Raw genomic sequence first — 57,671 nt, 5'->3', positions numbered from 1 at the left:
GTTGAACAGGTCGAAGCCGCGCTTGGCGACGACCGGGATCGCCGTCTCGTCGCCCGCGATCCAGCGGTCGAACGGGCTCACGCCGGACACAATCAGGCGCTGGAAGGTGGCGAGCGCCGCCTCGATCCGGTCCTTGGTGACGCCGGGATCGGCGAAGGCCTCGGCGAAGGCGGCGGCATAGGCGGCATCCGCCGACAGGCGCGCCACCGCGTCGTCGGCGGGCAGGCCCATGTTGCCGGGCGCGCTGATCGGGACGAAGGCGACGCTCTCGAGGTCGCGGAACTTGCCGTCCCAGCCGAGGCGGCCCTCCTGCCAGGCGATGTTGAGCAGGCTCGGCGTCCGCAGGTCCATGTCGGAATCGTTGCGGGCCGGCGCGCGCTTGCGCCCGTCCGCCCAGGCGAGGTCGGGCAGGTGGCAGGTCACGCAGGCCCGGTCGCGGTCGGCCGACAGGATCGGATCGAAGAACAGCTTTCGGCCGAGTTCCGCCTTGGCCTGGGCGTAGGGATTGGTCTCCGGGAACGGGATCGCGGAAGGCGGGGCATAGGCCTCGCGCCAGGCGGCCCGCTGCGCCGCCGGTCCGCTCGTGGCCGGACCGCAAACCGCACCGAGCATCACAATTGCGGCGATACCGCCGCCGAGCTTCCATCGCATCGCAGAGCTCCCAAGGGGAGGGTCTACGATGCGATGTCTTGCAGATCCGTAAAGCCTTCGTTTCGATTATGGTCCTGCCCGAGAATTATATTCCCGAAACCTCAACGATAACTTGAACCTCAGCGAACATGCCGCGACGTCATGCCCCCGCCCCGATCCGGGGCGGCGATCAGCGGGCGTCGAGGGCGGCGCGGGTGCGGGCGTCGGTGCCGACGTCGCCGGCGTCGTCCATGCCGAGGCTCTCGATCAGCCGCCCGCGCGCGCGGCTGACCCGGCTCTTGATCGTGCCGACGGCGACCCCGCAGATCTCGGCCGCCTCCTCGTAGGTGAAGCTCTGCGCGCCGACGAGGACCAGCGCCTCGCGCTGGGCCAGCGGCAGCAGGTTCAGCGCGCTCTGGAAAGCGCGCATCTCCACGCGGACCTCCTGCTCGGGCAGGCTGGTCAGCCGCCCGGCATGGCCGCCGTCGGCATCCTCGATCTCGCGCTTGCGCTTGCGCTGCTCGGAATAGAACAGGTTGCGCAGGATCGTGAACAGCCACGCCGTGAGGTTGGTGCCGCGGCGGAAACTCTCGGCCTTGGTCCAGGCCCGCATCAGCGTGTCCTGCACGAGGTCGTCGGTGCGGTCGAAATCGTAGGTCAGCGAGAAGGCGAAGGCGCGCAGCGCCGGGATCGCGCCGAGCAGGAGGTCGCGCATCTCGGCGTCGGCGCCGGCGGGCGTTCCGACGGGGGCACAGGCCTGGATCATCGCGTGGATTCCTTTTCCGACCGGGCGGCGAATTCCGCGACGAGCGCCTCGAACCGCTCGGGGATCGGCTGGGCGAGCAGGCCCGCGTAGAGCACCCGCAGGCTGCGCCCGATCCGGCGCCGCGTCTCCGGATCGAGCCGCCGGTCGCCGCCGCGCGGCCGCCGCTCGGGCGTCGGCACGGCATCGCCGGCCACGCGCCCGATCGCGTCGTCGGCACCGCGTTCGTCGGAGATGTCGTGCATCGTCGGCCGTCCTGGCAAAGCGGGGCGACGCCTCGCGACCCGACCGCCTGCGAACGACCGGGCGCGGCCCTCAGGCCTCCGGTGCGTCGCGGACGCCAGGTCCGTCGCCGTGGCTACGGGTGCTAGGGCCGGGCGGTTTAATCAAGTCTGAAAAAGACATTCACCTAGAATTCATCACCATAGGCCGCGACATCATCTTATGGTCAAGCTGGCGACTTTGTCAATTTGTATGTTTTTCGCAACCTTGATACATCTGGTTACATTCCAATGTTCGAAACCTGACGGTCTGGACTTCGGGCGGCGGCAGCCGGCGGCGCGCCGCGGCGTCCCGGCCGAGGGCGCGGATGCATCGTCGAAGCTCAGCGCGGCCCCTCTCCCGCTGGGGAGAGGGGGACCGCGTCCTCTTCGGCTCGCGAGAACGATGGGCGCCGTCCGTCAGAGCGCCATCGGAACGCTGACGGAGCCGTAGGCGGTGACGACGAGGCCGCAGACGAAGGCGCCGATCATCGCGTCGTCGAACAGCGTCATGGTCTCGATCCCGGTCCGCTTCCCGCTCAGCAACGGCTGCCGCCGCTGGTCTGGCCGTACTGCCTCACCGGCCGGGTCTGCCGGTTGGCGTCGCCCTCGCTCGCCGAGCTCGGCACGCACCCGCCGGTGCGCGGCGTGCCGTCGACGCCGATCCCGACCGAACCCGTGGTCAGGTCGTCAGAGGGGGACGGCGGCGCGAAGCGGTCGACGGGGGCCTCGTAGCTGAACGCGCGCGCGGACGAGACGGGGGCGGAAACGCCGATGACGAGAGCGGCCGCGACGGCAACGAAACGCAACGTCATGAGGATAGAAGACGCCTTCCAGCAATACAGGCCGCCGGTTCGGCACGGTCTGATCTTGCGTCAAGCTTATATGGATCGCCCCTGACCCTCACGACGTGATGGGCTCCACGCGGCACGGCGGATGAAACGCTGGGCCGGATCGGGACGATCGCGTCACGACGATCCGGCGGGTGGCTTCGGGAGGGCGGATCCGGGCTTCGCGGGCTTGCCGGATCCGGCCTCCCTTCGATCGCGCGAGAACCGTGTCAGGGCTTGAAGTAGGGCCGTGCGACGACCGGCGACGCATCGCCGGGCCGGACGCGCGCGGCGTGCACGACGCGGCGGGCGCTCCGGGCGGGCCGCACCGCGCGCGGTGCCGCGAACCGCTCGTCGCGCATCTCGCCGAGGTAGTCCGAGCCGCCCGCCCCGAAGACGCCGCCCTGCACCACGCCGGCCGAGGGCGGGCGGCCCATGAAGAATTCCTCGGCCCCGCCGGCGAGCGCCGGCGCTGCGGCGAGGAGAAGGGCGACGGCGGGGAGGAAGGAGCGCATGCGCGCAGCTTAGGGCCGCGCGCCTCCACGCCGCGTTAACGATGTCGCGAGAGCGGACGGACCGGCATCGCGCGGGGCGGCGGCGATCACGCGGCGGGGCTCAGGTCGCAGATGCGGACCTGCGCGCGCTCGGCCCCGCGCCAGCGGTCGCAGGCGAGCGTGCCGGCGACGTGGAACTCCGAGCCGATGCCCGCCAGGATCGCCTGCCCGAGCGGCGATTGCGCGCTGCGGAAGCTGATCGCGCCGACCGCCTGCCCGTCGCGGCTGCGCAGGCGCGCACGGACATGGCCGTGGCCGACGAGGCCTGCATCGACGATGCGGTGGCGCGGCAGGGCGAAGACCGGCTCCGGCGCCCCCTGCCCGAACGGGCCGGCGCGCTGGATCAGGCGGACGGTCTCGGCGGTGGCGCCGCCGGCGCTGACCGTGCCGTCGACGAGCAGCGCCTCGACCGCGCGCGCCTGCGCCACCGCGTCCGCCAGGTCCGCGGCGAGGAAGGCGGCAAAGCGCGTCAGGTCGGGGCCGGCGAGAGTCACGCCCGCGGCCATGGCGTGGCCGCCGCCCTTCGTCGCGAGACCCGCCGCGACGGCGGCGCGGACGGCGTGGCCGAGGTCGGCGCCGGCGATCGAGCGCCCCGAGCCGGTGGCCGTCCCGTCCGGCCGCAGGGCGAAGGCGAAGGCCGGCCGGCCGAAGCGCTCCTTGAGCCGCGCCGCGATCAGCCCGACGATGCCCGGGTGCCATTCGGCGCTGCCTGCGACCAGCACCGGGCGATCGGGGTCGCGGCCGAGCGCGTGGTCCATCTCGGCCTCGGCCTCGGCCACGGCCTGCGCCTCGATCGCCTGGCGCTCGCGATTCAGGCGGTCGAGCTCGACCGCGATGCGGGCGGCCTCGGCGGGGTCGTCGGTGGTGAGCAGGCGCGCGCCCAGACCCGCGTCGCCGATGCGCCCGCCGGCGTTGATGCGGGGGCCGAGGAGATAGCCGAGGTGCCACGCCTCCGGCGGCCCGTCGAGGGCGGCGGCATCGAGGAGCGCCGCGAGGCCGTGGCGGCCGCGGGCGCGCATCACGGTCAGCCCCTGGACCACGAAGGCGCGGTTGAGGCCGGTCAGCGGCACCACGTCGGCGACGGTGGCCAGCGCCACCAGGTCGAGGGCGTCGGTCAGCGACGGCTCGGGGCGCGCGGCGAAGGCCCCCTCCGCCCGCAGCGTCCGGGCCAGGGCCACCAGCGTCAGGAACACGACGCCCGCGGCGCAGAGATGGCCGAGGCCCGACAGGTCGTCGAGGCGGTTCGGGTTCACCAGCGCGCGCACCGGCGGCAGCAGCTCGGGGGCGCCGTGGTGGTCGAGGACGAGCACGTCGAGGCCGATCCGCGCCGCCTCCGCCAGGGGCCCGTGCCCGCTGGTGCCGCAATCGACGCAGACCAGCAGGGTCGCCCCCTCCCCCGCCAGCGCGGCGACCGCGGCGGTGTTCGGGCCGTAGCCCTCGGTGATCCGGTCGGGGATGTGGATGCGGGTCGGCACGCCGAGCGCGCGCAGGTATCCGGCCAGCAGGGCCGCGCTCGCGGCGCCGTCAACGTCGTAATCGCCGAACACCGCGACGCTCTCGCCCTGCCGCACCGCCCGCGCGAGGCGATCGGCGGCGGCTTCCATGTCGACGAGGCAGGCGGGGTCGGGCATCAGGTCGCGCAGGCGCGGGCGCAGGTAGGCCTCCGACCCGTCCGGCCGGACGCCGCGCCCGGCAAGCACGCGGGCCAGCAGCTCCGGCAGGCCATGGGCCTGGACCATGGTCGCGGCGTAGGCCTGCGCGGCCGGGTCGGCGCAGCGCTCCCGCCACGGCCGCCCGAGGATGGACCGGGTGACGCCGAGGAAGGCGCGGGACTCTGGAAGCAGGGCTGACACGGGGCGCACCATAGACCGCAACGGCGGCCAAATCCCGGTCCGCGTGCGGGCGTCGGCGCTACTCGTCGGCCTCCATCCCGGCCAGGGGCACGGCCAGCTCGCACAGCACGCCGTCGGGCGGGTAGGTCAGGCGGACCTCGCCGCCGATCGCCCCGGCGAGGCCGCGCTCGATCAGGCGGCTGCCGAACCCCATCCGGGTCGGGTGCGCGACCCGCGGCCCGCCGCTCTCGGCCCAGCGCAGCCGGACCATCGGCTCGCGGCCCTCCGGGTCGATCGACCAGTCCACCACCACGAAGCCCGCGGGCGTCGAGAGGGCGCCGTACTTGGCGGCGTTCGTCGCCAGCTCGTGGATCATCAGCGACAGCGACAGGGCGGCCTTGGAGCCGACCTGAACGTGCGGCCCGAACAGCCGCAGGCGGCCCGCCTGGGCATCGTCGTGGATCGTCAGCGCGCCGTGGACGACCTTCTCCAGGCTGGCACTCTCGCGGGTGCCGTCGAGCAGGATGTCGTGGGCCTTGCCGAGCGCGATCAGCCGGTTGGCGAGGGCGTCGCGGGCGGCTTCGAGGTCGGTGGCGTTGCGCATGGTCTGCATCGCGATGGCCTGCACCATCGCCAGCGTGTTCTTCATGCGGTGGCTGAGCTCGCGGTTGAGCACCGCCTGCTGCTCCTCGGCCCGCAGGCGGCCGATGCCGACCTGGACCCGGTCCGCGACGTTGCGGGCGAAGGCGATCTCCTCCGGCAGCCAGTCGCGCGGCGCCGCGGCGTGGACGAAGAACAGCCCCACCGTGCGCCCGCGCTCCCGCACCGGCACGTCGAGCATCGCGCCGATGGCGAGCGCCGCGAACGGAGCCGCGAACGCGGCGGTGCGCGGATCGTCCGCGACCGCGCGGACGACGAGGGCGTCGCCGCGCTCGATCGAGGCGCCCAGCCGGCCGAAATCGGCGAAGCGATGGGTCCCGGCGAGGCTGCCGGCGCCGGACGCGGTCCAGTCCTCGAGGACGGTGACCTGCGCCCCGCTGGCGTCGATCTCGCCGTAGCCGGCCCGGCTCGCGTCGAGCGTCCGCCCGACGATCTCGGCCGCCTTGGCGGTCATCGCCGCCACCGAGGCCACGTCGCGCAGGTGGTCGCCGAGCTCGATCAGGGCCGCTCGGCGGATCGAGGCGGCGCGGGTCAGGCGCTCCTCCGCCTGCAGGCGGACCAGCTGGCGCCGCTCGCGCATCAGGATCATGATCTGCCGCGCGAGCCGCCGCAGCGCGTCCGCCTGCTCCTCGGTGAGGCCGTCGGGCCGGGGCACGTTGTCGATCACGCAGAGGCTGCCCAGCGCCCTGCCGCTCGTCGTGCGCAGCGGCGCCCCGGCATAGAAGCGGATCCGCGGATCGCCGGTCACCAGCGGGTTGTCGCGGGTGCGCGGGTCCAGCGTCAGGTCGGGGATGACGAGGAGATCGGGCTCGCCGAGCGCGTACTTGCAGACCGAGGCGTTCAGGTCGGTCTCGCAGCGCGGGAAGCCGACGCGGGCCTTGAACCACTGCCGGTCGGCGGCGACGAGGCTGACCAGGGCCACGGGGGCGAGGCAGATCGTGCGGGCGATCTGCACCGCGTCGTCGAAGGCTTCCTCGGGTGCCGTGTCGAGGACGGCGAACGCTTCCAACTCGGCCAGTCGATCGGGATCGGAAGTCTCGGGCGACATGCCAGCCCCGGGTTGGAGATCCATCGCGCCGGATCGGCGGTCGGCGTTGCGCGTTGTAGGGCCCCGCTCGACGTCTGTCATGCCTGGAGCATCGTCCGTGATCCAGGGATCACGGACGATGCTCCATCGCGTTGAGAGCGCGCGTTTTCTTCACGCGAGCCGGGATCCGCCTCGCTTGAGGACGCTCCGGCGCCATTCCCGCGGGCCGCCGCCGAGGACGCGGGGGCTGCGCGACGCAAAAAGGGCGGGCATCGCTGCCCGCCCTTCGACCCCGACCCCGGGAAGCCCGGATCAGAGGTTCTTGAGGATCTGGTCGACGACCTTCTTGGCGTCGCCGAACAGCATCATCGTGTTGTCGCGGAAGAACACCTCGTTCTCGACGCCGGCGTAGCCCGAGCCCATGCCGCGCTTGATGAACAGCACGGTCTTGGCCCGCTCCACGTCGAGGATCGGCATGCCGTAGATCGGCGAGGTCTTGTCGGTCTTGGCGGCCGGGTTGGTGACGTCGTTGGCGCCGATCACGAAGGCCACGTCGGCCTGCGGGAACTCGCCGTTGATGTCCTCCAGCTCGAACACCTCGTCGTAGGGGACGTTGGCTTCGGCGAGCAGCACGTTCATGTGGCCGGGCATGCGGCCGGCGACGGGATGGATGGCGTACTTCACGTCGACGCCCTCCTTCTTGAGCAGGTCGGCCATCTCTCGGAGCGAGTGCTGGGCCTGCGCCACCGCCATGCCGTAGCCCGGCACGATGATGACCCGCTCGGCGTTCTTCATGATGTAGGCCGCGTCGTCCGACGAGCCCTGCTTGACCGGCCGGGTCTCGACCTCGCCGCCGCCGGCCGCAGCCGCGTCGCCGCCGAAGCCGCCGAGGATCACCGAGATGAACGAGCGGTTCATCGCGTGGCACATGATGTAGGACAGGATCGCGCCCGAGGAGCCGACCAGCGCGCCGGTGATGATCAGCGCGAGGTTGCCGAGCGTGAAGCCGATGCCGGCCGCGGCCCAGCCCGAGTACGAGTTCAGCATCGAGACGACGACGGGCATGTCGGCGCCGCCGATCGGGATGATGAGCAGGCCGCCGAGCGCGAACGACAGCAGCACGATCAGCCAGAACACGACCTTGCTCTCGCCGCCGATGAACACCGCGATCAGCACGACCAGCGCCACCGCGAGGCCGATGTTGATGAGGTGGCGGCTCGGCAGCATGATCGGCTTGCCGGACATGCGTCCGTCGAGCTTGGCGAAGGCGATGACCGAGCCGGTGAAGGTGATCGCGCCGATCGCCGCGCCGAGCGCCATCTCGAACAGCGACTCCTTGTGGATGTGGCCGTTCTCGAGGATGCCCACCGCCTGCGGCGCGTAGAGGGTCGCCGCCGCGCCCGCGACGGCGGCGAGGCCGACGAGCGAGTGGAAGGCCGCCACGAGCTGCGGCATCGCCGTCATCGGCACGCGCTTGGCGATGACCGCACCCGCGCCGCCGCCGATGGCGAGCCCGAGGAAGACGAGGAGCCAGGCGGCCGCGCCGGCCGGCGGATGGCCGACCAGGGTGGTGAGCACGGCGAGCGCCATGCCGATCATGCCGTAGAGGTTGCCCTGCCGCGACGTCGTCGGGTGCGAGAGCCCCCGCAGCGCCATGATGAACAGGACGCCAGAGACGATGTAGAGAAGGGCGGAGACGTTCTGGGACATGTCTCAGGCCTTCTTCTTGTACATGGCGAGCATGCGCTGGGTCACCAGGAAGCCGCCGAAGATGTTCACGCTCGCCAGCACGATGCCGATGAACCCGAAGGCGCGGGCCCAGCCGGTGCCCTTCTCGATCAGGGGCACGCCGGCGGCCAGGATCGCGCCGACGATGATCACCGACGAGATCGCGTTGGTGACCGACATCAGCGGCGTGTGCAGCGCCGGGGTCACCGACCACACCACGTAGTAGCCGACGAAGATCGCGAGCACGAAGATCGCGAGCTGGAACACGGTGGCGTCGACCGCGCCGTGGGTCACGGCGCTGAGACCGTGGCCGACGCCGTCGGCGATGGCCTGGGCCTGGTCGGCGGCGTTGCGCGCGGCGGCGGCGGCCGAGCGCGCGGTGTCGGCGAGGACGCGGGTCTGGTCGACCGCCTGATCGGGGGGGATGTTGGCCATCGTTATGCTCCTCGCGACCGGCCTACGCCGCGCCCGTTGCCTGTGTGCTGGGTGACTGCGACACCCCGGTCTTCGACAGCCCGACCGAGGCCTGCTCGGATTGCGGCGCGTCCTGCGGGCGGTCGGCGACCGCCGCGTCGGCCTTCGGCTGGAAGGACGGGTGCACGACGGCGCCGTCGTGGGTCAGGTTCGTGGCCTTGACGAGCTCGTCGTCCCACTTGATCGCCAGAGCCTTCGACTCCTTGTCGACCAGGGTCTCGACGAAGGCGTAGAGGTTGCGCGCGTAGAGCGCCGAGGCGCTCGCCGCGAGGCGGCCGGCGACATTGAGGTGGCCGACGATCTTCACGCCGCGATCGTTGACCACGACCTCGCCGGGCTTAGCGCCCTCGACGTTGCCGCCGCGCTCGACCGCGAGGTCGACCAGCACCGAGCCGGGCTTCATCGAGGCGACCATCGCCGCCGAGACGAGCTTCGGCGCCGGGCGCCCGGGGATCAGCGCCGTGGTGATGACGATGTCCTGCTTGGCGATGTGGGTCGCGACCAGCTCGGCCTGTTTCTTCTGGTACTCGGCCGACATCTCCTTGGCGTAGCCGCCCTTGGTCTCGGCCTGCTTGAACTCGTCGTCCTCGACGGCGACGAACTTCGCGCCGAGCGACTCGACCTGCTCCTTGGTGGCGGGGCGCACGTCGGTGGCGGTGACGACCGCGCCCATGCGGCGCGCCGTGGCGATCGCCTGGAGCCCGGCGACGCCGACGCCCATCACGAACACGCGGGCGGCGGGCACGGTGCCGGCCGCCGTCATCATCATCGGCATGGCGCGGCCGTACTCGGAGGCACCGTCGACCACCGAACGGTAGCCGGCGAGGTTGGCCTGGCTCGAGAGCACGTCCATCACCTGCGCACGGGTGATGCGCGGCATCAGCTCCATGGCGAAGCCGTCGACGCCGGCCTCGGCCATCGCCTGCAGCTCGGCCTCGCGGCCGTAGGGGTCCATGATCGCGACGACCACGGCGCCCCGCTTCAGGAGCTTCAGCTCCTCGGCGGCGGGGCGGCGGACCTTGAGGATCAGGTCGGCGTCGCGTGCGGCCTCCTCGGCCGAGGCCGCGACCGAGGCGCCGACGGCCTCGTACTCGGAATCCGGCATGCCGGCCTTCAGCCCGGCGCCCGACTGCACGGTCACGTCCGCGCCGAGCGCCAGGAACTTCTTGACCGTCTCGGGCACCGCCGCGACCCGCGGTTCCGCGGAATCGGTCTCCGACAGGACAGCGATGCGCATTCAGGATTTCCCCTCGATGGACCGCTCCCGAATGCGCGAAATGGAACGGCTTTTCGAGGCGGGTTGAACGGACGGACTGACGGAAGCGTTACGATTGTAATGGCAGGCCCGGGCGCGGGGCGCGGACCGTCCCGGCCTCAGGGAGAGGACGAGCGTTCAGGCGAAGGCGAGGTAGAGCGCCATCAGGATGGCCACGACGCAAGGCGCACGCCAGCCGATGTTCGGAGCGAAGGCGCCGAGCGCGCCGGCCGCACTCGACAGGACGACGCCGAGGATCGCCGTGAGCCAAGCCTCGCGGATGCCGCCGACCGCCAGCGCGAGCACCCAGCAGATCACCACCCCGGTGGCGATCTCGACGAAGCGGACGAATCCCCGATAGGTCTGCTCGTGCGTCTTCGCGTCCATCGCGGGGCTGTAGGCCACCCCGGAAACGCCCTTCGTATCGGCCATCGTGCGCTCGTCCTCGACGCTACCACTCTCGATGGGTGCGGGTTTAGCCCAAGCTTATTGCTGCCGCAATCGGCCGCAACCGGCATCGCACGGCTTCGCTTGGGCCTCAATTCACTTGCGCACAAAACACCCGCCGAACACGCGATCGTGAGCCGGCGAAGACCGCCTCCGCGGCCCGCCGCCCCGGTCAGGCCGGCAGGGCCAGCCCCACCGCGCCGAGCGCCTCGGCCTGCCGCGCGGCGAGGGCGTCGAGGCTGAAGCGCTCGATCTCGGCCTCGAACAGGCGGTGGTAGTTCAGTTCGGACTTGAGGTGCAGGAACACCGCGCCCAGGCCGACGGCGGCCCGGTCCATGAACACGAATTCCTGCGGCACCGTCACCGGGCCCCGCGCCTTGAGGGCTTGGTGCACCTCGAAGGCCTGGCGCCGGCCGTATTCGCCCGGCTTCACCCCGTCGGCGACGGTGCGGGTGCGGTCCTCCAGCAGCGGCCCGTAGATGAACCGCGCCCAGATGTTGAGGATCTCGATCTTCTCCTTGTCGAGGTCCTTGAAGCCCCAGACCTCGTAGGCGTGGACGATCCGGGCCATGTCGTCGGTGAGGAGGCCGCGGTAGAGGTCGACCACGCCGCCGACGAAGCGCGGATGGAAGATCCGCACGCAGCCGTAATCGAGCAGGTTGATGCCCTGCGGCTCCCGGTCCCCCGCGCCGCCCTCCGAGAACACGGTGTAGTTGCCGAGATGCGGGTCGCCATGGATCACCGCGGCGCGGCTGAACGGGTGCCACCACGCCTTGAACATCGCCTGGGCGATGCGGTTGCGGATCTCGACCGGCGACTCGGTGAAGCTCAGGATGCGCTCGCCGTCGAGCCAGCCGAGCGTGAGCAGGCGCTTGGTCGAAAGGTCCTCGTGGATCGCCGGCACGCGCACCTGCGCGATGTCCTTGAGCACGGCGCCGTAGAGCGCGCCGTGCTTGGCCTCGCGGGCGTAGTCGAGCTCCTCGCGCACCCGGGCGCCGATCTCCTTGGCGATCTCGCGGGTGTCGAGCCAGGAATTCATCCGCCGGTGCAGGGCGAAGGCGACCTCGAGCTGCTTCAGGTCGGCTTCCACGGCCGACTGCATGTCCGGGTACTGCAGCTTGCAGGCGAGCGCCGTGCCGTCGAGCGCGGTGGCGCGATGGACCTGGCCGAGCGAGGCGGCGGCGGCGGGCTTCAGGTCGAAGCGCTCGAACCGCGCCTGCCAGCCGACGCCGAGCTCGGCCTGCATCCGGCGCTTGACGAAGGCCGCGCCCATCGGCGGCGCATCCGATTGCAGCTTCTGCAGCTCGGCCGCGTATTCGGGCGGCAGCAGGTCGGGCACGGTGGCGAGCAGCTGCGCCACCTTCATGATCGGGCCCTTGAGGCCGCCGAGCGCCTGGGCGAGCGCCGCCGCGTTGGTGGTGCCCTCCTTGCCGAACAGGCGTGCGCCCGCCATCCGCGCGGCGACGCCGCCGACATTGGCGCCGACGCGGGCGTAGCGGCTGGCGCGGGCGGAAAAGCGGTTGGCTTCCGGATCGGTCTCTGACATCGGCTGGGTCTGCACCTCTCCCCGACCGCGGAGCGCGATCCGACCGTGTCGGACCGGGCGCTCCGGATCTTGCTTCGACGTGCTTGCCCTCGACGAACCGGACGCCGGACCCTCGGGACGCGCACGACGGACCGGCGCGTCCGGACGCGTCCGCGGATCGCGGCATCCGGGAACGATCGTTCCGTGAGGCTGCAGATAAGCTCTTCGTCGCCTCCCGCCAGGGCGCTGGGTCCCTGGGTCGCGGCACCCTCCGCCGGCTGTCGCCGCGCCGGCCCGCCGGGCCGGCAGGGCGCTCCTCCACGGCGCGAATGTTGCCGCCCGGCCACAATCCCGAGCGATCGGGATTTCCATTCGTTTCCAGCTTGAGTCACGGAAACGTGAGGCTCATACGTTACTGAATTCAAGAACGATGCGCATCGACAAGACATCGTGAATGCCCGAAGGAATGCGTCGATCGCATTCTTCGGAAAGAACACGCACCTTCGCGTGCCGCCATCGGCCGTAGTTCTTTACTCGAATACGGTGACATTCATGCCCTTGACCTTTCGTCCGCGCGCGCTCGGCGTCGCAGGCCTGACCTATGCCCTGTGCGCGACGGTTTCCCCGGCGGCTCTGGCGCAGTCGGCCGGCTACCAGGATCCCGGTCGCGTCGGCGACCCGGCAAGCTGGCGCACCCCGGAATACTTCGCCGATTACGGCAAGGCCTCGATGAACGCCGACCAAGCCTATGCCCGCGGCATCACCGGCAGGGGCGTCCTGGTCGGCTCGGTGGATTCGGGGTTCCTCGGGACGCATCCGGAATTCGCCGGCCGCGCTCGGGCGATCACCAACACCGGCAGCTATTCCTCGAGCAGCTTCCGCTACGACAGCGGCACGACGCGCTCGGACTTCTTCACCGCCGGCCAGCCCTATTCGGTGCCCGGCACCTGGGTGCGCGGCGTCAACGACGACCACGGCACCCACGTCGACGGCACCATCGTCGCCAACCGCGACGGCACCGGCACCCACGGCGTCGCCTTCGGCGCCCAGCTGATCGCGACCAACACCAACGGCACCGACTCGTCGATCTACGGCCCGAACGCGGACTACGCCTACTTCAAGGGCGCCTACGGCAACCTCGTCGCGCAGGGCGCACGGCTGATCAACAGCAGTTGGGGCAGCCCGCCGCCGCGCGACAACTACAACACGCTGGCCGGCCTCACGGCCGCCTACGCCCCCTTCACGCGCCAGCTCAGCTGGCTCAACGCCATCGCGGATGCGGGCCGCGCCGGCGTGATCCAGGTCGTCGCCGCCGGCAACGCCGGGGTCAACAACCCGACCATCCGCGCGGCGCTGCCCTACTTCCAGCCGGACCTCGAGAAGGACTGGATCGCCGCGTCGGGCCTGAATGCCGCCGACCAGACCCAGTTCAACCGCTGCGGCGTCGCCAAGTACTGGTGCATCGCCGCGCCCGGCCGCAGCATCACCTCGACGGTGGTCAACCTGACGACCGGCGAGGCCGGCTACGGGGTGAAGAGCGGCACCTCGATGTCGGCCCCGCACGTCTCCGGCGCCCTGGCACTGGTGATGGAGCGCTACGCCTACATGACCAACGAGCAGGCGCGCGACGTGCTGCTGACCACCGCCACCCATCTCGGGACCGGCCCCGCCGACGTGCCGAACGAGGTCTTCGGCTGGGGCAAGATCGACCTCGGCCGCGCGATGAACGGCCCGGGCCAGTTCCTCGGCCGCTTCGACGCCAACCTCGGCGCCGGCGTCGCCGACACCTGGTCGAACAACATCTCCGACGCGGCCCTGCGCCAGCGCTTCGTCGAGGACAGCGCCGAGCACGCGGCCTGGGAGCAGACGAAGGCGGCGCGCGGCTGGACGAACGGGCTGCCCGCGACGGCGACGCCCGACGAGCAGGCCGAGTACGGATGGCGGGTCGCCCGCGACCAAGCCTTTCTCGCGCGCACCTACCAGGGCGGCCTGACGAAGTCCGGCGGCGGCGTGCTCGAGCTGACCGGGGCCAGCACCTATACCGGCACCACCGAGGTGAACGGCGGCCTCCTCGCGGTCAACGGCTCCATCACCTCGACGGCCAACGTCAACGCGGGCGGCACCCTCGGCGGCGGCGGCAGCGTCGGCGCCCTCAACGTCCGCGGCGGCGGAACGGTCGCGCCGGGCAACAGCATCGGGACGCTGACGGTCGCCGGCAACGCGACCTTCGCGGCCGGCTCGCTCTACGCCGTCGAGGTCGCGCCGGGCGGGCGCAGCGACCGGATCGCGGCGGCCGGCACGGCGCAGATCGCCGGCGGCACCGTCTCGGTGTCGCTGGAGAACGCCGCCGCGCCACTCAGCGCGGCCGAAGCCCGGAGCCTTCTCGGGCAGCGCTACACCATCCTGACCGCGGCCGGCGGCGTCGCCGGGCGCTTCGACCTCGCGACCCCGAGCTACACCTTCATCGGGACCGACCTCGCCTACGGCGCCAACGCCGTCGACCTCTCGGTGTCGCGCAACGCGACGACCTTCGCCTCGGTCGGCACGACGCGCAACCAGTCCGCGGTCGGTGCCGGCATCGAAGGCCTCGGCGCCGGCAACCGCCTCTACGAGACCATCCTCATGACCACCAACCCGGAGGCGGCGCGCAGCGCCTTCGGGTCGCTGGCCGGCGACATCCACGCGAGCACGGTCTCGGCCGAGTTCGAGACCGCGTTCTTCGTCCGCGAGGCGATCCTCGACCGGATGCGCTGGGGCTCCACCCCCGGGGCGCCCGAGAGCCTGAACTACGGCACCCTGCCCGCCACCTACACGGCGGACCTGCCGGGCCGCCGCGTCGCGCCGTCGCCGGTGCCGATGCAGGTGATCGATCCGCGGGTCGCCGGGTTCTGGGGCCAGGGCTTCGGCGCCTTCGGGCAGGCGCGGACCGACGGCAACGCCGCCGGGCTCAACCGCCAGACCTCGGGCTTCGTGCTCGGCGGCGACGTGCGCCTCGAGAACGGCATCCGGGTCGGCGTGGCCGGCGGCTACACCACGACCAGCCTCGACACGGCCGGCCGCCTGCAATCGGCGACGATCGAGAGCGGCTTCGGCGGCGTCTACGGCGGGTACGAGCTCGGCCCGGTCTCGCTGCGGCTGGGCGCGGTCTACGCCGACAATTCGGCGCGCACGCGCCGCACCGCTCTGTTCGCCGGGCTGACCGACACGCCGAGCGCCCGCACCGGGGGCTCGACGATCCAGGGTTTCGGCGAGATCGGCTACCGGATCTTCCTCGGCGAGGGCCGCTCGGCGCTGGTCTCGAAGGATCCCGTCGCGCCGGCGGTCCAGGCGCTCAGCTACATCGAGCCGTTCGTCGGGGGCGCCTACGTCTCGATCGGGCGCGACCGCTTCGTGGAGACCGGGGGCCTCGCGGCGCTCACGAGCTTGGCCCGCGATTACGACCTCGGGGCGGCCACCGCCGGCGTCCGGGCGCAGACGAGCCTCGACCTCGGGTTCGGAACGCCGGTCTCGGCCCATGGCCTGATCGGCTACCGCCGCGCCTTCGGCGACGTCGTGCCCAAGGCGCTGCTCGCCTTCGGTACCGGACCGAGCTTCCTGACCGCCGGCATCCCGATCGACCGCGACGCCCTCGTCGCCGAGGCCGGGCTCGACCTGCGGGTCTCGGCCAACGCCACGATCGGCATCGCCTATACCGGGCAGGTCGGGTCCCGCGCCGAGGACCATGCGGCGAAGGGCAACTTCACCTATCGCTTCTGATACGCCGCCCGGGCCCGGCCGACGATCCACGGCCGGGCCCCGCCGCGACGCAAGGGACGCCTCGGCCGGCGGCGCGTGCGGAGTCGGGTCACGGCGCTCGCGCAGGCGGCCGACGGAGCCGAGCGTTGCCCTCGGGTGTTGAGACGTTGCCGCGACGCCGAGGGAGGGTCGTCGGCCATGGATCCGCCGATGACCTACGCACGCGTCGCCTTCGCCCTGATCCTCTGCGCCGGCCCCTGTCTCGCCGCGCCGTCCCCGGCCGAGGAGGAGGCCGAGATGGTCCAGGGGATGGTGCGCATCGTCGGGGCGCAGGCCGGCATCACGCTGTACTGCCGGAAGACCTACACGATCGACGACACGGTGTCGGACGGGCTGCTCCGGACGGTTCGTCCCACCCTCGACAAGGCGATCGGCCACCGGCAGGCGCAGGCTGCGATCGACGAGGAAGGGCAGCGCCTCGCTCGGGAGATCGCGGAGGTCGGCGCCGAGCGCTGGTGCGCCGACCAGCGCGACATCCTCAACACCGACGGGGTCCGCGTCTTTTTGGACTGAGCGCCCGCCGTGGATCGGCCTCATTAACCGATCACCGGCATCCTACGATCCATCGTAAGGGTTCCAGCGTGCCGAAGATCCCCACCGTCGCCGTAGCCGGATTGTGGTCCGCGATCACCGTGGCGGCGCTCGGCGTCGTTGCGATGGATCAGGCGCAATCGATGCGCCGCGCCGAGGCCATCACCGCGCCGGCCGCCATCGCGGCCGATCCCGCGACCACGGCCGCGATCATCCTCACCGACGCGACCGGCAACCGATACCGGATGCGGGTCGACTGAGAGCCGCTAGCTCGGCTGCTCCTCGGTCTGCGCGATCGCGGCCGCGTCGTCCATCGGCGGCGTCGGGCCGAGGTCGGGCATCGGATCGCCGGTCGGCTCCTGGGGGCCCGGCGACGGGTCTCCGATCGGCGCCGGATCGTCGCCCGGTCGCGGGGTGTCGGCGTCGCTCATCGTCTCGCTCCCAGGATGTATCCGCGGGCAAAGCGGCGAGCAGCGCGCGCGTTCCCTGCTCCCTCGCCAAGCTCTGCTCACTCGCCAAGTTCCATTCCGTCGTCGAGTGCTCCGCCGACGGAGGCGCCCCGGGGCAACCGTCGGGATCGCCGACCGCCACCGGAACCACGAGGCCGGTCGGCCACCCGGCTATCGACGGGAGGGATCGACGCTCGGCTGTCGCCGGTGGACCTTGCGAGAGCCATCGGGTCGGACCGCGTAGGCATTCCCGCTGCGGATCGCCTCATCCACGTTGCGCGGGCCGGCGATGCCCTCGGTGCCCCCGGGTGCCGTCGCCGGGAGCTGCCCGCCCGGCGGCGTCGGGGCCGCGCCCGAGAGCGCGAGGGCGGCGCCGCTCCAGGCGAGGGCCGCAGCCGTCACGCCGAGCGCCCACGCCTTGCTGTTCCGTTTCGGCATCGCGCCCTCCGTTCCTCGTCGCGGCAACGGACCAATCGCGGCACGCAGGGCACTGTTCCGGCCAGCCGCGATTGGTCCGGCAACGAGCGATGTGCGGGCTTCGACGAACGGGGAGTCGACGATGAGTCGCGCGTCGCGGCCGGCGGGCGGAGCGGATCGCGACGGGGACCGCGTCGCATCCCGTGCCTTGACGAAGCGCCGTCAAACGTAGTCAAAGACGCCCCTGACGCGCCAGAACCCTCAAGTCTGTCAAGGGTTTCGGAATGCCCGCCGGTGTAGCACAGCGGTAGTGCAGCGGTTTTGTAAACCGAAGGTCGGGAGTTCGATCCTCTCCACCGGCACCAGCTATTTCAATGACTTAGCGTCATTTTCGACTCTCCACCCCGTCAATGAATTATCCTAGGGTAACAACCGGGGTAACGGCTGAGCCATTTCGCGCGACGCAATGGGGGCCGTTCGGCGTGACGCCAATTCAAACCGAGCACTCGACCAAAAGCGGTCGTTCACATGCCGCGGTCGGACCGAAATGAATGAGGGCCACCATGCCAGCTGATTCGCCTCCCGTCGTTCGGTTTAACCGAAGCCGTTCCGCCCTCCCCCTAGCCCTACCGACGCGTTCAGCGCCTCGACGACCCGAACGCCAGGAAACGACCAACCCGCCCGATTTGGTGCCCTCTACGCTTCCCGTTCAGACAAATGATTCGAGCGCGGTCAGAACCGACGCCGAGATTTTCCTTCGGCGGGCCGGGCACACCTCGCTGTCCTGCGATGGGAAGCCAGACAGTCTACGCCGAGCGGGGCTGAACGTTCGAAAGGCATCCGACAAGCAGCACTTGGGGGCGATCGCCCAAGCTTACGCCTTCTACGTCCAGCTCTGCTCGAACCCGAACCGCGCGGCCCTAGTGGCCGAACTCGAGCCCCTGAGCGGTTGCAAGCGAACTCGAACCACGACGGACCTGCACTTGATTGTCGAGCGGTTCGTATCCTACGGAGGCGACACCCCTACCGAGCGCTTGGCGGCCCGAAAGCTCATCAGCCGCGACGTCAGGGCGATTCAGCACCTCGAAGCGACACGGGTGCTGCCGAGCCGCGTTCAGGCGCTGGGCGCCACCACCGGCGAAGGGTTGCATGCCTGGGCGCGGCGGGCTGCCGCCGTCCGACCGGCAAGGCACAAACCGACCAGGCAGGCTGCTGCTCAAAACCGATCGGAGCAGCGTCAGCGAGCGCTCGTTCACGAGGTCACGATTACGACCCGACGACCTGACGGCACGTGCAAGCGTCGTAGGAAGGTGACCGTGACGGGCGCACTGACCGCCGAAATTGGCGCCGTTCAGCTCCGCGTAAATCGTTTGGCCCAGCGCGAAAGGGCATGAACGTCCCCCGCATTGCAATACGACTACCTAGTGCTGTGTCCGCACTCGGAGATAGAGCCAGAACGCCATGCACCGGAGTAAGCGCGTCGGTTGGGGGCGTGTGCAATTTCAACCGCTTGATCCATGAAGGAGCAGGAAAGCTGGCTGATGGCAGAAGCTCACCATGATCTCACAGCGCTTCCTGGCCAAGCTGCTGCAGAGGAAGCTTTCCCAGATGGTGGCCACCAAGCTGAGGATGCTCGGCGGAGGGGTGTGGCTACTCCGCTTGCGTCATCTCCCGCCGTGTCCCTAATGATTACGAATCAGCAGCGAGCGGCATTGCGTGAAGTTGGGTTTTCGGATGAGGCTGTTCGACTGATGACGCCCGCCGAGGCTCACGAGCATCTCGGGCTGACCAAGCCGGATCATAAAGACGAGAGTAGTGCCTCACGACGTTGAGGAAGGCTGGCCGGCCGAGCGTTCACCGTCATACCGGCTCATTGAACGCAGAATATTCTGCATCACAACGATGCTGCCGAGGCGCTAAGGGGCGGCCGACAAGAGTGGCCGCCCCGCGTTCTATGGTTTAGCGGCTTCCGCTACCGCCTGATGATGAGCTTCCACCCCCTTTGAAGCCTGCTGCGTTGGGTGAGCCTTGCATGCGCCCGTCCTTCTGCATTTCTTGGCCCGGCGCAATGCGCGAGGCTCCTGGTCCGGTCGTGTCGGACTTGCCGAAGCCAGCCGCGTTGGGCGAGCCCTGCATCCGGCCCGGCGCATTACTGGATGCGCCGGGTGCTCCCGAGTTCTCGGCCGCCCAAGCCGTACTGCCTATCGACAGCATGCCAAGAGCAAGGAACATTGCGAACTGTCGCATTATCATCTCCTTAGCGTTTCCTCAGCCGCCTCTTCCGGACAGCCTTAGGCTAACGCGAGCGGCAGCTTGCCGTTCAGTCCGCTGGTCCCCAGAGATGGGCTGAACCTCCTGAGCTTCGAAGGGCGTGCCCGAAGACGAGGTGCGAGCCGCATTCTCATCGGAGGCTGCGCCTGCACATGAGGCAATTCCCTTGGGGATCCAGTTCCGGCTAGGCTGGTGGTACCCTCATGGGCGTGCCCTCCTGCCATCTCCGTCCACTACGGCACGAGTTCGGCATTTCTCAAATCAAGATTGAGACGACGAAACGGTGATGGAACCCTTGGAGAGCATTGCCGAGGTGCTAGAGGGCACCGGCGACTACCGGGTCCTGCGGCGCGTCAAACCGTTTGCCGATTCCATGGATCAGGGCGACGAACCGACTTTCATTGGCTTGATCCTCGACACAGAGACGACCGGTATCGATCACGCACGCGACGAGGTGATCGAGCTTGGCATCATCAAATTCGAGTATGGCGCGAGTGGCCGCGTCTACCGCATCCTTGGGACGCTCAATCAGCTTCATCAGCCGAGCAAGCCGATCCCGCCCGAGGTCACGCGCCTGACCGGCATCACGGACGCCGACGTGGCTGGCCAGCGCATTGATGATGCGGCCGTGCGCGCGATGGCTGCCGATACCGCCGTGGTAATTGCTCACAACGCCAGCTTTGATCGCCAGATGTGCGAAGGCCGCTGGCCAATCTTTGCAGAGAAGAACTGGGCTTGTTCCTGCCATCAGGTGCCATGGCGCGACGAAGGCCACGAGGGCATGTAGCTTGGCTATTTGCTCACCGACTATGGCTTCTTTCATAACGGGCATCGCGCCATCGACGACTGCCATGCCCTCATGGCGCTGCTGGCAGCCCCATTGAAGGCCTCCGGCCGCCTCGCGTTGTCCTGCCTGCTGGAAACCGCCCGCAGGCCCACGGTGCGCATCTGGGCAGCGGGTTCGCCCATCGCCACGAAGGACGTGCTGAAGGCACGCAGCTATCGCTGGAGCGGCCGGCGGCGGTGCTGGTACATCGATGTCGAAGAGGAACGGTTTGAGATCGAACGCAGCTTTCTCAGCCAGGAGATTTTCCAGCGCGAGGTCCAGGACCTGCCAACCGACCGGATCACGGCGCGGGATCGGTTCTCCATAAGGACGAGCCCCGAAGCCTGAAGGGATCACTCTAGCCGTTGCTCACAACGCTTCAGGTCGCGGGTTCGGATCACTCAGCTACCGAGGGGTACCCTCGATCCCTGGAGTCAGGCGGCCGTGCGGCGAGACTTCTTCGGTGGCCAGCCAAGCGCCACGAGCCGTGCCTTCGCATAGTCGCGGACCTCATCGCGGGTGCCCGACGGCATCTGGCCAAGAGTTCGTTGAGTCTCGGTGTCGAGCATGAGGTCGGTGACCGCATCGATGCTCGTCATCTCGTCAATCCGCCGCTTTAGGTCAGCTTCGGCTTCGGTAACCTCATCGAAGGGATCGGGATTGTCGAGATCCTCGTTCACGTCCCGGACGGCGGCAGGGTGACCGTGGCGAAACTCGTCGGCCTCTTCCTCCGAGTAGACGAGGCCGTGCAGTTCGAGCAGCTTAAGGATGACCCGATCCTTAGCCCGCTTCTCGGCCATAGCGTAGACGTATCCCGCCTGCTTGCCGGAGACGCGGTAGTTCACGTTCACCAGAGCTTCGCCGATGGACCACTCGACGCGCTCGGAACCCGGTTTGACGCCCGGCAGCCGGCCGGTGACGAGGATTACAGCTTCGTCGCGCTCAGCCCGCAATAGCGTGGGCGGGTCGAAGCGGATCCCGGCCTGAGCGGCAATGCGCTCCAAGGTCCTGTGGTAGATGACCGCCGTACCTTGCACGCGCCAGACGTTGCCACCGAAAGGCTCGCCGTAGCGCACGAGGATGTCAGCGATCTGCTTGTCAGCCGTTCTCATGGCACCCTCCAACCGGTCGCGCCCCTGATTTCGCCACCCCGCTCCGCCGTGCAATATTGCGAAGTGCCGCCGCACGGTTGCGGCGCGTAGCTTCAGCCCGGCGGGTGAGCCAATCGAGAATGTTGCGTTCGATCCGCTCGCCAGTGTCACGATCGCTGAGCCGTCGGACGCGGTCGGCTCGGAAGCATCGATAGCCGCCGCGGTGTTGATCGGTGCCACCGACCAGAACCCGGCCAGGTCCGATCTTCAGTTCGTGCGCGGCGAGATGCCGGACACTCCAGGCTCCGTTCCCATCCTCGTAGACGAGTGCGAACCTGCCCTCGATAGGCAGCACGCGCCACGCGCCATCCTGCCGCTCGATAAGCGGTAAAGCGATGGCGGACAGATCCTCGCCCATTGTCGCGGCGGAAGAGCTCGGAACCCCCTCCGACACCCCGTTGGTCAAGATCTCAAGCGCCTTGGAAAAGTTGTCGCCAAGCATCGACTTGATATGGGTGTTCGTGCTTTGTTCTTAAAGGCTCAGGCACCGCTTGCGGGTAAAAAGGCCCACCTCATGACGCCTTGGCGGCCTCAGCGTCACTCATCAACGGGACATAGGCGCACCACTGGCAGAAGCCCTTTTCCGCAGCCCGCCGCTCGTTTCGCTGTGAGCAATGCGGGCACACCCTAAGCAGCAGCTTAAGCCCCGTTAGCACTCCGTGCCCCCGACCGCGGAACGTTATCTCACCCTCGGGCAATGCTTTGGCGGCAGCGTTTGTTGGCATGCGGTCTCCGGGGGGGAATCGAACCCTCATATACAACCGGAGCGCGAAGTTGACCATCGGCGCAGTGGTTAGGCCGGTTAATCACAGCGAGGCGACCTTACGCATCAATACGGGCGCCTTCTTTAGCAGGCGCGGTGACCTCAATCTAAATCCAGCATGCCCCTGAGGTGGGCTGGCGACAGAATCAGACCGTCGCTCGTCGTCACCCATGGGGTCCCGGTGCCTGCGCTGAGCGCCCTAAGGGCTTCCCCTAGGGCCTCTTGAAGGCTGGGCATCTCCCTTGGCTCCGCCGCCTTAATGCTCATGTCGTTTGGCCATACCGTCAACGACGCCGGGCCTGAAACGAGTTCGTGGTGGTGCATCATAGTTCTTGCTGACCAATTGACGTCTCGGGATGACGCGCAATTAAGGCAATATATGGCGCAGATCGCGTGTGGTAGGCCCTGCGTCGATAGAGCGGAAGCGTGGCAGCCAGACAAATCGGCTTAGGGATGTGAGAGGCTCCATGAATGCCGATCAGCAGGATAGATCTTACGGGCGCGGGCTCGCCGGAGGCGCTCGTCAAACGCATTCTACACGCCGAGCCGGATCTATCGGTGCCCGTGCCGATCCAGGACCTATGTGCGTGCCTCGGCATCATCAGGATCGAGGACCTCGACACTGACGAGTTCGAGGGCGGCCTCGTCACCGACGCGAAGCGGTCCGACGGCACCATCCTCGCCAGGCGCGGGGGCGAACCGCGCCGCCGCTTCACCATCGCGCACGAACTCGGCCACTTCCTGATGGCGCACCACATCCCTGATCAGCCCGACCGGTTCTTGTGCAAGAAATCCGACATGCTGCACATCACGGCCAAGGCGGGCGACCAGCGCCAGCGCAGGGAGGTCGAGGCCAACCGCTTTGCCAACCTTCTACTGATGCCTCCGCACCTGCTGCGGGGGGCTATGACGGCGTTTCACGAGCCCGATCTGCAGCACGTTCTTGCGCTCGCGCGCGACTTCGCGGTCGGTAGGGAGACGGCGGCCCGGGCCTACGTCCAGTACCACGCCGAGCGGATCGCCATCGTCGTGGCGGGCCATGGCCGAGTGCAGCGTTGCTACCGCAGCCTCTCCTTCCCGGCCATCGTCTGTGCCGTCGGAAGCCCGGTCCCGGAGCAATCGCTCTTTCACAGCAGTTCGCATCAACCGAGCATCCCGGGCGGCATCGCCGCGTGCAGTCCTGATGTCTGGATCGATGTGAAGCGCGATCTCCATGTGCCGTCGCTCGACGAGCAGGTGTACCTCCAGCAGAGTGGCTTTGCGATGATCCTGCTGCGTCTCAAAGCCGTTCCGGAGGATAGCGCGGAGGAGCGTAGGCTGGAGGAGGGCTGGCGCCACCGCTTCCATTCAGGACGACGGTAGGCGACACTCCTGCGGGATCAGACGCCGAGCGCTGCTACGACTTCGACTGAACCGATGTCAGCAGGATCAAATCGCGATCACTGGTACCGAGTCCTCGCAGGGTCGTAGCCGTGGTTCAGGACGTTGACGAAGGCGACGACTGGCGCTCGGTTGCCACGCGCTCGCAGGATGCAGCGGCCCTCGAAACGGCACGGCAGCGCGCGCGGGAGCCTGATCGGGGCCGCGATGCGAGCCGCCCTTCAGAGATTCCGAAGGCAGGATGGAAGGACATCCTGTGGCGCGCCGTGTGGGCTCTCCCGAAGGATCGTGTGCTCACCACGGCCGGCGGCGTCGCCTTCTTCGCCCTGCTCGCCGTGTTTCCCGGTCTCGTCGCCGTGGTCTCGATCTACGGGCTGTTTTCCGATCCCAACGTGATCAGCCAGCATGTCGGCCTCCTGACCTACATCCTCCCTGCCGCCGCGCTTGAACTGCTCTCCGAGCAGCTCGTGCGGATCGCCGCGCGGAGCACGGGCTCGCTGAGCCTCACCTCGACGATCAGCCTGCTGATTGCGCTCTGGAGCGCGAATTCCGGCGTCAGCGCCCTCTTCGATGCTCTCAACGTCATCTACCGGGAACGGGAGGATCGGACCCTGATCCGGTTCTACGCCACGACCTTCCTATTCACCCTCGGCGGCGCTGCGTTTCTGCTCGTGACGATCAGCGTGGTGGTCGTCCTTCCGGCGATCCTAGCGCGCTTCGGGTTCGGGGGACTGGCCGATACCATCCTGTCCGTGGTCCGGTGGCCAGTCATCTTGGTCGTAGTCAGCCTGAGCCTGACGCTGATCTATCGCTACGGCCCAAGCAGACGCCGAGCGAAATGGCGCTGGGTGACTTGGGGCAGCGCGCTGGCAGCGTTTCTTTGGGTCTGCACGTCCGGGGTGTTCTCCTGGTACGTGGCAAGCTTCGACAGCTACAACCGCATCTACGGGTCTCTTGGCGCTGGCATTGGCTTGATGTCCTGGATGTGGCTTTCCATCGTCGTCGTCCTGCTAGGCGCCGAGATTAATTCAGAGATGGAACGCCAGACTGCCCGCGACAGCACCGAAGGATGGCCCAAACCTCTTGGCGTCCGGGAGGCTTTCGCTGCGGACAACGTCGGACCAAGCCGGGAATGAGTCACTCGCACAGCACAACCGATGTTTTGTCAAAGGGTCGAAAATGACCCATAGCGGAAATCGAAGAGGTCTGCTCTCAGGCAATGCATGGAATGGCGCCGAAGTCGAACCCAACCATTCGGCACGCCCAACTTCATCTAATATCTGGCTTATGGAAAAGCGCGCTCATTGGCTCATTGCGCCAGTTATTTCGGCGCCTAGAAACTCCGATCGGCTATCCGCATGAGCAGTTATAGGTCAATTCGAAGCTGCCCGCCGGAGATCATCGACGTACTTTTCGGGCAATCGGACGGCGACAGCAGCGATGCCCGCGAGCAGCAGGGCGGCCACGAACGCTTTGTTGTTGTTAGGACGCGCCAGAACCTCTTGAAGAGGCCGCTCTGTAAGCCTCGGCTGATTCAACAGGAAACGCTGATCGCGCAACATATAGGACCAGCGCTGCCGCAGCCATGCGGAGCAAGGCGGAAACAGCATCGACCCGAAATTTGATAAACTCAGCTGCTCGAAGCAGCGAAAGCCAAAACGCCAAGCATCCAGAGGCGTTGGTGGCGATCCACTCGGGAAGGCATCAAGTAGTTTCCTAACCGCGCGGCTGAGTGCGACGCCGTCGTCAAACGTATTGTCTCCGAAGAGAGTATGTCCAGGGTGCATCGCGCCAAGCTGCTTCCGCAATTCTCCCTGAAGCGCCGCAAGGGGCCTCGCGTCGGCAGTGAAAAGTGCATGCAGCCCAAAGGCGAGGATGGCGTCGCAGGCCATCTGCTCAGCCAAATTCCTCGTCAGGTCGCCCGCCGGCATGTGTCCGCGGGGTGGCGCTAGCGGACTGAAGCTCTCGCGCAGAGAATGTTGGTTGTCGTACAAATACAGATTGGCGCTAACAAAAGCAGTGATGTTGCTGGTGAACGATCCCACATCGCTTGATCGAATGGCGCGCTTCATCTTTTCGTTATTCAGCACAATTTCCAGCATTGGGATGGGGCCGCCAGCCAGCCGTCCGGGTAGACCTTCCAGGATACCGGCATCGACGCCCGCCGCGATCTCGGCTTCGGCAAGCGTGTACCAAGCCGTATCGATCTCGCTGAGAGGCAATTGCCTGATCGCCTCGACAGGATCGGGGTTGCTGCAGGTGCCGGGTGGAACGCTGATCGGTTGCCCCTCGATTTGGACATCGGCGTTTTCGATGATGGCCTTCGCCCACAGCACCGCATGGCGCACGACGCGGTGGACATAGGCTGTTCGCAACGACGCTTCAGGATCAATCGGCGCGAGCGCCGTCAACGCTTCGGCAAGCCAGCGCAGCGCGCGGGCAGGCTCGCCGCAGCGGAGGGCAGCGGCGGCGGCGTCGGCCCCAAGCCCGATCGCCATGGCCGTCATGTCGCCCAGTTGGGCGGCGTCCGCCGATGCCTGCGCGTCGCGGAACCATTGTTCGGCCTGCGGCCAGTCCCCGCAACTGCCCGCGCTGATGGCCGCCTCGCGGAGGGCAAAGGCACGCTCGACAGGACTGTCGTGGCCCACCACGTCTGCGATGGCATGCAGTATCTCCAGCGCTTTCGGAAAATCGTTGCGCCGGAAGTAGATTTTCGCCCGCGCGCGAGCGAGTGGTGGGCTCTCGCCCAAGACGCTCGTTGCCTCCTCTAGGATCGCCAGCGCGCCATCCCCATCGGCCATAAATTCGTCGTGCATGACCGCGCGTGCGATCCATGGCTGTGCGGCAAGGTCGGGAATTCCCCACTTCCTTGTCTTTTCAGCGATGTGTGCGTAGCGCGCCGCCGCATCTGCAGCGTCGAAGTCCGGCTGAGCGGAGCGGCTCGACCACGGGCTGTTGATCAGCACCGCGTAATTGCCCAGCGACGGGTCGAGTGGGCTCAACAAATCTCCACGGTCTGCAGGACTTAAGGCATCGAGGCCATTTATGATCTTTTCCAGCCGTTCCACCGTCGTGATGTGGGCCGTGCCGACGCGAAAAATCATGACGTTGGTCGGTGCGTTGCTGGCTCTGGCTGCCTCGTCGAAGCCATCCCGGATTTCACTTAAAGGACCCGGTGCCGACATCATCAGCTGCCAGCGTTGCAGCCAATCGAGCCAATCATCAAAATAATCAGCCGTGCTCATCGTCGTCAGCACCGTGCTGAGGACCATGATTTCGAGCAATTTCTGGTGATCTTTGTCTTTGATCTGCCGCACAGCATGCATCGCTGCGGCTGCGGCTGCGGCTGCCCGCGGCTTGTCTTTACCGGCATTCAGCAACTTGAATTGGGCTAGGCGCAACATGATCGCAACAGAGGTGCGATTAATACCGAATGACCGTTCCGGTTCGATAATGCCCGGAATGGTCGTACTTTCCGCGATGAGCGACAACTTGTCTTCCGGCAGGGTGATCAGGCTCATCGACACTCGGAGGAGGACCGAATCTGCCTTGCCCACTAAAGCATGCGTGAGGATGGAATCGATGTCGCTGGCATTCACGCTGCGCCCGGCCAGCATCCGGCCAGCGATCGAGGCGTGCAAGCGCTCTTGCTCGTCCTCGGACAGCATGCTGCGTCCGGTGCCACTTGCCAGCGGCGACAAGCGGTACTGGTCTGCGGTGACGACCTCGATCCATGGCCCGACTAGCAGGTCTAAAGCCTCCGCAGCTTGGGGGATGGGCGGCGGGGTTTCAGCGAGCGCCAGCGCTGCCGCGCGTCCGAAGCGCCCGATCAGGAAGCTGAGGCGGTACAGCAGCGTGCGGGCATGCTCGGGGAGCGCCCCGATCAGGCTCCGCCTGGCGCTTTCCCGTTCGGCATCTAGGTCGCCGCTGGTCAGGCCGCGACCCACGATGTCGCGCCATTCGTGGCGTGGCCAGCTGCGTCCGGCGAGGCCAACCACGAAGGCGTGGACCAGCTGAGGATGCCCCCAGCCTCCGGCGACGTGCGCGAGGCGGCCCCATAGCTCGGGATCGCCGCCATGCGCCGCGACCAGCTCGCGCGATTCGTCCTCCGTGAAATAGGGGGCTGCTACGATGCTGGCTGGGTCGATCCCGACAATCCCTGCGATGCGCGTCGACGGCGAGCGATAGCAGGTGAACAGGGCAACGCGGTCGCGGTGTCGGAGGGCGTGCATCACGCGGCTTAGGCTGCGCGACACCTGCGGATCATCGAAGTGGTTCAGGTCCTCGAAGAGAATGACCGACGCAGCAACCCCGCCGATGCGGCCCAGGGCGATGTCCAGCCGATGCCGCGCCTCGGCAGCGTCCACGTCACGGAAATCGATTGTTACGAACCCGTCGGCGTGGGTTTCCGCCGCGACGCGGGCGATATGCGATTTGCCGAGCCCGCTGGCCCCTGTGAGGATCACAGTGCCAAAACGGCCCAACGCGCTTGATACTGCGTCCAGCACGGCGGGCCGTGGAATGAAGCGGCTAGGCGGCGCGAGCGTCCGGCTGGAGATCATCCAGCTCGGATCACCGGCCACGACCACGGCGGCCGGGCCGCCCGCCCCCGCGGAGCCGCCAGCCATGCCGGACGCCGCTTGCGCCAGCATCGCGGCGAAAGCCGTCCGGGGAAGCGACACTTCCGCAGCTTCCTCCAACAGCTCGTACAGCTCGGCCTTCCTGAGCACCCGTCGCTCGGGCTCCTTGAGAACACTCTTGGCCAAAACGCGAAAGGCCAGGATGTCAGCGAGGCGGCGCGCGTCCGCCCCAGGTAGACTGAAGCGATCGCGGCCGACGATTACCAGACGCTCTTCCAGTTCCAGGCGCAAATCGGCGAAGCCCGGCTGTCCGCAATCCCACTGTATACGCTGCAGCAGCTCGGAACGCAGTCGAGCGTCGTCCCGAAACTGGACGAATTCCCGGACCGACTTTGGGAAAGCTTCGCTTTCGAGCAGGATCCGCAACGGCGCCGGATCGGCACCCGCCGCAGCGCGTCGCCAATACTCCAAACCTGCCATTCCGTCGATCCGGTCGCCCAAGGCCCGTTCAGTGCCCAAGGGCGAGGTGGTCAAATACCGGAACGTTACAGTCGCGCTCGGATTGCGCTTCACAAGATCGACGAAAGACGCCACCGCATCGCGTATCGTGGCGGTGTTCAAAGTGACGGAACCCGATGCGGCCGTATCCTTGACCTGGACGCCGTTCAGGACTTGCTCAGCAACAACGGCGTAATCTTCCGCAACTTCTAAGAATATCTGGCTATTTTCGCCAATGTCGATCCATGCGACGGCGCTGGCCAGCACTTGATAAGCATAGCCGCGCAGCGAGTCCACGGCTTGTCGCTCCGCATCGCCCTGCGGAACGAGATCAGACAGATTTCCTGGCGTAAAGAAATTTTGCTTCTTCATTTTTGGGCACAATAAATCGACTAAATTCTAGGGCTATTTGTATCGTGGAAAATGCAGAAACGAAGTTGCCCGGTCTTTCCGTTAAAAGGTTGAGACGCGAACGTCGTTTGTCGGTACGGCGTGGTGATACGCGGGAACGGCTACATGCACAACGTGAAGGCAGAAAAAGAGGCTGCCGGATAAGGGTTTGTCAAAATGGCCGGCATGTATGCGCCACCGTGGCCGGCAGCGCGGCGCTTCGGGTGAGGGCTTGTCGCTGGGGGTTCGCTCCGAAGAAACATCTGACCCGCTGACATAGCCAAGGGCGGGCCGGGGAGGAGCGACAGGTTGAGGGTCGGGAGAGGGGCTCCGGGCCGGCCTGCCGCGGAGATCCGCATTGCCCTCCTCGTACCCTGCCCGGCGTATAAGCCGGGACCGCCCGAGCCTTCACCGGGAGATAATCGACACAGTCATCGCCTAGCTGGAACAAGGTCGCAACCCTTGAATCGAGCACCGACGATCTTGCCGAAGGCGATTGGCGGTGTGGCAATACGCGGTTTCAGGCCGATAGGAAGGAATGCGACGTGTTGCTGGTTGAGAGATTGGAGACAATCGCGCCCGGCAAAGACTGTAGCTTCGCACAATTATTGCTGTACTAGATGCTCGCATAGGGCGCAGATGTCGTACCGATCCCGGAAACCAAACACAGGCGCTACATCGAAGACTGTGGCCCTACCGGATCGAGCATTCGGTAAAAGGGCTGCCCAAGCTCCCAAAAAGGGCAGCGGATCCAGGGCTTTTGGAGCTTCGCTGGCGCCTGGAACTGAAGTGCGAACAACATGCTTCGATTGGGTACCGAACCGAAGGTCTGATTCCTGGCCGAAGAACAAGGTCTGGTGGTGGCGCGCAACAGAGGCGCGTGGGAGGGGCACGGTCAGGGCAAAATACTGGAGACTCCTCAATCGGAGCTGCGACATTCCCGCCACAAAAGCCACACCCTCGCCGACCCTGGAACCCCAGCCTCCTTCTCGGCCCCAAACCGCCGTTTAAGCCGGATTACATCTGGGCGATCCGCTCCCGCCTGCAGCACGAGGGACGCGATCATATCAAGGAGCCGCATTCGTAACGATGTTACGCTCGTGGTTGGATGATTAGCTATGCTGGGCTATGATGCAACATGACTGTCGACAAGCTCTATATCGATCTTCTCGCCTTTGCCGCGGACGCAAAGCCCGCAGGCGGGCTCGAAGCGCGCCTGATCGATTTTTTGGAGGGTGATAGTTCGACAGAGTCTCTCGACAGCGCTGCATTCGATCAGATCAACGGCTCAAACACCAAGGCCGATTATCTGCTCGGAGCGCGTGGCTTGGTCGCTGAGTTGAAGACCCTGAACGCAAGCCCGCAGGATCGGACCGAGCAGCGACTCAGGGAACGCTTTTCCCGGCGCGACGCACCGATCGTATTCGGCACCTTGGGCATCTCCGATGTCATCGAGAAGCTTCGCGATCGCGATGCCATCTCCAAGATGATGGTCGATATGGCGGGACGTGCCGTGCGACGGCATCTCCAGAAAGCCAACGACCAGATCGGCGCTATCAAGACGCGGCTGCGTCTCCCGAATGCCGGTGGACTTCTCATCCTGATGAACGAGGCCGAGCCAATGATTGACCTTGCCGCGATCGGCTACACACTCAAGACTGCTTTCGAGACCGTCGATGGAGGTTATCCACATATCAGCAATGTTTGGGCAATCGTCGAGAGTCATCGCATTGCCATGCCCGGGGGACGCAACGGCTTTCCGCATCTGCATGTTTTCAAGTCGTTGGAGCGTCAGGGCGAGCTCGACTATATAGGGCGCATGCTTGGTGCCTGGGGCTATCGCAATGGCTCGCGTATGGAGCGGTTGCAGCATCACGGCGACTGGAATGTGATGCTTCCGATTTATGACGGGCCGCCACCAACACTCCGGCCCTTTGCCTGATTGCTTCTCTGGCCGATCAGACGAGGAGTGTGTTGCCACACGTACTGGGCATAATTTGACAACCGAATGACTGGGTCTGTCTGAAGCAAACGTTCACGCGTCGCCCGCGGAATGGGATAAAACGGTCGACAGCGGACGGACGGTTACCTGGAACTGAAGGTCCGCTTTCGGGCGGGCACCTACCGTCAGCTATTGGCGCATTGCGGGCGTTCGTAGAGCCCAGTTGTGGGGGTACCATGATTCAGCGGCGCGCAGTGCTATTCGGCATGGCAAGTTTCGCCACGATCCCACGCACGCTGGCGCAACAGAACGAATCCGAGCTCCGTCTGACTTTGGGAACGGCAACCCCGGGTGGTTCATTCCCGGCATTTGGCCGAGCGCTCATTGCCGCCGTCCACGCGGTTGATCCGGGTTTGATGATCGACACCACGATCACGAAGGGTTCGACCGAAAACCTCGCGCTGCTGAAAGCTGGCAAGCTCGACCTCGCCCTCGTACAAGGCGAATACGCCTACGAAGCGATGGCCAATCAGAACGGCGACGGCGACCGTTTGACGGTCGCGGCACCCATCGATGCCTCACCCGGCATGTTCGTTGTTCCAGCGGCCAGTCCGATCCGAAATGTCCAGGATCTGCGCGGGCATCGGGTTGCACTCGGTACGCGCGGCTCTGGGTTCACGATCATGGGCCGGACCGTGCTTCAAGGGTCCGGCATCGATCCTGAGAGCGATATCACGCCGATCCTACTCGACGATGCCGCCGACGGCGCGAACCAGGTCCTTGATGGTCGTGCCGCTGCGCTCTGGGGGGCAAGCCTCGGCTGGCCGGGCTTCAAAAATCTGGCGGAGGCGGCCGGAGGCGCTCGCTTCTTCGGCCCAGCGCCCGTGGCGATCCCGCAGATCCTGGCCCTTCGCGCCTCGCTGCGTCGACTGACCGTTCCGGCTGGTTCCTTCCACGGTCAGGATGCAGCGGTTGAGACAGTCGGGTCCTGGAGTTTCATCCTGGCCCGACCCGGCCTGGAAGACGTTGCCGTCGCCAGGCTCGTGCGAGCGATCGACTGCGGGCGGGAGACCTTGGCTCGAAACTATCCGCAAGGTCGCGAGAGCGATCCGCGCAACCTTGTCTCGAACGTGCCTGCTGGGTGGCTTCACCAGGCGACCGCCGCATATCTTCGGGAGGTCGGCGCGGTTCCGAAGTGATCACCGTACGACCGTTGCCCAGTTGCTGCATTTAGGGTTCACGCCAAGGCGGCAAGACCCGTCATTCGAACCGGTCGGTCCGCGAGATCAGCCGCGATCCGTGCACAGATGTTCTCGAAGCCATAGGCCGCGCCGCGATAGACCCGCACAAATCGCTGAAAACGCTTTCTCGGCCGCGCGGAACGGGCGCACCCGCTTCGATCCCGTGGGTTCTCTGAGTCCCGACGCGAGCTGTGCGACCTCCGGCATCGAAACGGCGGCAAAGAGTCTGGCGAGGTCGCGCCGCGAAAACAATGCGGCCCGGAGTTGAAGCCCGGTCGCTGGACGAACGCAGCCCGATGGCCCCCTATGGGCCGAGACAAAGCGATCACGCCAGAGATAAGATCGCCGGAGGAACCTGCATGCTACGATGCCTTGCGGCCGTGGTCGCGATCGTTTTCGTCCTACCGGTCCATGCAGAAGAACCACTGCGCTTCGAGGTCGATCCGGCTTGGCCCAAGCGTCTGCCAAACGACTGGATCATGGGGCAGGCCGCCGGCGTTGCGGTTGATGCGCAGGACAACGTCTGGGTCGTGCAGCGACCGCGGACGCTGACCGATGACGAGAAAGCCGCAAGCCTCGATCCGCCGCGGACCCGGTGTTGCAAGCCGGCCCCGCCTGTCCTCGTCTTCGACCAGGCCGGCACGCTTCTGAAGTCATGGGGCGGCCCCGGCCAGGGCTACGAATGGCCCACAAACGAGCATGGCATCCACATCGACCACAAGGGCTTCGTATGGCTGGCCGGCAACGGCGACACCGACGGGCAGATCCTGAAGTTCACTCAGGACGGCCGGTTTGTCCTGCAGATCGGCAAACAGGGCCCCCAGACCGATAGCCTGGACAACACGCGGCTCGGCAAGCCCGCGGCAATGCAGGTCGATCCCGAAACCAACGAACTCTACGTCGCGGATGGCTACTACAACCATCGGGTGATCGTGTTCGACGCCGAGACGGGCGCGTTCAAACGGATGTGGGGAGCCTACGGCAAGCCGCCGACCGACGAGAAGCTCGGACCCTACGACCCCGCGGCCGCGCCGGCGGCGCAGTTCCGTAATCCAGTCCATTGCGTCCAGATCGCTCGCGATGGACTGGTCTACGTCTGCGACCGCACCAACAACCGCATTCAGGTCTTCCACAAGGACGGCAGCTTCGTGAAGGAGATGTTCGTCGAGCGCGGCACGCGGGCCAATGGTGCGGTGTGGGAACTCGCCCTCTGGCCGGACGAGCGCGAGACCTACCTGATCAACGCCGACGGGGCGAACAACGAGGTCCGCACGCTGAGCCGCGAAACCGGCGAGGTGCTCGGCCACTTCGGGCGCAATGGCCGGCAGGCGGGGGACTTCCATTGGGTCCACAATCTGGCGGTGGACTCGAAGGGCAACGTGTTCACCACCGAGGTGGACACCGGCAAGCGTGCCCAGAAATTCCTGTTCCGAGGCGACATGGTTCTGCGCAAACGGACGGCCGCACCGTGAGGACTGAAGCATGATGACCGCCGACTCGGACTCGACCACGCCAGCCACGTGTGCCTGTTGCCTCCCGCGTCGCGGCCTCCTGCGTGGGCTCGCTGGCGGTGGCGTTGCCGCCTTGGCCGCGCAGGCCAGCTCTGCCCGTGCCCAAGCTGTCGCTGAACGCACGCCCTATACCGGCCTGGTGATCGATTGCCACGGGCACTACACCACCGAGCCGCCATCGATGCTGGCGTGGCGCAAGCGCCAGATCGACGCCATCAACGACCCCGCACAATCGCCGACACCATCTTCGCTGATTGTCAGCGACAACGAGGTGCGGGCAAGCGTGGCCGACCGCCAGCTCAAGCTTCAGGCCGCGCGCGGCATCTCGCTGGCGCTGTTCTCGCCGCGGGCCGGCGGCATGGGCCACCATATCGGCAACGCTCGCACCAGCCTCGACTGGTCGATCGTCTCGAACGACATGATCCACCGTATCGCGACGCTGATGCCGCGTAACTTCGTCGGCGTCTGCCAACTGCCGCAGACGCCGGGCGTGTCGCCGAAGAACTGCACGGCCGAGCTCGAGCGCTGCGTGCGGGAACTCGGCTTCGTCGGCTGCAACGTCAACCCAGACCCGTCGGGCGGCTACTGGACGGATCCGCCGCTGTCCGACCGGTTCTGGTATCCGCTCTGGGAGAAGATGGTCGAACTCGACGTGCCGGGTATGATCCACGTCAGCGCATCTGCCAACCGCAACTTCCATGCAACCGGCGCCCTCTACATAAACGGCGACACGACGGCCTTCATGCAGTTCGTGACCTCCGACCTGTTCAAGGACTTCCCAACCCTGCGGTTGATCATTCCCCATGGCGGCGGCGCGGTGCCGTATCACTGGGGCCGCTACCGTGGCCTTGCGCAGGACCTGAAGCGACCGCCGATCTCGGAGCTGATGCGCAACGTCTTCTTCGACACCTGCGTCTACCATCAGCCCGGGATCGACCTGCTTCTGAAGGTTGTCCCGACCGACAACGTGCTGTTCGCCTCCGAGATGGTCGGCGCCGTCAACGGGATCGATCCCGAGACCGGCCACGCCTTCGACGACACCAAGCGCTACGTCGAGGCCGCTGCGATCCCGGATGCCGACCGCGCCAAAATCTACGCAAGCAACGCACTTCGAATCTATCCGCGCCTAGCAGCACGATTGGCTTCGGCAGGGGTAACGCGATAACGCTGACATCAGGGTATACCCTCGCGTGACGTAACAGATCAGAAAACCGGACCCGTAACATCTGGGTTGACGCTGCCTATTTGTAACGCGGTAGCCTCGGGCATAAAGCCTGAGGTGACACATGCCCCGTATAGGTTATGCCCGCGTTAGCACCGTCGATCAGGATCTCGACGGGCAGCTCAATCGCCTACGCTCCGAAGGCTGCGCGATCATACGATCCGAGAAGGTGTCGGGCGGTAGCCGCGAGGGGCGAACCGAATTGGCCACCATCCTTGAGTTCCTACGCAAAGGCGATGAGTTGGTTGTCACGAGGCTCGATCGCCTCGGGCGTGATACCCGCGATGTGCTGAACGTCGTGCACGAAGCCGAGCAGCGCGGCGCTTCCGTCACTGTCCTCGACCCTCATGTCTCTACGCGCGAAGAGATGGGTCACGTGGTAATCACCGTTCTTGGCATGGTGGCGCAGATGGAACGGCGCTTCATTAAGGAGCGGCAGCGGGAAGGCATCGCCCAGGCGAAGGCTACCGGCGTGTACCTTGGTGGCAAGCGTAGGCTTGATCGCGATAAGATTCGGGCACTGCAGCTTGCCGGAAGCGGTCCGGCAGCGATTGCCGCCGCGTTAGGATGCTCACGAATGCAGGTCTACCGCATCTTGCGCACACCTTGATCACTGGGGCGTCGCAACGACTGCTTCCGACTGATACCCGCGCATATACTCTACGACCAGGTTGGGTGGATTTGAGCTATTCCGCTTCAGGGCAGCGATGCATGAAGGCGGACATCATCGCCGAGCGTTCTCTCGACCCGATGCGGACACTCGTTAAAAATGTGTCACGGTTCCAGGTAGCATAAACCAAAAATTGACCTCGACGTGCAAAACTGGTGGACTAAACGTGTTGCTTAGTAATATCAGTTATATTTGGCGACCAAGGCTGCTCTTCAGAAAGCATCGGTGCCACTTGATATGCTCATCTCGTTCCTGATCGACACCGATCGTAAGACGGATCCGCTGGATGCCGACCTAAAGGCTAGGGCGCGCGTCGAGCAGCTTGATGTCGCGCTGCGCCTTGTACCGTTCACCATCCTGGTCAGCCTCGGGGTCGTGCAGGTAGTCGTCTACCTGTTTTGGGGGGGTGACCATCGCACCTATCTCGTTTGCCTGGAAGCTGCAGTACTGCCCTTGGCAATTCTCACATTGCAGCAATGCTGGCTCTGGCGCTCGCGCCCTAAGCCAGTCGAGGTCCGACCCGCTTTTATCTGGCGCGTCATCCTCGTTGCCCATCTGTACGGTTTGCTGCTTGCTTCCCTTCCGGTCATGCTGTTCGGGGGGGCGGACGCACAAGGGCGTCTCCTCATTGCCTCCTCGTGCGCAGGCCTTATCGCGACGGGCATGAGCGCGGCTGTCCTGCCGCGGGTCGCGATTGGATACTCGGGTCTGATCATCATCGGTTCGTTCGTCGCCCTAGCAGCGACCGGTGAGCAATTCTACATCTACGTGGGGATCCTGCTCGTCTTCTATGCGGCCTTCATCTGCTTCACGATCCTGCACCTTAGCCGGCTCCTGAAGATGCGCGTCGTTGCGCAAATCGACTTGGAGCGCCAGCAGGAATTTACACACTTGCTACTTAACGAGTTCGAGGAAAACGCGAGCGATTGGCTTTGGGAGACCGATTCCGACCTTCGCCTCAGGCACGTGTCCCCACGGCTAGTCGAAGTCGCCGGCTCGTCCGAGCGGCAGCTCCTGGGCCTGCCGCTCGAACGGCTGCTCCTGCCCCCGTTAGCTCTACCCGATAGCCATCCTGGCGCGGCCTTGTGGGATTGTATCGCCGAGCGTCGCGTCTTCCGAAACCTTCTCCTGCCGCTGGACATTGCGGGCCAACGACGAATGTGGTCCTTAAGCGGGAAGCCGACGTTCGGCAATGGCGGCGCATTCTCGGGGTATCGCGGCGTCGGGTCGGATGTCACCGAGAAGCGGCTCTCGGAGGAGCGTCTCTCGTACCTCGCGTTGCACGATCCGTTGACGGACCTCCCGAACCGAGTTTCGTTCCAACAAATGTTAGAAAGCGCGCGCGAGCGGCTCCTCGGGGACGATCTGCTTGTCGTACTCGCGCTCGACCTCGACGAGTTCAAGTCCGTGAACGATACCTTCGGTCATGCAACCGGAGACGGCCTACTACGTGTGGTCGCCGAACGCCTGTTGGCCTTCAAAGCAACGTACTTGCATGTGGCGCGATTGGCAGGGGACGAGTTCGCGGTCCTAGTCACGGGATGTTTCGCGCGGGATGTATACGCGATCGAAGCTATCGCGGGACGTATCGTCGCGGCGATTGCAGCCCCCATCACCATCGACGGTATTCAGCTTGGCGTTGGGCTCAGCATCGGCATCGCCATCGCCCAGCGGGATGGGTGCGACGACATCATGCGACGGGCCGACCTTGCGCTCTATCGGACGAAGCGTGAGGGCCGGAACGGCTATCGGTTCTACGAGGCCGAGATGGACGACCAGATCCAGGCGCGGCGGGCCCTTACCGCCGACCTGCGGGGTGCCCTCGATCGCAACGAGTTCATTCTCTATTTCCAGCCCATCGTGACGGCCGACACGTCTCGCATCCGCGGGTTCGAGGCGCTTCTGCGCTGGAAGCATCCGGTAAAGGGCTTTGTCTCGCCCGCCGATTTTATCCCACTCGCCGAGGATACGGGGGTCATCATACCGCTCGGTGGATGGATCCTACGCGAGGCTTGCCGGATCGCTGCCGGGTGGCCGGACGGCATCAGGGTCGCCGTCAATCTTTCACCGAGGCAGTTCCAGCATTCGGACCTACCGGTCCTAGTGCGCTCCGCCCTGCAGGAGAGCGGCATGGCTGCTGCCCGGCTCGAGTTGGAGATCACAGAGACAGTGTTCTTAGAGGCGACTTCCGCGACCAAGGTGATGCTCGTCGATCTGCGGGAGATGGGTGTGAGGCTGTCGCTTGACGATTTTGGAACTGGCTACTCCAGCTTGAGTTACCTACGCCGTATCGCGTTCGACAAGATCAAGATCGATCAGAGTTTCGTCCGAGATCTTCCGCACGAGCGCGGTAGTGTGGCAATTGTGCAGGCGATCATCGACTTGGCGACGAGCCTGGATATGACAATCACAGCCGAGGGCGTCGAGACGGAGGCGCAGCGCCAGTGTCTACTAAGTCAGGGCTGCCACGAGTTCCAGGGTTACTTGTTCGGTAAGCCCGTTCCGGCCGAACAGGCCTGCCTCCTCGCTGGAAACCGGGACTCCCGGTCCGACGTGCACCGAGCGGCCTGAGGCCGACCTCTATATCTCGGACCCCACCGTGTTGGACGGGCCCAAAGCGCCCGACGCCGTATTCGGGGAACTCTTCGGCCAGTACGGGAGGAAGCCCTCGACAATGGATCGCGGAATATCCAACGGACGATAGTGTTCCGTGTCGACAAACATCAATGACTGCTCTCCTCTGCCGAGGAGGCCGCTTTTCGCGCTATGAATCTCGTGCGCTAGGGTCACGAATTTACGATTGTGGCTCGCTATACGGATCTTGACCTTGATCGGCTCGAACTCTGCGGCCTCGCGACGGAAGTCATGATGGAAGGATTTAGTCAGAATAAAGAAATCCGTCCCGCTCAGATCGAAGTCGGGCATGCAGGCATTGAAGAACATCTCGCGTGTCTTGCCGACCCAACGCACGTAGTTAGCGAAGTAGACGTTACCAACTGAGTTCGTGTCGTCGTATGTCGGGATCAGATTCAGGGTGAACCACTGTCCGTCGAAGCCATGGGTGCCGCCCAATTCATCGCGATCCCTCACCGGGGTCAGGGTCACCACTTCCGACGCTCGCCCCCCTTTCGGCATCGTCGCAACGACCGGCGGCGCACCGCCCCACCCGAGCAGCTCCGTGATCATCGGCAAGGCGCCAATGAGCCCGATGAGCGGCGCGATCGAAAGAAGCGCCCAACTCGGGGCAACGTAGCCGACGAGGAAGACAAGACACGCGGTCATTCCGATCATGTAACTAAGGACCGGATCGTACCGACGCGTCGCGCCGAGTGTCCTGCAGACGAGGCATGCCGCCCCGCCGACGAGGATCGTTGCGAACGGCATCATGAGGTACACGAGCGAGAGGCCGGACCAGATCGCGATGGAGGTGGTCGCCACAGCAGCGCCGAGGATCCAGACCGGGGACGACACAAGTCCCGCCGGCACGAAGGCGAGTAGCGGTGAGTTACTGCGCGCCGTGACGGACGCGCCGAGCCACCGCGTGGAGCAGTAGAAGCTGTCGATCGTAGAGGCAGCTGCGATCGCCGTCCAAACCACGAACGCTGACGTTGTGACAGTGTTATGATCGCGCGCGATCGCCTGGGCGACGGCCGCGAACGCTCCCGGAATGCCATCGGACGAGGTGATGGGCTCGCCGAGCCCTGCCGCCGCGGCGAGCAGGGCGTTCACGACGAGCAGGCCAAGAAACAAGATCGCGCCGGCAACGTAAGCGAACCGGACGGATGCGCCCGAACGTCGAATCTCGACCGCCCGCTGCCACTGTTGGACATCCATCCAGGGACCAAGCAGGAAACCGACCAGTGACGGAACGATGAGGCCGTAGAAGCGCTCGTCGAAGGTGTAAAATGGGACCTTGGTGCCATGAGGGGCCGCAACCAATCCGGGGAACATTACGACACACGCTAATACACCCAGGGCCAGTGAGACGCCGTGAACTATCCTGATGCCGCGAAGCGGGATCGCGTGACCGATGGAGCATGCGACGAGGACCAGAGCAACTACACCCACGATCGCGCCCGGCCCGAACAACGGCAGCCACGCATACGCGACGAAGCCGAAAATCGTAATCGCAACAGCGAACAACTGGCCAAGAGAGAATAGCAGCGCATAGGGACCCTGGACGACGGCTACGATCCGGTCGAGGTCTCGACGTGGCGCGCCCAGGATCCAGCCGAATAGGCCGAGGCCCGCAGCGTTCGGAAGGGCGAAAGCAAGGAAACCCAGCCATCCGTATGACAGTGTCACATGGATGGCATAGAAAAATCCGAGCCCCCAGAACCACGACAAAGCAATTGTTGGGGACCAGGATGACGAGCGAGCGATTCTAAATGTCATCGTACCTGCGAACGTTCAGCCAGTTAGCTCATCAATAGCCGATCTATGGCGGCACGGGAATATGGCGAAGGCGGAAATAGACCTCTTAGCATCGTGACCGAATCGGACGATAAGGGGCCATCAATGCGGAAGATCCATATGGTGGCGGGGTGGGCCTGAACCTGTTCGTCACGATGCGCACCGTGTGCAGTCGATTAAAAGTGTGGCGGCCCCAGCCGGACCGGAGGCACATTCGGGTGACGCTTGCCCAAGCGCAAGCACGGCGCTGGTGGAACTCGAACGGTTTAATCGGATGCTCAGCATCGTTCACCGCAATGAAGCCGAGTTCGCCAAGCTGAAGGCCACCGTGCTTCATCGGTAGGGTTTGCCATATCCCATGGCCGACCGCAGTCCAGCTAAGCCGAGGCCGAGGCCGAGGCCGAACCTAATTGGACCGAGCAGGCGGACAGCGGTAGTTACATCGTCATAGCGATCAGTTGGTTCACCAGTGCGAGCTCGGTGGGGCTCAAGCTTGGCGCTGGGGTTGGCGACGGGAAGTTGCGCGCCTGCCGCGCTGAGGTGCTTCGTAGAGCACGTGGCGGCCTCGCGCGGTTGAGTCCGCTTACCGTCTGAGCCGAAGCCACTGAGCAACACTATCTAGCGTGGGCGAGCGTGCGCTCGGTCACGCTGCTACGCCGGTCGGAGGGTATACCGGGCGAGACAGGCGACGAAAAAGCCTAATGGTGGGAAGCTGACCATCAGTATTCGCCCTTAACGTCCGTACTGGGTGGTTTCGAGACCGTCCGCCTGCCAGCATAAAAGGGTTCGAGCGGACGTCACTCAACGCGCTTTTAGGACCTTCGGCTGATCTTGGAAGCAACCTCGCGCGTTGGCTCTCGACGGCATCGGTCTTACCCGGACGCGCTCATCACGTTTCGCGCAGCCATTTCCAGACGTGTTGCAACGTCCCCTGACCGCTGACTTGCTGAGTCATCTGACGCTCGCTACGCCAAGCCTGGGGTGGGACGCCGTAGCGCTTGCGGAAGCTGCGGCTGAGATGTGCGACACTGCTGAAGGCAAACACTTCGGCTAACCGGCCGATAGTGCGCCTCTCCATTGGATCGGCCAGAGCGTCGCGTACCGCCCTCAGTCGCTCACCCTGTACGAAGTGCATTACTCCCCCCTCAGGCTCAAATAGCCGGTAGAGGGTGGCCCTCGAGACCAGCATCTGCCCGGCGATGAATTCCGGCGAAAGATCGGGCCGTAACAGGTTCGCCCGCACGATCATCTTGGCCAGCGCCATTAGGCCGCCGTCGAGTTCGCGACCGTCCAGCGCGTCCGAAGCCTGCGAGCCGTCGAGCAGGCGGTGCAGGAAGATAACGAACTCATCGGCGATCGCTGGAGCCTCGTTGACGGGTGTGGTCGGCAATCGGCGATAGATGTCTACAATATGCGTAGCCAGTAACCGGTTACGGGCCGCATCGAAGAGCAGGTCATGCTTTTCAAGCGATAAACCGTGCAGGTAGGTACACGGGACGATAATACCGGTTGTATCGGCTTGGTTGATCATGCCATCGACCAAGTGACGGCGGCAAATGAGCATCACAGTGCCAGGCGAGGCTAAGATATCTTTGCCGGCGATTACGCCTCGGAAGCGACCAGAACGGTAGAGTTGGAACGTGTAGTGGTCGGGGCCAGCATCGACGCGTCGGCGGTCCCGTTGAAGGCATTGAGTTGAAAGTAGTGTACGATGAGCAACAAGATCGCCGATTTGAAACGCGATGTTGCTGCCGAAAGGCAGGACGGCAGATGGCGTTGTTGGTTTGACCTCGTACAACGGCGCCATGAGGGTGCGCCATCGCTCATAGGCCTCTCCGAGGGCCAAACCCGACGTCGACAGCAAGAAGTAAGGCAGGCCGGCTTCAACCGTGACATCTTCTGCACCCAACCAACCACATCCTTTACCAATCGATCCGTTCAGCCGAGAACGTTAGGCATGCGGCCCATGGCAGGGCAAGCCAACTATCTGCGGGCCGCATCGGAGAGCGCAAAGCTACGGCTGGCAAGGCAGATGGCGGCCTTGGGTGAGACCGCAAACCACCATCTACGGCAACATCGGGTCGGTAGCCGAATGGCGGCTTGGGGTGGGGAGCGGACCCTGACCCTTCGCCCTGAACAGGACATTCCGCCTGCGACCCGAGACGGGCGCTCCTGCTCTCCGTCCAAAGGCCTTGAAGCGGACAGTCGGCATCTATGGCACGGTGGCACTCACGTCCTGTCGTCGATCCTAACCTATGGTCCGTAGATTTGAGAACTTGGCTGCTAGTAAGTCAATTTGTGCTATTAATTAAATATAAATCCTGTGTAGACGAGATTTTGTTAATTTTTGAAAGCTAAGCCTATGTAAGAGTGAGGGGGTAGAATGGCACGAAGCGCTGTAAAGAGCCCTGATGCGCTCGCATCGCTGCTCCATAGGCCATTCTATCGGTTGACGTTTCCGTCTGCCATCGAGTCCGCGTTTCAGACGGCGGGGCATGAGTCGCGAAGGCGCGAATCGACGCTTGCGACATGCATTGGGCTGATCATCTACTGGGCTTTGTACTACGCCGACTGCCTCCTTCTCAGCGATGTCGTTTCGACGGCTGCCATTATCCGCTTCGGCATCGTCACGCCGATCGGATTCGGCGTGATTTGGTTCTCCTACCGCACGCAGTCTCGTCGGAGTCGCGAGATCGTGCAATCCGCCTCGATGATCATGACGGTATTGAGCTTCACAGCAATGGAGCTGGCAAGCTCTATGCCTGGACGGACCTATCACAATTTTGGTTTTGTTGAAGTCATCGTTTATGCTGCAATCGTTCAACGCCTTCCATTCAAGTACGCGTTAACTTCTATCATTGCGATCACGTTCGTGCACCTGGCAACCGTGCTCCAGATGCACGAAGTTGAGCTGCAGATCCGTCTTGCTGCCAATTCCCTCGTTGCTGCCGCGGGGGCGTTTATCTTAGTCGCGAGTTATTCGGCAGAGCGATGGGATCGTCAGCGTTTCATAATGACGACCCTCGACGCTGTACGCGTGGCTGAGCTCGATCACCTGTCGCGATGCGATGCGTTGACCGGCTTGTCAAATCGCCGTTCTCTCGATGATTTCCTTTCGCAAGATATGACCGGACCTGTCGCCGTCATCCTCCTCGATGTCGACGCTTTCAAACGGTACAATGACCATTACGGACATCAGCAGGGGGATATGTGCCTCCGCTTAGTGGCTCAAGCGGTTCAGTCGGCCGCAGGAAACGCATCGTTCGTCGCGCGCTACGGTGGCGAGGAGATTGTGATCCTTCTCCAGCAAGCCAATGACGATCGCGCGTGGCGTTTGGCAGAGGCGGTCCGTGTTGCCGTACAGGACCTTGCTCTTCCACATGTGGCCAGCGGTACCTCGTCCGTAGTGACCGTAAGTGTCGGCTGCGCCATAGGCTCCTCGTATCAAGACCAAGGATTGAAGCGGCTAATTCGGCAGGCGGATGAAGCGCTTTACCGGGCGAAGTCAACCGGTAGGAATCGGGTCGCCACCTTTGGGGAATCGCCCGCGGCATTGGCTCTCGTTTCCTAGATTGGTTGGCCCGAGAGGCGATGTCGAGGTCAGGTGCAGCAGATCCGACGATCGCACCACCTGCGGACTGCTGAAACAGTACCAGGGCCAGTCGGAAAGCCCCCTATGGGTCACGAGCAGTCGCTGCGGGTCTGTTTGCTTCATCGCATCCGCCGTCCGGAAGCGGACGGGCAGTAAACCACCCTTAGCCGCCCTTCACTGTTGAGCGGAGTGCCGGCGACAGCGGCGAGGGCTTCTAGCTTGATCCGTTCACCACGTTCGACATCCTGACGCATGGTGCGGGGGAGCGCGCCCCGTGGCCTGCGCCGTGGCGTCGGCAAAGGACACAGTGGCAGGATTTGCCACTGTGTTGCCTTACGCCCGGTTGCTTGCGTTCGCTCTGGCAACGCCGTGCGCCGTCTCTAGGCGCATGCGGTGCGGTGCAATGCTCAACGCTGGCCTTGCACTTTAATAGATTGTTAAGCACCGCCTGTGTGTAGCCTGGTAAAAATTATAACGATGTATGAACAGGGCTATCTTCGATGATCGATGTAGGAGATCGTTAAGCATCAGAGACGGGGACGAGCGATGCGCGAAGCAGCTGAAGACACTGGCTTTATCCTCAAGCTCGCTCTCGTGATCTTCATAGGCCAGGGCCTGATGATGCTGGTCCACTGACCGGCCCACAACTTGGCCACCTTCGGGGCGCTGCCTAAGCGGCAGAACCGGCGCCGCTTCATTGCAGGCGCTGGATGCACCGGAGCCCTACCATGCTGAAGATCGTCGGCGCCATCCTCACCGTCGCAGCTGTCGTCGCGATCGGAGGTCTGGTGCAGCTGCCGGCGCGGGCTGTCAGAGCCGTTCGTGGCCTTGTTGGGCGCCCCCCCCCGCGGTCGCACAGATCACGGCCCGCGGATAGAGCGGGCGCCCCGTAGGGGAAACCTCCGTCGATGAGATGCCTTCGCCTGATAGAGCATTGGGAGGACCCCATGAGCGACGACGAAGCGACGTAGACAGAAGCAGCCGGTACCCAACCGCCAGGCCACCCGCTCGATCCTGCGAAGGCGCCTGTACCTCCGGCAGAGAGCGCCGGACCGACTTCCCCCGGCCTTCCCGATCCGCAGCCGGACCATGCTCCTGAAAGCGGCGGCTACGAGGGGAAGCCGCCGTCGACCGGCTCTGGGAACGCCAAGGGCGGGTATGGAGCTAGTTAAGGCCCCCAAGCCCGCCGCTGGATCACGGCGGGCTTCTGTAGACCGTTCAGGCGGCCATACGACCGGCACGGCCCAGGCCGATGTTCTTCGCGAGGGCGGAGCGGGCCTTGGAGTAAGCGGCAGCCGTCGTCGGATAATCGTCCGGCAGGCCGAACTTCGCCCGGTAGCTGTGCGGGTCGAGCCCATGCTTCGTGAGGTGGCGCTTGAGGGTCTTGTACGCCTTCCCGTCGATGAAGCTGACCAGGTCCTCATGGCGGATCGACTTGCGGATCTGCGCTGCGGTCGGCAGCTCGACCTCTTCGGCCGGGGCGTTAGCACGATCGGCGGCTGTCCCGTTCGCGATGCCGTTGAGAGTCGCATGAACGGTGCGGATCAGAGCGGGAAGCTCAGTCGCTGGTACGCGGTTGTTCGAAACGTAAGCAGCGACCAGTCCGGCTGCCATCGTGAGCATATTGGGGTTCAACCCCAGGTTTTCTTCAGTCACTTCGATTGTCCTGTGTGTGCCTCTCGGGCGTGAGATTTACCGATCTCTCATCCAGATCAAGGTATGACTCGCACAAGATCGCGCGAGCCTGCTGTGATCTGTACGCATGATCGGGGGACATGTTTCGCGGAAGAGTGGGCCGGGGCGTCCTCATGGGTGGCCCCGGCTACTCGTGGATAGCGACGGCGCCTACTTCCACGACAGGCTATCGAGGCCCACGGTGCCTCGAACGACTCCGAAGCTCAGCACCAAGCCGGCTTGGCGGTTCAGCACCGAGCGACCCTCGTATTGAGCGCCGTCGGCTGTGGCTGGAACAGTCAACATGTCTTCTGCAGCAGCCTGTAATGGGGATAGAAGCCCCGGACGCCCAAGCGGTCCGGGGCTTCTATCCCCCTGCTATGCCTCATGTCGAAGCGCATCCACGAATTTTCATCCATGTTGTACCTTCCGGTAGCGTTTTTATCATCGATAAGCCTTGACGATCTACGTTCTTCGGCAGAGGCGTAAATTCGCTTGGTGAAAGGAATTATCGTGGACGAACAAGTCGAAGCTCAATCTGCCATCTTTATGACACTCGCTGCCGACCTCGTCGCGGCCTACGTGTCGAACAACAACGTGCCTGTGTCGGAGCTACCGAACATCATTGCCAGCGTGCATGCGTCCTTGTCTGGTCTTGCCAACGGGGCGCCCGCCGAGCCCGCGGGCCCCGAGAAGCCGACGCCGGCACAGATCCGCAAGTCGGTCACGCCCGACGCGCTGATCAGCTTCATCGACGGGAAGCGCTACAAGACACTCAGGCGACACGTGACCGTGGCCGGTCTGACGATGGATGAGTACCGGGCGCGCTACGGCCTCCCAGCGGACTACCCGTCGACCGCCGCGAGCTACTCCGCCCAGCGGTCCGAGCTTGCTCGATCCCTCGGCCTCGGTCAGCAACGGAAAAAGGCGGCTCCCAAGGCTGCCGCAGCCGACGAAACAGTCTCCGAGGTGCCCAAGACCGGCGGTAGGAAGCCCAAGGCTGCTAAGGCCCCTGAGGAGGCTCCGAAGGCCCGTGGGCGGAAGAAGGTCGAGAAGGTCGCCGAGACAGCTTGAGGCCGCTCAGCGCCCCGTTCCGGCACACTACGGCATCCGGTGCGGTGACACGTTCCTAACGCTGCCTCGCCATCCTGCACCCGGGCCAAGTTGCGTATCGGCCTATCGCTGGTGAGATAGTCGACCTCCCCCGCCAGCCCGTAATCGGATCGGGCGGCGGGGCCGAGCCGGTCAACGCGTGGTCAGGCAGCGCTACTCCGCTGCTGTCGAGATAAGCCTCGTCCGCCGCGGATGCCTTCCCCCTGCATTTAAGCGGGCCAGGGTCCGCCGCGTGGCGGAGATGGCGTCGGCGAGATCCTCTGAGAGCTCACCTCGGTGTGCCAACGCTTCAAGGCGACGAATAGCGGCCATATCGGACGCGTTGACCCTGCCGGGCTGAGCCTGGATCGATCGCATCAGCGTACGCGCCAGCTCTTGGGTCAGCTCAAGTGCTCTACCAAAATCGGTCGTATTGTCATTCATAGCTGACCTGTGATCATCAAGGTTCTTTTCTTCATATATATTGCTGTAATCTGAAAATAATGAATAGGTTTATGGTTCTTTTGGTATTTTTAGTTCACAAAGTTTTTTTATTAACCTTTACGTCTATATGAAGTTGCACGAATGCTCTAAATCTCACGGATGGTGAGTGCGCATATGCTAACCCTTGCTGGAATATGTTGAATATCTGGGCAGAAATAAGTATTATTCCGCCTATCATTCCGTGTCATGAAGCTGTTAGTTCGAGAGCGGCCGTACCTTTGCCGCTCAGGATTGATGCCATGCAGACCCTGGGATTGTCCGACGCGCACGAGCGCGGATCGGTGACTGATCGTCGTGCCGTAGCTCTCGACAATGCGCTATGGTTTCGCGCTTTGGCCTAGCGCGCGCTCCGCGATGGCGCCCCCAAGGCTGAACTGCGCGCGGCCAATGCCCGAGCGACGGCCCGCATCGTGCTGCGTCAAGTAAGGCGGGAGGCTTTGGTTCGTCGGCTAGTGCTCGACGCCGGGGCGGTCGAAGCATAGGCGTCTGACCTGTGTTTCAGTGCTGCCACCCGAGCTTCTCACCTGATCGAGCGCCAAAGCCGCTCAGGACGTTTGAAGCTTTTTGTCTGTCCGGTCATCACCAGACACGCCGCGCGGCGTGAACGCAACCACGTTCCCCTCAGAGTGCTTCACGGAAGGCACGCTCGAAGCTGCAGGCATCTGAGCAGCCATTTTTCGCCGTTCGATCGATTGACCGATCGCGCTTTTCACGGACGACGCGTATCCCCGCCGAGACAGCCATTTTAGGTAAGCGACACCGTTCATCATTCAAAGCCTGATCTGTTCGTTAGCGGCGTGAGTAACGCACCAACGTCAGGAACAGACCAGAACCTTATTGTCTGAGCGTCCTAATCTTTTGTCTCTACGTCTCATTTTTAAGAACATCCGTGAACGGCTTCGATATCACGTGCCGCCCGGATGCGTCGTAGACCTCAACCGTCCAAGTCGACCAATCGCGCCGAGGGCTGCCAAGCATCACGTCCAGTGCGACGCGCTCGGCGTGGGCGCATTAGTGCCCAGGTCGGCAGCCGCTTGCCATGCCGATCGGCGACAAGGTCGTGCCCATTCGTACAGTGGAAGCGGTAAAGTGGTGTCGGCATTGGTCTTCTACCCCGCCCACCACACCATCTCACCACTGCACGCCTGGCCGTGGTCGCCATGGTTGAACCGTCGGTCTGCTTGCTGTCTGTTCCTTGTATGTTCTTGAGCAACTCGGAGCGTCGATGCACCCCCAGCCGCACGAAACGCCTGTGGAGATCCGGCCCGCTGAGGCCGACGCGATCGCGTGGGCCTTGCACAGGCAGTCAAGGCATTCGAATTCGGCGATGGTGTCGTGCCGAGTCGAGTTCGCAGTCGGTGTTTGCAGGGCTATAGGCGCCTCGCCAGCGGCCTGTAGCAGGTCGGTGAGGCTCGGGGCGCTGCCACCTGGTGCCAGCGGCTCAGGCCCGTGCTGGTTAGAGCCGGGCCATCGACTTGCTCGACCGGCTCGCCCGCACCCTTGGTGTCGAAGTTGACCTGCCGCTGAGGCGCCCCGATGAAAATGCCGGAACGCCTCAACCTCCGCGAGCAGACCGAAAGCCGAAGAGCTGAGGCTGCCCGCACCGTCAGCACTCGTCGGCGCACATGATCGTCAGCACGCGGGTCGTGACGCTTGAATCAGCCAGGTCCGGCGAGTGGCCGAGCATGGCCGAGTCGTAGCAATCGATCTTCCAAAAGAACCGCTGCCCACCCACTTCGACCGTACCGAAGTCGTGCTCGCTATGCGGATTGTTGTCGGCATCGAAACGATCGAAGCGACGGACGGCCAGCAGCAAGGCGATGCGATCGGCTTCGCGAAGATCGACCGCACCAGGTGTCTCGACCACCTGACCACCGACGAAGGTCCGCCGAAAGGTGTCGTTCAGGGCGCGAACCGTGGCGGCAGAGGCAGCTGCTGCCAAGGCTGGCTCGGCATGGGTGTGAGGGTAAGCCATCTCCGGGCCTCCCCTGATCACGCTTCAACCGTGGGCGTAGGTTCTGCCGGGCTCAGCAGGGCGACATGCGCAAGGGTTCGAACCAGGACCGGCAGCTCCGGCCAGTCGCGCCAGCGTAGCACGAGGAGGTTCTCAGTTTTGACCTCGACGACCTTGGCCTCGAACCACCCGTCTTCGCCTCCGCCATGAACGAGCACGGTGCTGCCAGCGATGATGCTGGTCCAGTCCGTCGGACGATGCTCTTCAGCTGCCACGTCGCCACCAGGCCGTTGTGCCGTACCATCGGGTCGAGCTGCCTTGAGAGTGTCTGATGCTGCCGTGGCAGGCCCCGCCAGGGTGCTCAGGCGGTCGTACAGCCCCTTTTTGACGAATGGCACAAAACCCTTACCCGACGCGAACACCCGGCCCTGGGGTAGCTGTGCGGCGAGCGCACGATGCTCGTCAGTTTCGATAGCAAGGGTTCGCATGCCCATCAGGCCGGCGGCCTTCGTGGCAAGTTCGGTATCTGCCTGCGAGAACCGCGAGGCGTGCGGCTTACCGCCATCATCGAGCCCGAATACAATTAGTGAGACAAGTGAATCTCTCGCGTTCGTTTCGACACCGGCAGCGGGCTGGGTGGACGCTTCGGTTATGGCTTGCTCCTGAAATGCAAAAAGGGGCCCCGGCTGGGACCCCTTGTGATTGGTGAGGCGGGCAGATTCAGGCTGGCGAGATCGACATCGAGCGTCGTTGCGGTCAGGTGCTGAAGGCGATGGTCCGGGGTCGATCATAGCGAGCCTTTGGGCACCAAAGGTGCTGCCTAAGACGATCAATATAGGAATATAAGCTCTTTGTCAAATCGAGCTGCTAAGAAACCGAATCGTCATCCAAAATCTAAGTGAGTCCGGCACCTTATAAGCGGTCTCAGCGGAGGCTGAGCGAATAGGTATTTTGATGTTTTGTCGCGGTACACTGATAGCGGGATGCTAGCCGATACTTGATGAGGGGAACGGCATACGCGTGTAGTGCCTGTTTCCCGACGTGCTGGCATTATTGGTGGAGGCCGCTGACGGGACGTTCAGGTCTGTGGCTTGTCATTTTGGTCCCTTCTCTTGGCAGCCTTCATACTCATCGGATCGCTGTTCATGCCCGACCGGCCACTGCGTTTCTGAACACGCGCTTTGGCTGAAGAGCAGACACTTATTCTTCGCCCTGAAGCGGACGTTCCGCTTCCGACCCAAGCCGGCCGCCAGGATCGCTGTCTCGGCTTCTCGAAAGCAGCCACTCCCCAGCCCTCTGGCAGATACGGTTAGAAGCAACAACCGTATGGTGGTTCGGCCATCGGCGACAGCCAATCCCCGAGGGGGGGCGCCCGACGTCCCGCGCGACCGGCTTCCGGCCTTTTTGCTTGAGTGTGAGGTGCCATTGGGGAAAACTCGCCTCAACCAAGGGTGGAAACGACATGCCAGGGTCGACGTTTCAAACCAATCCGGTGGACCTACCGAAGGTCCTCGACGACTGCCACCGGGGCGTCATGCAGCTCCCGGATTTCCAGCGTAGCTGGGTGTGGGACGAAGACCGTATCAAGAGTGTGGTCGCCTCGATCTCCCGGGCTTTTCCGATCGGCGCCTTGATGTCGCTCGACACGGGCGGGCCGGTGAACTTTAAGCCGCGCCCTGTCGAGGGCGCTCCAACGGAAGCGCGTGACGTCGTTCCGCAATCGCTCCTGCTCGACGGCCAGCAGCGCATGACGTCGCTCTACCAAGTGACGCTGCGCGGCAAGGTGGTCGAGACCGTCACCCCCAAGAAGAAGCGGGTCAAACGCTGGTTCTACATCGACATCCGCAAGGCGCTCGACGCTGACACGGACCGCGAGGAAGCGATCATCGGCATGCCCGAGAACCGGATTGAACGCGGCAATTTTGGTCGCGCGGGCGAGCTGGATCTCTCCTCGGCGGCGCAGGAATACGCCCAACTGATGTACCCGGTATGCCAGGTGTTCGATTGGGACAGCTGGCAGGACGGCTTCGATGAGTATTGGGCCGGTGACGAGCACAAGGCCGTCAAAGCCGCCTTTCGGACCTTCAAGAAGGAAGTGCTCGAGAACTTCAAACACTACCGCGTGCCGGTGATCGCCCTCGATCGCTCGACCTCGAAGGAGGCGGTCTGCGTTGTCTTTGAGAAGGTGAACACCGGCGGTAAAGCGCTCGATGCCTTCGAGCTGGTGACAGCCATGTACGCGGCCTCCGGCCATGAGCTGCGCAAAGACTGGTACGGCGACGAGAAGACTAAGGGGCGACACCGCCGCTTGGTGGATACTTTGCGTTTGGCGGACACAGAAAAAGGCATCCTGGCCGGGGTATCGAACACCGATTTCCTGCAGGCGGTGTCGCTCTTCTACACGCGCGACAGACGTCGAGCGGCGGTCGAAGCCGGCAAGGAAGGCAAGGAGCTGCCTGCGGTCTCCGGCAATCGCCAGGCCCTGCTCGATCTGCCTCTGGAGGCCTACATCCGCTACGAGACGCAGGTGGAAGCCGGCTTCGTCCGGGCGGCCAAGTTCCTGCACATGCTGCACATCTACCGCATCTTCGATCTGCCCTATCAGTCGCAAATCGTGCCGCTGGCGACGATCCTCGCCGATATCGGCGACGCCTGGGAGCACGAGGCCAACCGCACAAAGCTGTTCCAATGGTACTGGAACGGCGTCTTCGGCGAGCTGTACGGCTCGACTGTGGAGTCCCGGATCGCCCGCGACTTCGTCGAGGTGCCGGATTGGCAAAGGGGTGGCAAGGCGCCATCGACCGTCAGCGAGACGATCTTCCGCGCGGACCGCCTAAAGACCATGCGGATGCGCCTTTCAGCGGCCTACAAGGGCGTAAACGCGCTCCTGATGCGGAAAGGCGCCGAGGATTTTCGCTCGGGCCAGGCATTCGATCACACCGTGTTCTTCGGCGAGAATGTCGACATTCACCACATCTTTCCGCAGGCTTGGTGCAAGGGCAACGGCATCAGTCCAGCCGTCTACGACTCGATCATTAACAAGACGCCGCTGTCGGACCGTACCAACCGGATCATCGGCGGTGCGGTGACCTGACCGGTATTTTGGACCGAGCCAATCGAGAGGCTACTGCATGGTGGCGGCCATGGGTAGCCGGAAGGCCAGATTCGGGTAGCTGACGGGCGCGGGCGGCCGATAGCCCAGCGACGAATGCGGTCGGAGGCGGTTGTAGGTGGTTTGCCAGAGACCGATCACGATCTGCGCTTCCTTCAGCGAGTAGAAGATCTCCTGGTTTAGACACTCGTCACGAAGCTTGCCGTTGAAGCTCTCGCAATAGCCATTCTCCCACGGGGATCCTGGCGCGATGTACTGGATCTGCGAGCCAGCTTTGGCGACCCACTTGCGCAACGCCTTTGCGATCATCTCGGGACCATTGTCGCAGCGGATGTTCTCCGGGATGCCGTGCAGGCACATCGCGTCGGCCAGCGCCTCGATCACGCCGAGGCTGTTGATGCGCCGCGCCACCTTCAGCGCGAGGCAGGCACGGCTGTGCTCGTCGATCAGCGTCAGGATGCGCAGGCTGCGGCCATCGTGCGTCTGGGCTTGCACGAAGTCGAAGCTCCAGACGTGATTGCGGTGAAGTGGTCGTAGCCGCACGCAGGAGCCGTCGTTCAGCCACAGGCGGCTGCGGGGTCTATGTCGGCTGGGGACCTTCAGCCCCTCGCGACGCCAGATGCGCTGAACCCGGTCTTTGCCTACCTGCCAGCCGGCTGCCTGTAGCAGCGCGGTGACGCGGCGATAGCCGTAGCGTCCGTACTCGGACGCCAGGGCGATGATGGCCTGGGTCAGCTCATCCTCATCGGTCAGTACGGTGGGTACGTAGCGCTGTGTGCCCCGGTGCTGGCCGACGATCCGACAGGCGTGACGTTCCGAGAGGCCGTACTTCTCACGGATGCCGTCGACTGCCTGCCGGCGCCGCTCGGGGGCTACAAGTTTCCCGAGGCGACGTCCGCCAGCACCTGCTTCTCTAGAGAAAGGTCGGCGACGAGCCGGCGCAGCCGAGCGTTCTCGCGCTCCAGATCCTTCATCTTCCTGGCTTGATCGACCTGAAGGCCGCCGTACTCCTTGCGCCAGCGGTAGTAACTCTGCTCGGAGATCTCCGCCTCCCTGCATGCAAGGGCCAAACTCTTGCCCTGGGCCGTCTGCACCTCAATCTGACGCAGCTTGAGCACGACCTGCTCCGCGTTCGTCTTCTGGCCTCGCCGCATGTCCAACTCCTTTGGTCCTGGCTGATCCTCTCAATCAGCCCGGTCCAAAGCCAGCCGGTCAGGTCACATTCATCCGACGATCATCGGACCGGACAGCAGCAAAACGCGCTGATCGCCACGGGCGGCCTCGCCCTCGCCATCGTCGCCGCGGTTCATCGGCGACCGCTGGACCTGTCCCGGATCGCGCACGAGACAGGACGCCCGGGACAGCCTCTGACGCTATCGGAACTGGTCCTGGCCGCGCGGCGCAGCCACTTCCGCGCCCGAGCGGTTCGATCGCGGCCGGCCCGCCTCGCCGCGCTTCCGCTGCCGGCCATCGGCCGATCCCGCGACGGCCGGTTCTTCGTGCTGGCCCGCCGGCAGGACGATCGCACCTTGGTGCAGCGGCCCGGCGAGGCGCCCGCCGTCTGGACCGATGCGGATCTGGCGCAGGAATGGTCGGGCGAGCTCGTCCTGTTGACCAGCCGTGACGGGGCGCCCGGCCCGCACGAGACTCGCTTCAGCCTCGCCTGCTTCCTGCCGGCCGCCGCCCGGTTCAAGGCCCTGTTCGGCGAGATCCTGGCGGTCTCCTTCGTCATCCAGCTCCTCGGGCTCGCCGCCCCCCTGTTCTTCCAGGTCGTGGTCGACAAGGTGCTCGTGCACAAGGGGCTGACCACCCTCGACGTGCTGGTGCTCGGGCTCGTGGCCGTCACCGGCTTCGAGGCGGTGCTCGGCTACCTGAGGACCCATGTCTTCGCGCATACCACCAGCCGGCTCGACGCCGTGCTGGGCGCGCAGGTGTTCCGGCACCTGCTCGACCTGCCGATCGCGTACTTCGGCGCGCGCGCCACCGGGCAGACCGTCGCCCGGATGCGCGAGCTGGAGAACGTGCGCCAGTTCCTGACCTCGTCGGCGATGACGCTGACCGTCGACCTCGTGTTCTCGTTCGTCTTCCTGGCGGTGATGACCAGCTACAGCCCGAGGCTGACCCTGATCGTCGTGCTGGGGCTGCCGCTCTACGTCGCCCTGAGCCTGATTCTCACGCCGATGCTGCGGCGACGGGTCGACGAGAAGTTCCGGCAGGGCGCCGCGCAGCAATCGTTCCTCGTCGAGAGCCTGGCGGGCATCGAGACCGTGAAGGCCATGGCGATCGAGCCGCAGGCGCGCCGGCGCTACGAGGAGGGGCTGGCCGCCTACATCGCCGCCTCGTTCCGGGTGGTGTCGCTCGCCGCCGCCGGCAGCCAGGCCATCCAGCTCGTGGCCAAGCTGACGACGGCGATCGTGCTGTGGTTCGGTGCGCACGACTTGATGGACGGTGCCCTCACGATCGGGGCGCTGGTCGCGTTCAACATGCTGGCCGGGCAGGTCAACCAGCCCGTCCTGCGGCTGGCCCAGCTCTGGCAGGACTTCCAGCAGTTCCGCCTCTCCGTCGAGCGCCTGGGCGACATCCTGAACACGCCGACGGAACTCGCCGGCACCGGCACCCGCCAGGACCTGCCGCCGCTGCGCGGCGCGATCCGGCTGGAGGGCGCGAGCTTCCGCTACCGCCCCAACGGCCCCGAGGTCCTGCGCGCCGTCGACATCGCGATCCGGGCCGGCGAGGTGGTCGGCGTCGTCGGGCGCTCCGGCTCGGGCAAGTCGACCCTGACGCGCCTGATCCAGCGCCTGCACGTGCCCGAGCGCGGCAAGGTGCTGATCGACGGCGTCGACCTCGCCCTGATGGACCCGGCCTGGCTGCGGCGGCAGGTCGGCGTGGTGCTGCAGGAGAACGTGCTGTTCGCCCGCACGGTGCGCGAGAACATCGCGCTCGCCGATCCGTCGCTGCTGATGGAGCGGGTGATCGCGGTGGCGCAGCTCGCCGGAGCGCACGACTTCATCCTGGAGCTGCCCCAGGCCTACGACACCGTCCTGGAGGAGCGCGGCGCCAACCTCTCGGGCGGCCAGCGCCAGCGGATCGCCATCGCCCGGGCGCTGGCCACCGATCCGCGCATCCTGATCTTCGACGAGGCGACGAGCGCCCTCGACTACGAGAGCGAGCGGGCGATCCAGGCCAACATGCGCGCGATCTGCCGGGGGCGGACGGTGCTGATCATCGCCCATCGGCTTTCGACGGTGCGCGGGGCGGACCGCATCCTGGTGATGGACCGCGGCCGGCTCGCCGAGGAGGGCACGCACCAGGATCTCGCGACCCGGCCCGGTGGGCTCTACGCCGGCCTCGTCGCCGTGGCGGGAGGTTGACGATGGGCCAGGTTCACCCCTTCCCGATCCCCGAGGCCGGCAGGGCGACGGCGCGGGCCTTCCTTCCGGCCCACCTCGAGCTGCTGGAGACGCCGGCCTCGCCGACCTTGCGGGCGACCGGCTGGGTCCTGATGGCGCTGGTCGCCGGCGCCGTCGGCTGGGCCTGCTTCAGCGAGATCGAGATCGTCGCCACCGCGCAGGGGCGCGTCGTGCCGGTCGGCGAGGTCAAGCTGGTGCAGCCGCTGGAGACGAGCGTGGTGCGCGGCATCCACGTGCTCGAGGGACAGCATGTCGTGGAGGGCGAGGTGCTGGTCGACCTCGACCCGACGGAGGCCTCGGCGGACCTGGAAGCCACCCGCATGGAGCGGATGCAGGCGCTCCTCGACGCGGAGGCCGCGCGCCTGCTCCTGAGCGAGACGCCCGAGCCGGTGATCGCGCCCTTGGCGGAGGTGGAGCCGGCCCTGCTCGCGGCGACGCAGGAGCAGGTGCGGCTGCAGATGAGGGAGCACCGCGCGGCCCTGGCCGAGCTCGGCAGCGAGATCGCCGACAAGAATGCGGCCCTCGCCGCGAAGGCGTTCGAGACGGCCAGGAACACCGAGCTGACCCCGCTGGCCGAGGACCGCTACGCGACGCAGAAGGGCCTGTACGATCGCGGCAACGCCTCGAAGCTCAATCTGCTGCAGGCGCAGTACGACCTGATCGACAAGCAGACCGAGAAACGATCCCTGCCCGAGCAGACGCATCAGCTCCGTGCGGAGATCGCGGGACTGGAGCAGAAGCGGACGCAGGTGCACGCGCAGTTCCTGAAGGAGGCGGCCGACCAGCGGGTGAAGGCGCTTCAGAAGGTGGCGGTGGCCGACCAGAGCCTGCGCAAGGAGCGCCAGCGCGAGGCCTTGCGGCACTTGCGGGCTTCGGTGTCGGGCGTGGTGCAGGACCTGAAGGTGCACACCCTCGGCGGCGTGGCGAACGCGGCCGAGAGCCTGATGACGATCGTGCCGGACGCGGCGCGCCTGGAGGTCGAGACGTTCCTGCCGCACCGGGAGATGGGGTTCGTGCGCGAGGGCCAGCGGGCGGAGACGAAGCTCGAGGCGTTCCCGTTCACGCGGTACGGCACGGTGCCGGGCGCGGTCCGGCTGGTGAGCCGCGAGGCGAGCGTCGCGCCGAAGCCGCCGGGGCAGGCGCCAGCGCCGACCGCATCCGGCGATGGCGAGGGACAAGGCTACCGTCTCCTCGTCTCGCTGGATCGGGCGCAGGTCCGCGCGGAAGGGGCGGAGGTGGCGCTGCGGCCGGGGATGACGGCGCAGGTCGACATCGCCACGGGCAAGCGCCGGATCGTCGCCTTCCTCCTCGATCCCATCGAGAAACACGTCTCGGAGGCAGGACATGAACGATAAATAAATCTAGCAAGAACCACAAGCAGATTATTAAATAAATTTAACTTAGTCCAAATGAGGACCTAAATGCGGAACACTATAGTTCTAAAATTTGCAACAACGACTTCCATAATTTTGATGCCACTATTCCTTACATCAGCGTATTACTTCAGTAAAATCAATAATGGCCAAATAAACTACTATGCGGATCTATCCATTATCTTATCATGCGTAGATATACTACCTTTTGTCGCGTCACTATGGCTTATACTGACAAGAAACGAAGACTTGGTGTCAAGCATAATGAAAGTATATAACAAAAGGCCGATGAAATATTTCATAGTGCTAAATTCAACCATAGTTTTTATGATGGTTATTGTTAAAAAGTTTTTATGACCAAAACATAAAACAAATCAATACGAAGACGATAGTACCGTGCGACAAAGATCTACAACATAATCTAAGCGTCCATCTCACAGGAAAATCAAAATGCCATCAATTGATGTTATTGGTCGGATCACCGGTGCGGCTGGTGGGATCGACTCGACCACAAGCGTTGGTTCAGATACCCTATCGCAAGCGAACAATAGTGCTCAGCTTTCAGCAATGGGCGCAGGATTGTTTACTGCCGTAGCTCCGCTGACAGCAGTTACGGCTGGCATGGTAGCGGCCGATCTCCAAATAAACAAATTGATCGCAGACCATAACCAAGGCGCTTCCACCAATACTCAAGTCGCGGATGTCATTACTTTGATCGGTGACATCAGTATCATCGGCGGTGGACTCAGCGCATATGTGGGTGCCGCTCCAGTAGGAGAATTGTTTGGTGCGCTGGGTGCTAGTGGTTGAGCCCTGACGGTTGAGTCCGTGTGGGGTTTCGGTTTGCGCCCCATCCTGCGAGTCTGGCGGGATGCGCAGTGGCATCTCTTTCACGCTCTCCACCTCGGATCGCCTTCGGCTCGAA

41 protein-coding genes, 1 tRNA gene and 1 pseudogene (1 of these 43 running past the window's edge) are annotated in these 57,671 nt (G+C 64.9%); 20 read left to right on the top strand and 23 right to left on the bottom strand.

Annotated features, from left to right (window positions below; translation table 11 throughout):
• From FV227_RS10855 to FV227_RS10800, 12 genes are all read right to left on the bottom strand, one after another.
• Window positions 1–651, bottom strand: the 5' portion of a protein-coding gene (locus tag FV227_RS10855) for a cytochrome c peroxidase (RefSeq protein WP_147858910.1). The gene continues 393 nt to the left of window position 1, outside the view; 651 of the gene's 1,044 nt are visible here — the first part of the coding sequence; the start codon lies at window positions 649–651; its stop codon lies beyond the left edge, outside the window.
• 169 nt (window positions 652–820) lie between these two features.
• Window positions 821–1,396: a sigma-70 family RNA polymerase sigma factor gene (locus FV227_RS10850; RefSeq protein WP_147844126.1), complete on the bottom strand. Its 576-nt coding sequence runs from the start codon at window positions 1,394–1,396 to the stop codon at window positions 821–823.
• Window positions 1,393–1,638: a NepR family anti-sigma factor gene (locus FV227_RS10845; protein WP_147858909.1), complete on the bottom strand. Its 246-nt coding sequence runs from the start codon at window positions 1,636–1,638 to the stop codon at window positions 1,393–1,395. Before FV227_RS10845 ends, FV227_RS10850 begins: the two co-directional genes overlap by 4 nt.
• Before the next feature lie 554 nt (window positions 1,639–2,192).
• The gene (locus FV227_RS10840; protein ID WP_147730029.1) at window positions 2,193–2,468 is read right to left on the bottom strand and encodes a hypothetical protein; all 276 of its coding nucleotides are present in this window, start codon (window positions 2,466–2,468) and stop codon (window positions 2,193–2,195) included.
• 245 nt (window positions 2,469–2,713) lie between these two features.
• Window positions 2,714–2,998, bottom strand: a complete 285-nt coding sequence (locus FV227_RS10835) for a hypothetical protein (RefSeq protein WP_147858908.1) — start codon at window positions 2,996–2,998, stop codon at window positions 2,714–2,716.
• Between the two features lie 86 nt (window positions 2,999–3,084).
• The gene (gene recJ / locus FV227_RS10830) at window positions 3,085–4,902 is read right to left on the bottom strand and encodes a single-stranded-DNA-specific exonuclease RecJ (RefSeq protein ID WP_147858907.1); all 1,818 of its coding nucleotides are present in this window, start codon (window positions 4,900–4,902) and stop codon (window positions 3,085–3,087) included.
• Between the two features lie 46 nt (window positions 4,903–4,948).
• Window positions 4,949–6,601 carry a GAF domain-containing protein gene (locus tag FV227_RS10825; protein ID WP_246686475.1) on the bottom strand — a complete coding sequence of 551 codons (1,653 nt, stop codon included), beginning with the start codon at window positions 6,599–6,601 and terminating at the stop codon, window positions 4,949–4,951.
• A 267-nt stretch (window positions 6,602–6,868) separates the two neighbouring features.
• Window positions 6,869–8,266, bottom strand: a complete 1,398-nt coding sequence (locus FV227_RS10820) for an NAD(P)(+) transhydrogenase (Re/Si-specific) subunit beta (RefSeq protein WP_147726549.1) — start codon at window positions 8,264–8,266, stop codon at window positions 6,869–6,871.
• Window positions 8,267–8,269: 3 nt separating this feature from the next.
• On the bottom strand, window positions 8,270–8,719 hold the full coding sequence (locus tag FV227_RS10815) for an NAD(P) transhydrogenase subunit alpha (protein WP_147726547.1): 450 nt from the start codon (window positions 8,717–8,719) through the stop codon (window positions 8,270–8,272).
• 22 nt (window positions 8,720–8,741) lie between these two features.
• Window positions 8,742–9,995 carry a Re/Si-specific NAD(P)(+) transhydrogenase subunit alpha gene (locus FV227_RS10810; RefSeq protein ID WP_147726545.1) on the bottom strand — a complete coding sequence of 418 codons (1,254 nt, stop codon included), beginning with the start codon at window positions 9,993–9,995 and terminating at the stop codon, window positions 8,742–8,744.
• 156 nt (window positions 9,996–10,151) lie between these two features.
• On the bottom strand, window positions 10,152–10,445 hold the full coding sequence (locus tag FV227_RS10805; protein ID WP_147726543.1) for an aa3-type cytochrome c oxidase subunit IV: 294 nt from the start codon (window positions 10,443–10,445) through the stop codon (window positions 10,152–10,154).
• A gap of 187 nt (window positions 10,446–10,632) precedes the next feature.
• Entirely contained in the window at window positions 10,633–12,006 is a 1,374-nt protein-coding gene (locus tag FV227_RS10800; RefSeq protein WP_147726542.1) for an AarF/UbiB family protein, read from the bottom strand.
• Between the two features lie 531 nt (window positions 12,007–12,537).
• Here FV227_RS10800 and FV227_RS30305 point away from each other — a divergent pair.
• From FV227_RS30305 to FV227_RS10785, 3 genes are all read left to right on the top strand, one after another.
• Window positions 12,538–15,741, top strand: coding sequence for an autotransporter serine protease (locus FV227_RS30305; protein ID WP_147895848.1), 3,204 nt, complete (start codon window positions 12,538–12,540; stop codon window positions 15,739–15,741).
• A gap of 189 nt (window positions 15,742–15,930) precedes the next feature.
• Complete coding sequence (locus FV227_RS10790) at window positions 15,931–16,293, top strand: hypothetical protein (protein ID WP_147726540.1); 363 nt, start codon at window positions 15,931–15,933, stop codon at window positions 16,291–16,293.
• A 68-nt stretch (window positions 16,294–16,361) separates the two neighbouring features.
• Window positions 16,362–16,571, top strand: a complete 210-nt coding sequence (locus FV227_RS10785; RefSeq protein WP_147726538.1) for a hypothetical protein — start codon at window positions 16,362–16,364, stop codon at window positions 16,569–16,571.
• Between the two features lie 6 nt (window positions 16,572–16,577).
• Here the strand turns inward: FV227_RS10785 and FV227_RS28945 are convergent, their stop codons facing one another.
• Both FV227_RS28945 and FV227_RS10780 read right to left on the bottom strand, forming a co-directional pair.
• Complete coding sequence (locus FV227_RS28945; RefSeq protein WP_187274755.1) at window positions 16,578–16,742, bottom strand: hypothetical protein; 165 nt, start codon at window positions 16,740–16,742, stop codon at window positions 16,578–16,580.
• 189 nt (window positions 16,743–16,931) lie between these two features.
• Complete coding sequence (locus tag FV227_RS10780; RefSeq protein ID WP_147858906.1) at window positions 16,932–17,198, bottom strand: hypothetical protein; 267 nt, start codon at window positions 17,196–17,198, stop codon at window positions 16,932–16,934.
• Window positions 17,199–17,467: 269 nt separating this feature from the next.
• Here FV227_RS10780 and FV227_RS10775 point away from each other — a divergent pair.
• The 3 genes and pseudogenes from FV227_RS10775 to FV227_RS10760 all read left to right on the top strand — a co-directional run bounded on the left by FV227_RS10775 (window position 17,468) and on the right by FV227_RS10760 (window position 20,622).
• Window positions 17,468–17,542 (top strand) — tRNA-Thr (locus FV227_RS10775).
• Window positions 17,543–18,031: 489 nt separating this feature from the next.
• Window positions 18,032–18,571: a hypothetical protein gene (locus tag FV227_RS10770; protein WP_147725522.1), complete on the top strand. Its 540-nt coding sequence runs from the start codon at window positions 18,032–18,034 to the stop codon at window positions 18,569–18,571.
• 1,160 nt (window positions 18,572–19,731) lie between these two features.
• Window positions 19,732–20,622, top strand: a pseudogene (locus tag FV227_RS10760) (3'-5' exonuclease).
• Between the two features lie 86 nt (window positions 20,623–20,708).
• Here FV227_RS10760 and FV227_RS10755 read toward each other — a convergent pair.
• On the bottom strand, window positions 20,709–21,386 hold the full coding sequence (locus tag FV227_RS10755; protein ID WP_147725520.1) for a trna delta -isopentenylpyrophosphate transferase: 678 nt from the start codon (window positions 21,384–21,386) through the stop codon (window positions 20,709–20,711).
• The gene (locus FV227_RS10750) at window positions 21,373–21,783 is read right to left on the bottom strand and encodes a hypothetical protein (RefSeq protein WP_147725526.1); all 411 of its coding nucleotides are present in this window, start codon (window positions 21,781–21,783) and stop codon (window positions 21,373–21,375) included. Before FV227_RS10750 ends, FV227_RS10755 begins: the two co-directional genes overlap by 14 nt.
• A gap of 876 nt (window positions 21,784–22,659) precedes the next feature.
• Between FV227_RS10750 and FV227_RS10740 the strand changes: the two genes are divergently transcribed.
• Window positions 22,660–23,550, top strand: coding sequence for an ImmA/IrrE family metallo-endopeptidase (locus tag FV227_RS10740; RefSeq protein WP_147725518.1), 891 nt, complete (start codon window positions 22,660–22,662; stop codon window positions 23,548–23,550).
• Window positions 23,551–23,660: 110 nt separating this feature from the next.
• Window positions 23,661–24,704: a YihY/virulence factor BrkB family protein gene (locus FV227_RS10735; protein ID WP_147858905.1), complete on the top strand. Its 1,044-nt coding sequence runs from the start codon at window positions 23,661–23,663 to the stop codon at window positions 24,702–24,704.
• A 237-nt stretch (window positions 24,705–24,941) separates the two neighbouring features.
• On the opposite strand, the gene FV227_RS10730 is transcribed toward FV227_RS10735, so the two are convergent.
• Window positions 24,942–29,018 carry an ATP-binding protein gene (locus FV227_RS10730; RefSeq protein WP_147858904.1) on the bottom strand — a complete coding sequence of 1,359 codons (4,077 nt, stop codon included), beginning with the start codon at window positions 29,016–29,018 and terminating at the stop codon, window positions 24,942–24,944.
• Window positions 29,019–30,174: 1,156 nt separating this feature from the next.
• Here FV227_RS10730 and FV227_RS10720 point away from each other — a divergent pair.
• The 6 genes from FV227_RS10720 to FV227_RS10695 all read left to right on the top strand — a co-directional run bounded on the left by FV227_RS10720 (window position 30,175) and on the right by FV227_RS10695 (window position 38,193).
• The gene (locus FV227_RS10720; protein ID WP_147858903.1) at window positions 30,175–30,978 is read left to right on the top strand and encodes a hypothetical protein; all 804 of its coding nucleotides are present in this window, start codon (window positions 30,175–30,177) and stop codon (window positions 30,976–30,978) included.
• Between the two features lie 236 nt (window positions 30,979–31,214).
• A complete protein-coding gene (locus tag FV227_RS10715) occupies window positions 31,215–32,177 on the top strand; it encodes a TAXI family TRAP transporter solute-binding subunit (protein WP_187274754.1) in 963 nt (320 codons plus the stop codon).
• A 401-nt stretch (window positions 32,178–32,578) separates the two neighbouring features.
• Complete coding sequence (locus tag FV227_RS10710; RefSeq protein ID WP_147725513.1) at window positions 32,579–33,691, top strand: hypothetical protein; 1,113 nt, start codon at window positions 32,579–32,581, stop codon at window positions 33,689–33,691.
• A 175-nt stretch (window positions 33,692–33,866) separates the two neighbouring features.
• The gene (locus FV227_RS10705) at window positions 33,867–34,895 is read left to right on the top strand and encodes an amidohydrolase family protein (RefSeq protein ID WP_147725524.1); all 1,029 of its coding nucleotides are present in this window, start codon (window positions 33,867–33,869) and stop codon (window positions 34,893–34,895) included.
• Window positions 34,896–35,016: 121 nt separating this feature from the next.
• Entirely contained in the window at window positions 35,017–35,562 is a 546-nt protein-coding gene (locus tag FV227_RS10700; RefSeq protein WP_147725512.1) for a recombinase family protein, read from the top strand.
• A 297-nt stretch (window positions 35,563–35,859) separates the two neighbouring features.
• Window positions 35,860–38,193: an EAL domain-containing protein gene (locus tag FV227_RS10695; RefSeq protein ID WP_147725511.1), complete on the top strand. Its 2,334-nt coding sequence runs from the start codon at window positions 35,860–35,862 to the stop codon at window positions 38,191–38,193.
• A 9-nt stretch (window positions 38,194–38,202) separates the two neighbouring features.
• Here the strand turns inward: FV227_RS10695 and FV227_RS10690 are convergent, their stop codons facing one another.
• Together FV227_RS10690 and FV227_RS10685 are read right to left on the bottom strand one after the other, a co-directional pair.
• A complete protein-coding gene (locus FV227_RS10690) occupies window positions 38,203–39,969 on the bottom strand; it encodes a thioesterase family protein (RefSeq protein ID WP_348642514.1) in 1,767 nt (588 codons plus the stop codon).
• 955 nt (window positions 39,970–40,924) lie between these two features.
• Complete coding sequence (locus FV227_RS10685; RefSeq protein ID WP_246686474.1) at window positions 40,925–41,944, bottom strand: helix-turn-helix domain-containing protein; 1,020 nt, start codon at window positions 41,942–41,944, stop codon at window positions 40,925–40,927.
• Between the two features lie 648 nt (window positions 41,945–42,592).
• Here FV227_RS10685 and FV227_RS10680 point away from each other — a divergent pair.
• The gene (locus FV227_RS10680; protein WP_187274753.1) at window positions 42,593–43,606 is read left to right on the top strand and encodes a diguanylate cyclase; all 1,014 of its coding nucleotides are present in this window, start codon (window positions 42,593–42,595) and stop codon (window positions 43,604–43,606) included.
• Between the two features lie 1,239 nt (window positions 43,607–44,845).
• Here the strand turns inward: FV227_RS10680 and FV227_RS10670 are convergent.
• Entirely contained in the window at window positions 44,846–45,283 is a 438-nt protein-coding gene (locus FV227_RS10670; protein WP_348642515.1) for a MucR family transcriptional regulator, read from the bottom strand.
• A gap of 567 nt (window positions 45,284–45,850) precedes the next feature.
• On the opposite strand from FV227_RS10670, the gene FV227_RS10665 reads away from it, so the two are divergent.
• Window positions 45,851–46,375 carry a MucR family transcriptional regulator gene (locus FV227_RS10665; RefSeq protein WP_147858912.1) on the top strand — a complete coding sequence of 175 codons (525 nt, stop codon included), beginning with the start codon at window positions 45,851–45,853 and terminating at the stop codon, window positions 46,373–46,375.
• Window positions 46,376–48,503: 2,128 nt separating this feature from the next.
• Here FV227_RS10665 and FV227_RS10650 read toward each other — a convergent pair.
• Window positions 48,504–48,872, bottom strand: coding sequence for a DUF3768 domain-containing protein (locus FV227_RS10650; RefSeq protein WP_147858900.1), 369 nt, complete (start codon window positions 48,870–48,872; stop codon window positions 48,504–48,506).
• A gap of 17 nt (window positions 48,873–48,889) precedes the next feature.
• On the bottom strand, window positions 48,890–49,642 hold the full coding sequence (locus FV227_RS10645; protein ID WP_147858899.1) for a hypothetical protein: 753 nt from the start codon (window positions 49,640–49,642) through the stop codon (window positions 48,890–48,892).
• A 671-nt stretch (window positions 49,643–50,313) separates the two neighbouring features.
• On the opposite strand from FV227_RS10645, the gene FV227_RS10640 reads away from it, so the two are divergent.
• A complete protein-coding gene (locus tag FV227_RS10640) occupies window positions 50,314–51,945 on the top strand; it encodes a DUF262 domain-containing protein (protein WP_210246708.1) in 1,632 nt (543 codons plus the stop codon).
• A gap of 30 nt (window positions 51,946–51,975) precedes the next feature.
• On the opposite strand, the gene FV227_RS10635 is transcribed toward FV227_RS10640, so the two are convergent.
• A protein-coding gene (locus FV227_RS10635) for an IS3 family transposase (RefSeq protein WP_147729914.1) occupies window positions 51,976–53,117 on the bottom strand; the annotation gives its coding sequence in 2 pieces (ribosomal slippage) (window positions 51,976–52,850 and window positions 52,850–53,117; 1,143 coding nt in all).
• Here FV227_RS10635 and FV227_RS10630 point away from each other — a divergent pair.
• From FV227_RS10630 to FV227_RS10620, 3 genes are all read left to right on the top strand, one after another.
• Window positions 53,043–55,334 (top strand): type I secretion system permease/ATPase, encoded by a 2,292-nt coding sequence (locus tag FV227_RS10630; protein WP_281407533.1) that lies wholly within the window; start codon window positions 53,043–53,045, stop codon window positions 55,332–55,334. The genes FV227_RS10635 and FV227_RS10630 overlap by 75 nt on opposite strands.
• Before the next feature lie 2 nt (window positions 55,335–55,336).
• The gene (locus FV227_RS10625; RefSeq protein WP_147728770.1) at window positions 55,337–56,728 is read left to right on the top strand and encodes an HlyD family type I secretion periplasmic adaptor subunit; all 1,392 of its coding nucleotides are present in this window, start codon (window positions 55,337–55,339) and stop codon (window positions 56,726–56,728) included.
• Window positions 56,729–57,196: 468 nt separating this feature from the next.
• Window positions 57,197–57,556 carry a hypothetical protein gene (locus tag FV227_RS10620; RefSeq protein WP_147858898.1) on the top strand — a complete coding sequence of 120 codons (360 nt, stop codon included), beginning with the start codon at window positions 57,197–57,199 and terminating at the stop codon, window positions 57,554–57,556.
• Window positions 57,557–57,671 lie beyond the last annotated feature (115 nt).

Origin of the sequence: Methylobacterium sp. WL119 (assembly GCF_008039875.1) — a bacterium.
Taxonomy (GTDB): domain Bacteria; phylum Pseudomonadota; class Alphaproteobacteria; order Rhizobiales; family Beijerinckiaceae; genus Methylobacterium.
Note: the sequence above shows the minus strand (reverse complement) of the source record. Positions and strands in the feature narration are given on the sequence as shown.

What these genes read in the sequence shown, in the direction of transcription:
- FV227_RS10850 (WP_147844126.1), bottom strand. Translation starts at nt 1,396, where the DNA reads ATGATCCAGGCCTGTGCCCCCGTCGGAACGCCCGCCGGCGCCGACGCC.
- FV227_RS10845 (WP_147858909.1), bottom strand. Translation starts at nt 1,638, where the DNA reads ATGCACGACATCTCCGACGAACGCGGTGCCGACGACGCGATCGGGCGC.
- FV227_RS10840 (WP_147730029.1), bottom strand. Translation starts at nt 2,468, where the DNA reads ATGACGTTGCGTTTCGTTGCCGTCGCGGCCGCTCTCGTCATCGGCGTT.
- FV227_RS10835 (WP_147858908.1), bottom strand. Translation starts at nt 2,998, where the DNA reads ATGCGCTCCTTCCTCCCCGCCGTCGCCCTTCTCCTCGCCGCAGCGCCG.
- recJ (WP_147858907.1), bottom strand. Translation starts at nt 4,902, where the DNA reads ATGGTGCGCCCCGTGTCAGCCCTGCTTCCAGAGTCCCGCGCCTTCCTC.
- FV227_RS10825 (WP_246686475.1), bottom strand. Translation starts at nt 6,601, where the DNA reads ATGGATCTCCAACCCGGGGCTGGCATGTCGCCCGAGACTTCCGATCCC.
- FV227_RS10820 (WP_147726549.1), bottom strand. Translation starts at nt 8,266, where the DNA reads ATGTCCCAGAACGTCTCCGCCCTTCTCTACATCGTCTCTGGCGTCCTG.
- FV227_RS10815 (WP_147726547.1), bottom strand. Translation starts at nt 8,719, where the DNA reads ATGGCCAACATCCCCCCCGATCAGGCGGTCGACCAGACCCGCGTCCTC.
- FV227_RS10810 (WP_147726545.1), bottom strand. Translation starts at nt 9,995, where the DNA reads ATGCGCATCGCTGTCCTGTCGGAGACCGATTCCGCGGAACCGCGGGTC.
- FV227_RS10805 (WP_147726543.1), bottom strand. Translation starts at nt 10,445, where the DNA reads ATGGCCGATACGAAGGGCGTTTCCGGGGTGGCCTACAGCCCCGCGATG.
- FV227_RS10800 (WP_147726542.1), bottom strand. Translation starts at nt 12,006, where the DNA reads ATGTCAGAGACCGATCCGGAAGCCAACCGCTTTTCCGCCCGCGCCAGC.
- FV227_RS30305 (WP_147895848.1), top strand. Translation starts at nt 12,538, where the DNA reads ATGCCCTTGACCTTTCGTCCGCGCGCGCTCGGCGTCGCAGGCCTGACC.
- FV227_RS10790 (WP_147726540.1), top strand. Translation starts at nt 15,931, where the DNA reads ATGACCTACGCACGCGTCGCCTTCGCCCTGATCCTCTGCGCCGGCCCC.
- FV227_RS28945 (WP_187274755.1), bottom strand. Translation starts at nt 16,742, where the DNA reads ATGAGCGACGCCGACACCCCGCGACCGGGCGACGATCCGGCGCCGATC.
- FV227_RS10780 (WP_147858906.1), bottom strand. Translation starts at nt 17,198, where the DNA reads ATGCCGAAACGGAACAGCAAGGCGTGGGCGCTCGGCGTGACGGCTGCG.
- FV227_RS10755 (WP_147725520.1), bottom strand. Translation starts at nt 21,386, where the DNA reads ATGAGAACGGCTGACAAGCAGATCGCTGACATCCTCGTGCGCTACGGC.
- FV227_RS10750 (WP_147725526.1), bottom strand. Translation starts at nt 21,783, where the DNA reads ATGGGCGAGGATCTGTCCGCCATCGCTTTACCGCTTATCGAGCGGCAG.
- FV227_RS10740 (WP_147725518.1), top strand. Translation starts at nt 22,660, where the DNA reads ATGCCGATCAGCAGGATAGATCTTACGGGCGCGGGCTCGCCGGAGGCG.
- FV227_RS10730 (WP_147858904.1), bottom strand. Translation starts at nt 29,018, where the DNA reads ATGAAGAAGCAAAATTTCTTTACGCCAGGAAATCTGTCTGATCTCGTT.
- FV227_RS10720 (WP_147858903.1), top strand. Translation starts at nt 30,175, where the DNA reads ATGACTGTCGACAAGCTCTATATCGATCTTCTCGCCTTTGCCGCGGAC.
- FV227_RS10715 (WP_187274754.1), top strand. Translation starts at nt 31,215, where the DNA reads ATGATTCAGCGGCGCGCAGTGCTATTCGGCATGGCAAGTTTCGCCACG.
- FV227_RS10710 (WP_147725513.1), top strand. Translation starts at nt 32,579, where the DNA reads ATGCTACGATGCCTTGCGGCCGTGGTCGCGATCGTTTTCGTCCTACCG.
- FV227_RS10700 (WP_147725512.1), top strand. Translation starts at nt 35,017, where the DNA reads ATGCCCCGTATAGGTTATGCCCGCGTTAGCACCGTCGATCAGGATCTC.
- FV227_RS10695 (WP_147725511.1), top strand. Translation starts at nt 35,860, where the DNA reads ATGCTCATCTCGTTCCTGATCGACACCGATCGTAAGACGGATCCGCTG.
- FV227_RS10665 (WP_147858912.1), top strand. Translation starts at nt 45,851, where the DNA reads ATGACACTCGCTGCCGACCTCGTCGCGGCCTACGTGTCGAACAACAAC.
- FV227_RS10650 (WP_147858900.1), bottom strand. Translation starts at nt 48,872, where the DNA reads ATGGCTTACCCTCACACCCATGCCGAGCCAGCCTTGGCAGCAGCTGCC.
- FV227_RS10645 (WP_147858899.1), bottom strand. Translation starts at nt 49,642, where the DNA reads ATGATCGACCCCGGACCATCGCCTTCAGCACCTGACCGCAACGACGCT.
- FV227_RS10640 (WP_210246708.1), top strand. Translation starts at nt 50,314, where the DNA reads ATGCCAGGGTCGACGTTTCAAACCAATCCGGTGGACCTACCGAAGGTC.
- FV227_RS10625 (WP_147728770.1), top strand. Translation starts at nt 55,337, where the DNA reads ATGGGCCAGGTTCACCCCTTCCCGATCCCCGAGGCCGGCAGGGCGACG.
- FV227_RS10620 (WP_147858898.1), top strand. Translation starts at nt 57,197, where the DNA reads ATGCCATCAATTGATGTTATTGGTCGGATCACCGGTGCGGCTGGTGGG.